This is a genomic window from Streptomyces toyocaensis (assembly GCF_000725125.1).
Classification (GTDB): domain Bacteria; phylum Actinomycetota; class Actinomycetes; order Streptomycetales; family Streptomycetaceae; genus Streptomyces; species Streptomyces toyocaensis.
Genome location: NZ_JFCB01000035.1, coordinates 1 through 56,929, shown reverse-complemented (window position 1 = coordinate 56,929; position 56,929 = coordinate 1). Strand labels below are relative to the sequence as shown.

The window sequence follows — 56,929 nt, the reverse complement described above, 5'->3', positions numbered from 1 at the left end:
CGAACCCGTCCGCAAGCGCCTGGTGCGCGCGGGTACCGCCCCCGACCTGGTCGCCCTGACCCAGCGGTTGCGCGACATCGTCGCACTGCTGCGCCGCGAGGACATCCCGCTCGACTACGCCCTCCTCGCCGGCCAGCTCTACCTCTGGCAATGGCCCGACGGGCCCGCCGCCGTCCGCCGCCGGTGGGGCCGCTCCTTCCACGAGCAGCGGCGGCCCCGGCCGGCCTCCGACGAGAACACCACCCCGGACACCGACAAGGACGCCTCGTGAACCGCATTTTCCTGGACGTGCACGCCCTGCAGACCGTCCCGCCCAGCAATCTCAACCGGGACGACACGGGCGCGCCCAAGACGGCCGTCTACGGGGGAGTCCCCCGCGCCCGGGTCTCCAGCCAGGCGTGGAAGCGGGCCATCCGCACCTACTTCAAGGACGAGCACCTGCTCGACCCCGCCGAGCTGGGCGTGCGGACCAAGAAGATCGTGGAGCTACTGGCCGACCGGATCACCGGGGTCGACGATTCCATCGAGCCGGAGACGGCACTCAAGCTCGCCGACGAGACGGTCAAGGCCGCAGGCTTCAAGACCGAGGTGCCCAAGCGGAAGGCCGACCAGGCGAAGAAGGACGGCGGCCCCGCACCCGCCCCAGAGAGCAAGTACCTGGTCTTCCTCAGCTCCCGGCAGCTCGACGGCCTGGCCCGCCTCGCTCTCGACGGTGCCGCCGACATCACGGCGTTCCTGAAGACCAAGGAGAACAAGGCCCGGGCCAGGGAGCTCGCGGACACCCGTCACTCCGTGGACATCGCTCTCTTCGGCCGGATGGTCGCCGACGTCGCCGACATCAACGTCGATGCCGCCGTGCAGGTGGCGCACGCGCTCAGCGTCCACCGGGTCGACAACGAGTCCGACTACTACACCGCCGTCGACGACGAGAACACGGACGAGGAGACCGGCGCCGGGATGATCGGCACCGTCGACTTCAACTCCGCGACTCTCTACCGCTACGCCGCCCTCGGCGTGCACCAGCTCGCCACCAACCTCGGCCAGGGCCTGCGCGAGGACGAGCCGCGCACCGAGCCGGTACGCCGCGCCGTCGAGGCGTTCGTGCAGGCCTTCGTCGCCTCCCTGCCCACCGGGAAGATCAACACTTTCGGGCACCACACCGAGCCCGATGCCGTGGTCGTCAAGCTCCGCACCACCCGGCCGATCAGCTGCGTCGCCGCCTTCGAGGACCCGATCCGCAGCGACGGCGGCGGGCACCTGCGCGAGGCCGCCGACCGGCTCGCCGCATACGCCTCCGACGTCGAACGCGCCTACGGCGACCCGGAGACCACCCTCACCTGGGTTCTTCGTGTCGGACCTGCCACGCAGAAGCTCGCCGATCTCGGCACCGAGGCCGGCACGCTGCGCGAACTCGCCGCCGCGGTCGGCCAGGCCGTCGCGGAACGCCTGGAGAAGCCCGCATGAGCCGCACGAGCGTGCTCGCCCTCCGCCTGGCAGGCCCCCTGCAGTCCTGGGGGGCCTCCTCCCGTTTCACCCGCCGCACCACCGAATCGGCCCCGACCAAGAGCGGCGTCATCGGCCTGCTCGCTGCGGCGGCCGGCATCGAGCGCGGTGACGACAGGCGCCTCGCCCCGCTGGCGGCACTCCGGTTCGCAGTCCGCATGGACCAGCCCGGCACCCGCATCCGGGACTTCCACACCGCCCACCATGACGTCACCGGTGCGTCCATGCCGCTGTCCGAGCGGTTCTACCTCGCCGACGCCGTCTTCGTCGCCACCGTCGAGGGCGATCACGCCCTGCTCACCGGTCTGCGCGACGCTCTGCGCACCCCCGTGTACCCGCCCTACCTCGGCCGGCGTTCCTGCCCGCCCTCCGAACCGGTCGACCTCGGACTGTACGAGGACGCCCGCCTCGAGGACGTACTGGCGAGCGTGCCCTGGCAGGCCTCCGCCTGGTACCGCAGACGACACCGGACCCCGCAGGCCCTGACCGTGCTGCGCGAGACGGCCGCCGACGAGTCAGCCGCAGCGGCGGACGTCCTGCGTGACCAGCCGGTCAGCTTCGACGCCGCCCACCGGCGACACGCCCTGCGCACCGTCGTCACCGACCCCGTGTCCACTCCGATCCCGTCGAGCGGCGGCGGCCCACAGAACGCACACGATCCGTTCGCCGCCCTCGACGCCCTGGAGAATGAGAGCGCCTGATGTTCCTCTCCCGCTTCCGCGTCAACACCGCGCGGCCCGGCGCCCGCCGCCTCCTGTCCTCGCCCCAGGCCATGCACGCGGCTGTCATGTCGTCCTTCCCGCACATCCTCCCCTCCGACAGCCCGGCGCCCGACGCCCCGCGCGTGCTGTGGCGCCTGGACCAGCGGGCCCGTGCCGAGGTGCTGCTGTACGTGGTCAGCCCCGACCGTCCCGACCTGACCCACCTGGTCGAGCAGGCCGGATGGCCCGCCGTCGCCGGCCCAGAGAACCCCGGCTGGCAGACCCGGCCCTACGCCCCGCTCCTCGACCGGCTGACCACCGGCGAGCACTGGGCGTTCCGCCTGACCGCCAACCCCGTACACACCGTCCGCCGCAAGGAGGGCGAACCCCGCAAACTCACCGCCCACCTGACACCCGTCCACCAGATGGGCTGGCTGCTCGACGAGGAACGCCAAAAGCGCTGCGGCTTCCGCGTCTGCGAGAAACCCGCGGACCGGCGGCTCCTGCCCGAGGGCACCACCCACCAGAAGCGGCCCCACCCCGGCGACCGGTACGAGCTGGCCATACGGGACACACGGTCCCTCTCCTTCGACAAGTCCCGTGGAGCTGGCGGCCGCCGAGACAAGCCGGTCACCGTCGTCACCGTCACCTTCGAAGGACGCCTGGAGGTCACCGACTCCGACCTGCTGCGCCGCACCCTCACTCAGGGCATCGGGCGGGCCAGAGCATACGGCTGCGGCCTGCTCACCCTGGCACCGGTAGCACCGGTAGCACCGCCCGACCGGCACACCCCATGAGCACCGTCTCCCGACGCCCGGCGCTCACGCCCCGGCAGCTCACGCGCACCGACGAACGCCTCTCCTTCGTCTACCTGGAACGCTGCACGGTCCACCGCGACGCCAACGCCATCACGGCCCAGGACGCGGAAGGCACCACCCACATCCCGTCGGCGACCATCGGCACCCTCCTCCTCGGCCCCGGCACACGCGTCACCCACCAGGCCATGAGCGTGCTCGGCGAGACCGGCGCGGCCGTCTGCTGGGTCGGTGAACGCGGCGTGCGCTACTACGCGTCCGGCCGCGCCCTCAGCCGCTCCTCCGCGCTCATGGAGGCCCAGGCCCGCCAGTGGGCCAACCCCCGCAGCCGCCTCGCCGTGGCACGTGCGATGTACCGGATGCGCTTCCCGGACGAGGACCCCGCCGGGCTCACCCGGCACGAGCTCCTCGGCCGCGAAGGGAGACGCGTCAAGGACTGCTATCGAGCCGAGGCCGCCCGCACAGGCGTCTCCTGGCGGGGCCGCCGCTACGTTCCCGGCGACTTCACCAGGGGCGACTCCGTCAACCAGGCCGTCACCGCCGCCGCCCAGTGCATGTACGGCATCGCCCATGCCGTCGTCACCTCCCTGGGATGCAGCCCGGCCCTCGGCTTCGTCCACTCCGGCCACGAACTGTCCTTCGTCCTGGACATCGCCGACCTCTACAAGACGGAGATCGGCATCCCGGTCGCCTTCGACGTCGCCGCACAGGACGAGGAGGACGTCGGCTCCCGCACCCGCCGCGCACTGCGGGACCGCATCAACGAGACATCCCTGCTGAACCGGTGCGTCGATGACATCAAGCGCCTCCTGCTGCCGGAGACGGCCGACTCCTCCGCCCCCGGCGGCGACCGGGACGTGGTCACGCTGCAGAGCGACCACGGTCACCAGGTCGCCTCCGGCGTCAACTACGACGGCCCCGACGAGGACTACGGAGACGAGCTCTGGTGACCGTCATCGTCCTCACCAACTGCCCCGCCGGCCTACGAGGCTTCCTCACACGCTGGCTGCTGGAGATCTCCGCAGGCGTGTTCGTGGGCAACCCTTCGGCCCGCATTCGCGACGTGCTCTGGGAAGAGGTCCAGCAGTACGCAGGGCAGGGCCGCGCGTTGCTGGCCCACACCACGAACAACGAACAGGGCTTCACCTTCCGCACCCACGACCACGCCTGGCACCCCACCGACCACGAGGGCGTCACCCTGATCCGCCGCCCCGACCCGAACGCGCCCTCCCCCGGGCCTGCTCTCCAACAGAGTCCCCCCTCTGGCTGGAGCAGGGCTGCAAAACGCCGACGCTTCGGCAGAGGCTGATGCACATGAAGCCCCTTACACCCCATATGCCGGGATCAGAGAAAGTACTCGCAAACCGCTGCTGGCCCGACTAAAACCGCAGGTCATCCAGTCTGCTCCCCGCACCCGCGGGGATGGTCCCCAGTGGAAACGGGGCAGGGCCCGCACCACCGACTGCTCCCCGCACCCGCGGGGATGGTCCCGGATCACCGCAGGTCGCACCCACTTCCGGCAACTGCTCCCCGCACCCGCGGGGATGGTCCCTCTTGACCGCCTCCTTCAGATTCGCCGAGTAGCTGCTCCCCGCACCCGCGGGGATGGTCCCCTGACCCAGCTCGCCGCGTTCGGAAAGGGCTTCTGCTCCCCGCACCCGCGGGGATGGTCCCCGCTAGGTGTCACGAAGCCGGTTCCCAGCTCACTGCTCCCCGCACCCGCGGGGATGGTCCCGCGTGCAAGAACGTGAGCATCGAGCGCTGCCGCTGCTCCCCGCACCCGCGGGGATGGTCCCAGCTGCACCCTGGTGGCGGGCCGGTGGGATTCCTGCTCCCCGCACCCGCGGGGATGGTCCCGGGTGAAAACTAACTCCCGAGTCAGGAGAAAACTGCTCCCCGCACCCGCGGGGATGGTCCCGGGGAGACCGCCCCGTTTGATCCATTGGCCAGCTGCTCCCCGCACCCGCGGGGATGGCCCCGCGTTCACGCCCGGGACCGGGTCGGTTGCCGACTGCTCCCCGCACCCGCGGGGATGGTCCCTCCTCACGCTCGGGGTCTTCCAGCCGCACGGTCTGCTCCCCGCACCCGCGGGGATGGTCCCGAGCCGTGGAAGCGGGCGGGAATCCCGCCGAACTGCTCCCCGCACCCGCGGGGATGGTCCCATCGACATCGACGGGACCATCCAGGAGATAGGAACGGTCCTGGCCTGATGACGTCGGCCAGACCTGGAGCCTAAGGTGTGCCGGTGATCTTCAAGAGGAAGCGAGAGCCTTCGGGCCTCGCCGCCATCGTGTCCGAGCTGGAGGAGGCGGTTGCCGCTCGCGATGGCGATCGCACCGGGCGGGCCTTCAACGCCGTAATCAAGGGTGTGCAGTCGGCGTCGGATACTGAACGCGTTGTGGCAGGTCCCCGGTTGGCGGCCTTGCTCCCCGCCTTCCCACCCACGGGTCCGCGGCCGATGCTGGCGATGGCGGCCGGCTTCTGCGTCGAGCGCGGGGCGGATCCGGCGGCCTGCGCCGAGCCGATCCTCGACGGCGTCCACCGGGACCTGCTCGACGCCCGGGAGTTCGCCCACCGCTGGACTGCCACCGGCGCGGCCGAGGACGAACTTCCGAGGCCGAACGAAGAGATCATTGACGACGCGCTGCTGGCCCGTCTCGGCGGCGACGTGTACGAGGCCACGCGGCTGGCGCTGGCCTGGTGCTCGGTCGAGGAGTGGCAGCCGCCCGCGCTGGCCGTGCTGTGCCGCAGCGCCGAGGTACGCCGTCGGCACGCATCCGCGATCCTCCCCGCCTGCCGCGACCTGGCGGCCCTCGGGCGGCACGACCTGAAATGCCTGGCCTACGCGCTGGCGGTTCTGGACGACGAGCCCCTTGTGGTACTGCACAAGCCCACAGGGACCGGGTTCGAGGTACGCATAGGCGGTATCGGGGACAACTTCCAGTTGCACACGCTGCTCGCCCACGTCCTCGTCGGCGGCGGCTACGTGCCCGGGACAATGCCTTCGGCGGAGAGCGTCCGGCTGGCCATGGACCCCGAGCCCGCCCGGGGACGCACCCAGACTGTCGCGACCGGGGCCTTCGAGCTCCTTGCTGCGGACGGCGAGCGGATCTGGAACGAAGGGCTGCCCGACGACATCCCCGTGGTGGGGGGACGCCGCGTACTGGTGCTCGACGAGCCGACATATCGGCGCAGTTGGAACGCCGACCGGTTCTTCCCGCATCTCCCGGGCACGGTCGAGCTGACCCGCGTCCTGACCGCAGAGGAGACGCGGACCTGGTTCGCCCGCACGTCGTCCGGCGACGGGATCCGCCGGCCCTCCTGACTCGGTGGACCGGGCCGTCATCACTCCGGGCGGCGGCTGGTGGGGCAAGAAGCCGGAGCTCAGACCTGGTCCCGTCTATCGAGCAAGACCTGTGCCAGGGCGCTTCGGCTGCTGAACAATCTGTCGGTTCGGCGCCGCGGCCTGCGAACGAGTCGGGATCAGAACAAGCCGGTCAGCTCTGAAGCCGGCGGATCCCCGACAGCACGCAGTGCCTCGTCATCATCGGCTCGGCTGTTGCGCAGTCGGTCCTGGCGAAGCCAGGCCCTTCGACACCCGTGGTCATGGCGATCAGCGCCATGACACTTTGCGCGGTGCGTCCGCACTGCAGCTGGCTGGACGACGGCAGCAGCCGTCTACGCGGTCACATGCCGGTGCGGAGGCTGTCGCTCGGTCGCTGGTGCTGGCCCTGTTCGCGGGCCTGTTGTGCATGCGGTGCGTTGTGCCGCCGCTCCTGTTGCAGAATTGCGCGGGCTGCCTCGCCAGACATGTACCGCTGGGGATCCCGTGCGCTGCTGTGTCGGCGCGCCTGCTGCTCGGCTTGGAGTTGCTCGGCGACCGCACGCAGATTCCTGGCCTTGATGTGCAGCGCGACGGCCTCAGCGTGGGCCTGTTGAGCGGCTTCGGCGCGGGCCGTGTCGATCTGCGTGGTCAGCGTGGGCAGGTCGGCCTGCATCGCGGCGAATCGCTGCCGCATGACCGCTGGGTCGACGGGCGCAGCGCCGAGCGCGCCGTGGGCGCGGAAGGCCTCGGCGTACGGGGAGGTGCGCAGCGTCTGCCAGGCCTGCCGGCGGGCATCGGCGGCGGCGCGTTCAGCACGTTGTTGCTCCTCGCGCGCTTCGGCCAGTTGCTGCGTGCACTGGGCGAGTAGGGCCTGCTGTTCTGCGCGGGAGGTACCGGCCAGGCGCAGGGCGATGCGGCTGCGGCCGAAGGCCGCTTCGATCCTGTGCTTGACGGTCTCAGCCTGCGCGGCAGCGGCGGCGGCGCTGCGCGCGATGCTGTCCTCGTGCTGGGCGCGGGCGGCGCATTGGTCGGCCGCCGCGAGGACGGCGGCCGCGGCCTGTGCGGTGCGCTGACCAGCGCTGGGCTCTTCCTCCGCTGCGGCCGCCAGCTCCTGCGCCTGACGGGTCTGCGCCTCGGCGGCGTTCTCGGTGGCCGCGGCAGCCCGCAGTGCCTTGGCCAGCCGAACCTCCAGCTGGGCGGCGGTCAGTGCTCCGTACGGGCGGGCTTCGCGGTCGTCCAGTGTCGGCAGGAGGGGTTCTTCGGCCGCAGGCGGCGGGACCGGCTCCGGGGCGGAGCGCAGTCGGTCGCTGACCATGGCTTCGGTCCGGTCCTGGCGCAGCAGCACGGTGTACGCCTGCAGGGCGCGTTCCAAGAGCTCGGTCTCGTCGCTGAGGTCGCCCAGCCGGGAGGCCCGGGGCTCCGGGTTCTCCATGGCGGCGGTGGGCAGCCACACCTGGTTGGCGGTGCGGGCGCGGGTGACGCCGGAGTAGAGGGCGTAGGCGTTCGCGCCCAGCCCGTAGACAAGGGCGGTGTCGGTGGTCAGCCCCTGGGACGCAGCGATGGTCATCGCGTAGCCCAGGGAGAGGGCACCGGACGTGACCTGCCCGGGTGTCAGCCAGGCCTGATCGCTACGGGTGGCGCCGTGGTCGTTCTTGTGCCGCCAGGTGATCTGCACCCGGTGGTCGTCGGCGATGTTGGTGACAACGGCGCGGCAGCCGTTGAGGCGGTGAGGGCTGACGCCGCGCCGGGAACGGTGGTTGTTGGTGCGCACCCGGACGATGTCTCCGACGGCCAGGGTGAGGTGGTCGCCGCCCGGCAGGGCGTAGCGGTGGGTGCGGCCCAGTTCGCCGGCCGCACGGCGTAGAGCCTGCACACCGGCGTTCAGCAGGACCGCATCGTGAGGGCAGATCGCCAGCACCACCAGGTTCTCGAGCAGGTCATGCACGTCGTCGAAGCGGACGCGGGCCTGGTTCCAGGCGGCGAGGACGCCGCGACGGGCGTCGTCAGCACTGTCGGTTGCGTGGACGCGGTCGCGGTCGGTCAGCAGGTTCAGGACAGGCTCGCGGGCGCCTGTGCGCCAGATCTCCAGCGCGGTCCGCTCGCCCGCGTCCTTCTGGTGCTGGTTGACCGTGAGCGGCTCGCCGCCGACCAGTCGGTGCACCTCCGCGAAGCCGCCACCCGGGCCGATGGCCTGCATGTGCTGCGGGTCGCCCACCGCGATGACCTTGGTGTGGGTGCGGGCGGCTTCGGTGAGCAGCGCAGCCACGGACCGGGCGTCGGTCACGACTGCCTCGTCCAGGACCAGGACGTCGATGCCGGTGAGTCCGTCGCCGTACTGGATGCGCTGCAGCCAGGCCGCAATAGCGCGGGAAGGGATGCCGGATCCCTCGTACAGCTTCTGCGCGGCCACTGCCGACAGGGAGGCGCCGGCGTACGTCAGCCCGAGTCCGCCCCAGCCGATCCGGCAGGCCTCCATCAGGCTCGTCCTGCCCGATCCGGGCACGCCGACCACGGCCTCCACCCCGTGTCCGGCCGTGAGCAGCCGTTCCACTACGCGTCGCTGTTCGGCGGTGAGAGAGAAACCGGCCGCCACCTCGAACACGGAGACGGCGGACGCAGCCTGATCCGTACTCAGTCGGGCAGAACCGTCGGCGTAGCGGGCCCGCGCCTGATTCACGATGGCCTGCTCGGCGCGGAGGATGTCGCCGGTCGTGTAACGCTCCATGTGCGCCATGAGCTGCGAACCGTGCGACGGCAAAGCCTGGGCGTATCCCTTCACAGCGAGCACCCGCTCCGCTAGGGTCTCGAGCTCGTTCGCCTCCAGGCCGAGCGGGCAGGCATCCGCGACCCGGGCGAGCAGCTGGGCCTTGCTGAACTCCGTGTCGGAGGCGGTCAGCCCGCGCTGCGGGTCGAACACCTCGGCGGCGATCCGCTCGGGAGGAGGCGTGCGCGGGCCGTCGGGCCCGCCCACGGTGAGCGGCCCATCGGGGCCGGGCGGCCCCGGGGCGGCTGCCGCGACCATCGCGTCGACGTCATGGCCGAGGCCCTCGGCACGCAGGCGCCAGGTGGCGCGCAGGTCGATGGTGCCGGTGTCGTGCTTGGCGTGCCGGGTCTCGGCCGACACTCGCAGCTTCTCCTCACGGCCCGCGTCGGCGCCGGCGATGGCGTCGACCTGGGCCGCGCGACGGGAGTAGTGGTCGCGCAGCGACTCCGGGATGCCCTCGATCTCCCAGGCACCGGTGCGCGGCGAACGGGCTCGGACCACGCCGAACCGCTCGTGCGTCAGGGCCCGCACCCGTGCCTTGAACAGGGCGTCGAATGCCTTGGCGTGCCGGTGCAGGTCCATGCCGCCATTGGCGACGGCCCGCCACTGGCCGTCCTCGCAGCGGGCCATGTTGACGATCACGATGTGCACGTGCAGGTGGGGGTCACCGGGTGTGTCGTCGACCGGACGGGCGGACTGGTGCTCGACGCTCCAGCCGAGCAGTCCGCCGGTGGCGATGCGGTGCAGCTCGCCGTCCTCGCCCGCCAGGCTGTAGCCGATCCACTGCTCCAGTTCGGCAAAGGCCTCCCGCTTGGCCTGGTGGATCAGGGTTCGGAACTCCTTCTCGTGCCGCTCGGCGATCAGGGCCCACAAGGTGGAGTCGCTCTTCGGCAGATCGGCGACGAGGTCGTAGGCGCGGATGCGGATGCTGACCCGCTCGCCTCCGTGGGCGCGGGCCTCGGCGAGCTGGTCGGCGTCGTAGACATCCTCCAGAGCGAGACCGGCTGCGCGCGCGAGGCGGTGCAGGGAGTCGATCTGCAGCCGGTGCCGCTCACCCTTCTGACGGACCATCCGCGCGAGCGTCGCCCACTTCTTCGCCTGCTTGGGCTTGCCGGTGAACAGGTCAGCAGGCTCGCACCCGGCGGCCTCGGCGGCCGCCTCCACTGCCTCCATGAGCCGGGCGCCGGTCAGTTTGGCACGCGGATGGGCACGAAGCTCGGGACGCACCAGGTGCTCACCGGTGAGGGGGTGGACGCCCTTGGTCAGGGTCCGTGCGGCCTGCCTGCCCGCCCCGTCAAGCGGTGTGCCGGAGGTTTGGCCCACTTCGGTGAGGCCTTCGCCGATCCACACGAGCGCACCGTCGGTGGTGGCGTCCATGCGAGAGCCGATCTGGTCGCCGACGGTCGGCCGGCCGTGCCCGGCGAGGCCCTCGCCGTCGTGCTGGACGTAGCAGCCGGCCTGACCGGTGAGGCGGTACTCGACCTGCCCGTCATCCACGATCCCGGTGACCCAAGCCATCGACTGCCGCCCCCTCCCCTCGACCCTGGTGGCCAACGGCCGCGTACGTTCCCGTAGGGACGTACCTTTGTCCATTCTTTTTGATCTTGATTGAATGGTGACGATAGAGCGGCGCCAGGCAGGCAGTCAACGGTGCCAGGCCGAACCAAGGCGCGGAGAGAACACAGTGGCGCCCTGTCCCGACGGACCGGCCGACAGTCGCGTCAGACAGCCGAGCGGAAGCCAGGGACGGACCACGATCGAGTGTGGATGGGCCGACAGCCACGCACCGAGAGACGTCCGTGGGAACGGGACACCTGGTTGTTTGACGCGGACCAAACTGTCCATGGGTCTCGGAAGCGCTGACAGCCGACAGCAGTGATCAGGCCGTCGAGCTAGGTCCTGTCTCTTTGGAGCTCTGACGCCTTGGAAGTGGGCTGATTACTCTGTCGTGATGGTCAAGAGGATTGAGTCGGAACTGGTGGTAGACCTGCGAGGTGAGCCGATCGAGACGCTCGATGACTTCTGGGACGCTGTGGCTGAGCCTTGCGGACTGCCAGAGTGGTTCGGCCGGAACACAGAAGCCTGGCGGGACACCGTCCAGACGCGGGGAATCTCCGAGGTCATCGACAACTACGACGTCCTGGTCGTGCACGTGGACAAGCGAGGAGTCTTCGCTGCCCGGGACCGTGAGGCCCGAGCCCTGCGAAGCGCCTTTTCGGGGAAGCAGTCGCGACTGGTCGTGCACGAGCTGCTCTGATCACCGCGTCTAGGTTTTGTCGCTTTCGTCAGCGTCGTGCCCAGATGAGGATGGCGGCGAGGTGGAGTGCGGCCTGGTAGGCGATGGCGAGTTTGTCGGTTCGTGTGGCCAGGCCGCGCCACTGCTTGAGGCGGTTGATGCACCGCTCGACGGTGTTGCGCTGCTTGTAGGCATCCGCGTCGAACCCGGGCGGGCGTCCGCCTCGACGGCCCCGTCGCAGGCGGTGGCCGATCTGGTCCGACGGCTGCGGGATGACCGTGCGGATCTGTCGGCGGCGTAGGTGGGTGCGGATCGCGCGGGATGAGTACGCGCGATCGGCCAGGATTATGGTGGGGCGGGTCCGGGGCTGGCCGGGGCCGCCTCTGGGCACCCGAATGCGGGCCATGACCGTCTCGAAGGCGGGCGCGTCACCGGCCTGGCCCGCAGTCACGACCAGAGCCAGAGGGCGGGCATGGCCGTCTGCCGCCAGGTGGACCTTGGTGCTCAGCCCGCCGCGGGAGCGTCCGAGTGCGTGGTCGGCCGGCTCGTTGCGGCCTTCGGCCCCTTTTTGAGTGCTCCGGCGGCGTGCTGGTGAGCCCTGACGACGGTGGAGTCGACCGACACCATCCAGTCGATGTCGTCCACGGCATCGGCTGCCGCAAGGACGGCGGAGAGGATCTTCTCCCACGTGCCGTCGACGGCCCACCTGATCAGCCGCTTGTGAGCGGTCTGGAACGAGCCCAGTTCCTCGGGCAGGTCCCGCCAGGGCTAGTTGGTGCGGTACTTCCAGGCGATGGCCTCGAGCGTGCGGCGGTGGTTGGCCCACCGCCGTCCGCGGACCGGATCGGCTGGCATCAGCGGCTCGATCCGGCCCCACATCACATCAGTGATCATCAATCGGGCAGACACATCCGATCAACTGATGAGCCCGCCAAAGAGACACGCTCTAGTCGTTGCCGGAGTACCAATGCCGCACCCACTGCTCGAAGCCCCAGGCGTCATCCCCGGGCACCGGGCCGGCTCCCACGTCGGACACCATCCAGACCTCGCCTCGGCGAGGTCCCGTGGTCACCAGCACCCAAAACGACTGCCCGTCCTCCGAACCGAGAACGATCGACCCCCTGGTGTACACGGCGTCGGTGCGTGGATCGTCTTCAGGGTCGACCGTCTCGTCGTCCTCCCACGGCCAGGCCGCCTCCAAGGGGAACAGTTCCCCTGGCTGCCGCGGACCGAGGTCCGGCCAGCTCTCGGGCAGCCACCCGAGCGGCTGCAGACCGCCGTCTTCCGCCGGACCAAGGCTGCACCCGTTGCTGATTTCCGCAACGAAGGTTCTGTACGGCTCCGGGAGCGTCACCCGGTTCTCGGTCTCCCACGTTGCTACGGCTTCATGGCCGAGAGGAGGCTCGCGCCACTCCGGCGCGAATGCGGAACGCAGGAAGTCGAGAGTTGCCTCAACAGGACGCTGATCAGGTGTGGTCGTCACGGCAGCATGCTGGCAGAAGAGGCTGACATCTGATCTTGATCCTCCATCTGCTGCCGCTCTTGGATCCCGCTGTCAGCCAACGCGGCCCATGCCCATGAAGGGGTTCGTCGTCCGGGAGGCCTGCGGTGGAGGCGATGACGTGGGCACATGTGAGCAGCAGCTGGTCGGGGATCAGGAACGCCACCCCGACCGGACGGCCGTCGTGCAGTACCCGGGCCGTCCCGCGCTCCCACGCGGAGTCCGGCTCGCCCGCCGACGTCACCTGCCGCCCTCGGGGCGGCTCCACTCCAGTTCCAGCTTGATGTGAGCGTCGCCGGAGCCCTTCGCCACCACCAGGCCGGCTTCCGCTGTCACCCGCAGTCCGAACTCCGCACGGACGTGATCGGGGCTGCATGGCAATTCAGCCAGACGCTCCAGCATGGTCGCGGCCACCCGCTGCACCCGGGCCATGCCCGACTCGAACGTGTCGGCGGACGTCTCGAAGAGCTCGTCACCGCGACTTGCGACTTGCCCGGATCACCCCGGAACCCTGCTCGTCGGACAGCTCGACGACGAAGACCTCACCGTCTTCGAACGCACTCAGGGACACGCCATGGCCTTTCTGTTACCTCATCAGAATGCTTCAGAAATAAGGCAGTTGTGCTGAATTTTCACGGCCTGACATCGTAGCTGCGGCCTGCAGAACCGTTCTCTGATTCATGGAAACGGCGGGTCACCTGAAGCATGCGCGCGTCCACGGCCGATGGACTCAGGAGCCCACTCGTGTCCGGGGGCGGACGGCGTGGCCGCAATGGTCATGGATCGGAAGGGACGGTGGAACGGTCGGCTCAACAGACGCCTCCGGGATTATCACGCCGTGATAATCGGTGGGCCCGACGAACGCTCGAGTCCGTCCTGCGGCCAGGCTTCTGTCTTCCGCCGGGCTGCTTCCGCCCGTCCGTCCGCCCTGGCCTTCTGCTCATGAGGAGACAACCACTCCCGTGCAGATTCGGCACGGGTATGACCGCCGACGAAGCTGGCGCCGGCGTCCATGGCGCCTCCTTGCGGAATGGCTGGTTCACAGCCCGGGTTTGCTGCGAGACCCTAAGGTCGCCGGCTGTGACGATTACCTCGGATGGGACGCCGCTGTGGCGGGACCGTCAGTTTGTCCTGCTGGCGTCGGCGCGGATCATCTCGGTTCTGGGCAATGGTTTCGCGCGGGTGGCGCTCGGGTTTGCCGTGCTGGGTCTGCCGGGGGCGAGTCCGGGTCGGCTGTCGTTGGTGCTGGCCTGCCAGGCGTTGCCTCAGCTGGTGTTCATCCTGGTGGGCGGGGTGATCGCGGACCGGATGTCCCGAGTCCGGCTGATGGCTCTTGCCGACTGGGTCGGGATGGCGGCGTACGGAGGCCTGGCGGCCATGGTCCTGACGGGACGTGCCCCGCTGGTGGCGATGTGCGCCCTGGCTGTTGTCGCCGGCACGGCGACCGCACTGTTCTCCCCCGCGATGGACGGTGTGCTGCCGCTGCTGGTGTCCAGGGACCGGCTCCAGCAGGCCAACGCGCTGTTGCGGGTGGGCACCAACATGTCCCTGCTCCTCGGCCTGGCGCTGTCGGGTGTGACCGTGGCCCTGGTCGGAGCGGGCTGGGCGCTGGCGCTGAACGCGGTCTCCTTCGCGGTCAGCGCGGTCCTGGTGCTGCGGCTGCGTGTGGCGGGGCGGCCGCCGAAGGCGTCGTCCGGCTGGGCGGATCTGCGGGAGGGATGGCAGGAGTTCTCCTCCCGGCAGTGGCTGTGGTCCGTGGTCGCGCAGTACGCGATCGTGGTCGCCGCGTTGAACGCCAACGTCGGTGTCCTGGGCCCGCTGGTGGCCGAGGAGCACCTGGGCGGCGCGCGTGCGTGGTCGGTCATCGTGACGGCTCAGGCTCTCGGCACCGTCGCGGGCGCGGGGCTGGCCGCACGGATCCGGGTGCGGCGTCCCGTGCTGGTGGCCGTCCTCTCCACGTTCCCCGCGGCTGTGCCGATCGCCCTGCTGGCCTCTCAGGCGCCGGTGTGGCTGATCGCCGCGGCCATGTTCTGCTCCGGCATCGCCTCGGACATCTTCGCCGTGCTCTGGGCCACCACCATCCAGCGGGAGATCCCCGAGGAAGCCCTGTCCAGGGTCAGCTCCTACGAATGGTTCGGCTCGCTGGCCTTCGCGCCCCTCGGCCTCCTCGTCGCCGGTCCCGTCGCAGGTGCCGTCGGTACCGGCCCCGCCCTGGCCGGCTGCGCGCTCATGATCGTGCTGGCCACTGCCGCAGCGCTCCTTTCCCCTTCCGTACGCCGCCTCCGGGCACCGGAAACCACCGAAGCCCGGACCCGGGGCGGGTCACCAGAGTCTGCGGAGCAGGCGGGGTAGCGGAGCAGGCGCGCTGATCGGCGTCACCGTCCCTCGGCCGGACGCCGACGGTACGAGAACCTGTACCCGGCGAAGTCGGCGAGATGGACGTATCCGATCCTCTGGTAGAGGGCGTTGCTGGTGGGATTGGCCGGGTCCGTGAACAGGACGACGTCCGTGGCGCCCGCGGCCAGCGCGGCCCGGCTCACCTCTGCCGTCACGGCGCCGGCGTAACCGCGGCCCCGGAGGTGGGCCGGGGTGTAGACGGGGTCCACCCGGATCATGCCGCCGACCATCGACGTCGCGGCCGCCATGGAGACGGGAGTACCGTCCGGCGTGTCCCAGAACGTGAAGTGTCTGTCGCCGAAGCGCGAGTCGCTCCAGGAGCCGGAGTCGATCAAGTCGAGGGAAGGCTGCTCCCCGACGTCGACGCAGAACTCACGGCACCATCGCACGACGTGCTCGCGGTCCTTTCCGCCCGCGATGCGGCCCTGGCCCTCCGGGCGCGGCTGCGGTGGGGTGAGCGTGCCGAGACGGTACAGATGAGTCCGCCAGAAGAGCTCCGAGGCCGCGCCCGCATGCTGCTGCCATGCCTCGGCGAAAACGGTGGCCGTGTCGTGGTCGGCGATGACGTGGGCGGGGGAGCAGCCGAGCTCGGTCAGGTGCGCGGCGAGGTGGTCGGCCTGACTGGCGGAGAGGGGCGTAAGGCCCAGACGACCGCGCGGAGTGCGGTAGAAGATGGCGCGGACCTCGCCCTCCGACTCCAGGTGTCCGAAGGCAGCGGCTTCGGCACCGGGCGTGTCCGCCCCACGTCCACGGAGTTTCTCGATGTCCGTCAGCGCAGTGTTGTGCAGTGCTGGCCGGGAGCGCAGGAAGTCTCCGGCTCGGTCGAGGAAGTCGTCGACGTCATGAGTGAGTTGCCAGCGATCCGGGAGCATGCTTCATGATCCCGGATGGACCTGAGGCGGGGGAGTACTTGCGCAGAGAGGCACCGTGACCACATGGACCGCACGTCGGCCGTGGTCGGCGAGCGGGGCAACAGGGCGAGCGCGGTCTCGTGCCAGCCGACGCGGCCCCGCTCCCTGACACAGAGGAAGGCGAGCGGGGCCGCTGGGTGGTCGGCTATCGGGCTCCCAGCTCGGCCAGCAGAGCCTCGTACGCGTCCGGATATTCCTCCCGCAGGACGTCCATCCACACCCGGGCTCCTCGCGCGAACGTCTCGGGCTTCATCTTCTGGTGGAGATGGTGCACGCAGTAGAAGGCGTCGTCGTAAGGGAGTCGCTTCGGCTGCTTCGGCTGGGCTGACTCTGCGTTCGCTGTCTCGAGTTCTCCCGTGCTGGTACGCGGTTCCGGGATGGACTCGGAAGCCTGCTCACGCCCGACGGACGGCGTAGCCGTGCTGGGCCGGAGGGGCGGGGACGGCGGAGCGACTGCGGCGGGAGGCGTCTCCGGGATTATCACGCCGTGATAATCGGCGGTGCCCACTGACCGCTCCACGACCTCCTGCGGCTGACTCTCCGCCTTCCGGCGAGCTGCTTCCGCCCGTTCGTCGGCCTTGGCCTTCTGCTCTTCGGGCGACAGCTTGCCGAGGTTGCGGACGTGCTCCACCTTCCGCGTCCCGGTCACCAGATCCTTCTGGAGCTCGGGAGTGAGCTTCAGCAAGGACAGCTTGCTGGAGATCGTGTTCTGCGGGATGCCGAGCCGCTTGGCCGCCTTCGTCTGGGAGCCGTAGTAATCGACCAGGGCCTTGAGAGCGTGCGCTTCCTCGAGGTCGGTCATGTCGTCGCGGTGGTAGTTCGCGACGAACGCGGCCTCGAGGAGAGCCTCGTCGGTGGCGACCCGTCCGTTGTCGACGCGGACCGGGATGGTGGCCATCCCGACGCGGCGAGCGGCTTCGAGGCGGCGGTGGCCGTCGACGACGATGTACTGCGCCCCGTGGTCGAGGTCGTCGGCGCGGTCCGACCGGTTGCGCAGGTAGGCGTCGACCGTGGCCACGGCGATGGGGATGATGATGCCGACCTCGCGGACGCTCTGCACCGTCTCGTCGAGGTTGCGCAGGTGGTTGCGCGGGTTGTCGGGGTTGTCGCTGATGAGGGTGACCGGCAGCTCGGTGATGGCCGCCGCGGTCGACTCCTCGCCGCCGATGGTCTGGTCGATGAGGTTGCGCCGGGAGGACCGGGCGCCGCGGGCCGCGCCGAACGCGGGTGCCGATCCCAGGGTGTCCGCCTTGCTCACCGGGTTGCTCCCCTCGCTACCTGCCGCATGGCTTCCGCCTGATCACTGTGAGGCGCGTAGGTCAGCAACGGCATCCGCTTGCGGACCGCTTCCCGCTGTTCTTTCAGGTCGCCGATGATGGCCAGGACCTTCGGGTCTCCGAGCGACTTCCAGTTGTCCAAGGACGACGTGGCGACGTAGCCGCGGCGGGAGTCGTACAGGTTGACCACCAGGCCGAGGTAGTCCATGTCCAAGGAGAGGTCCTCACAGAGGTCCTCGATCTGCTGGGCGAGCATGCCGTAGGCGGTGGCGGAGGAGTCCTCGGCGAGTACGGGAATGATGACCCCGGAGACACCCGCGGGCTCGCCGCGGCGCCGGCGGCCGTAGTAGAGGGCGGCGTCCATCGCGATGCCGAGACTGGGCGGGCAGTCGACGATGATGACGTCGTAGTCGGCTTCCAGGGGACGCAGGGCCAGCTCGAGGGCCGCTTCCTTCTGGAAGCCACGCTTCTGCGTCGCCACGACAGCGATCTTCGCGTCGAGGAGGAACCCGTCGAAGCAGGCGGGCAGGACGTGCAGGCGCTTCTGGTACCGCGGATCGTCTATCTCCACGACCAGGTCGCGCAGGTCTCCCCTCCCTTCCCCGCACATGTGGGAGACCAGGCTGTCGTGGTTGGGTTCGATCTGGGGAACTCCGAGCTGTTCGCTGAGGTGCCCCTGCGGGTCGAAGTCGACGACGAGGACGCGCTTGCCCGCCTCGGCGTAGGCCTCGCCGATACCGGCGGAGATGGCGGTCTTGCCGACCCCGCCCTTCTGGTTGCCGACGATCTTCCGTTCCGGGTCGGTTCCGCGGGCACCGTGCTGGGGGGAGGGGTTCGCGTCGAGCCAGTCCCGGATCGACTGAGCAAGGCCCTGGGTGTAGGAGATGCCGCGGTCGGTGCAGGTCTCCTTGAACTGCTCGTACAGCCCTGGCGGAAGCCATGTGGAGAACGACTTGGCACCGGAGGTGTCCACTTCGGCGCCGCTGCTCGTGCTGCCGCGCCAGTCGTTGACGGCGGCCTCGACGGCGTCCTGGATGTCCACGCTGAGTTCGGCCGCGCGGACCTTGAGTGCTTGCTGGAGCGCCGAGGGCAGCTTGGACGCTACCTTTTCCCGGTCTCCATCGGGGTATGGGGAAGCCATGACGTCAGCATACTGACTCCTGACAGCGTCTCGGCATGCGGCTTGCGAGTTCTGACGCAAATTCACCCGATGGGCTCGTCTCAACAGGATTATCACGCCGTGATAATTGCCCGCACGCGTAGAGCCAACGAGCTTGGAGCGGTTCAAGGTGCCCGCTCGGGCCGTCATCACGTCACCGGTAGGAACCTCACCCGCCGTTCATGCCGGTACCGACACCAACTGACGGCCTCAACACACCTTTCAGGGATGACGTTGGCCCCGTGAGGGACGACCTCCGTGTCACAGGGAAGACGTCACGTACTGCAACAGGAGGCTGGTCGCCGAGACTACGATCCACAGACTGCCTCCCAGCAAAAGGGGCCGAGGTCCGGCACGGCGCAGTCCGCGCAGGTCGGTCGTCAGACCGATCGCGGAGAGGGCCACCGTGATGAGGAAGACGCACAGTGTGGTCAGTCCCGAGTGCGCCTGGGAGGGGATGAGGCCCAGAGTGTTGACGAGAGCGGCCAGCAGGAATCCGACAAGGAACCAGGGAACCAACCTCAGGACGTTCAGACGCGGGGCGGGGCCCGAGCGGCCGGTGCCCTCGGCCAGCGCACGGCGTCTGGTCAGGGCTGCCAGCCACAGACAGATCGGGATGATCAGAAGAGTCCGTGTGAGCTTGACGACGACCGCGTACTGCCCGGCCTCGTCGCCATAGGTCGCTGCGGCGGCGACGACGGAGGACGTGTCGTTGACTGCGGTTCCGGCGAACAGCCCGAACGCCTGCTGACTCATGTCCAGCAAGTGGCCCAGGATCGGAAAGACGAGCACCGCGGCGATATTGAACAGGAAGATCGTCGACACGGCGTAGGCGACCTCGACGCTCGCGGCTCCGATGACCGGTGTGACCGCCGCGATCGCGGAAGCGCCGCAGATGCTGGTGCCCACGCCGATCAGGGTGCGCAGGTCGCGTCCGATACCCAGCCGACGGCCGAGGAAGTACGCAGCGGTCAGACAGGCCGCCAGCGAGCCCAGCATGACCGGTAGCGAACTTCCCCCCACCCGCACGACCTGGGTGAGTGACAGCTGGCACCCGAGCAGGACGACCGACAGTTGTAGTACGGACTTGCTCGCTGTGGTGACGCCTGGCCGAAGCCGCTTTCCCGGGCGACGCACCGCCGCCAGGACGACACCGAGGACGATGCCCGCGACGGGGCCTCCGACCAGGGGAAACCAACGGCCGACCAGTGTGGCCACCGCAGCGACGGACACGGCGAGCGACAGCCCTGGCAAACGCTCCACGAATCGCCCCGACCACGAGCCGCCGGGTGCGGCCGCGTGAGCACCGGTGCTCCGTTCCGTGGTCGTCCGTATCCGGTCGGGGGTGGTCCTGTCGCTGTCGTCATTCATGGCCTCACTGTGGGCAGCCCGCTGACCAGGCCGGTAGCCCGCTCATGGGGACAAGGTCATAAGCAAGCGGAATGAGTCCACAGGCTGACTCACCCCCAGGCCGTTCATACGCTTGTGGCATGAGTGGACTGCCGGATGTGGAAGCGCTGCGGTTGCTGGTTCTCGTCGGGGAACTGGGCAGCCTGGGCAGGGCTGCCGCCGAACTCGGCATCACCCAGCCCTCGGCGAGCAAGCGGGTGGCAACCCTGGAGCGGAGGCTGGGGCTGGCGCTCATCGAGCGCACCCGGCGCGGATCCACTCTGACGACGGACGGGCAGGCGGTGGCCGACCGGTCGCAGCGTGTCCTGGACGAACTCACGGCACTCATGGGTGACGTGGAGGCCCATCGCAGCAGGCTCAACGGCACACTGCGGGTGGCGGCCAGCATGACAGTGGCGGAGTACTTGGCCCCGGCCTGGATCAGCGAGTTGTGTCATGCCCACCCCGACCTTCATGTCGGTCTGCAGGTCACCAATAGTGACCACGTACCCGAGTTGCTTCGCAGCGGGGCGGTGGAGATCGGGTTCATTGAGTCCCCGTTCGTTCCCCGCGGCCTGATCAGCAGAACCGTGGCCACCGACAGGCTGATCGTCGTGGTGGCACCCGCCCACCCCTGGGCGAGGCGCCGCAGACCGTTGTTGGCCCGGGAACTCGCCGCCACAGCGCTGGTCGTCCGTGAACGTGGGTCGGGGACACGGGTCGCCCTGGAGCGGGCCTTGCGCCGGGCTGGAGCACAGGAGACCCGTCCGCTGCTGGAACTGGGCTCGGCAGCCGCCGTACGCGGGGCGGTGATCGCCGGAACCGGCCCCGCGGTGATCAGTGAACTCGCGGTGCGTACGGACATCGTCGACGGCCGACTCGTCCAGGTGAGCGTCGAGGGCATCGAACTGCGCCGCGCGCTGCGCGCTGTGTGGCCGGCCGGACGGTCCCTGGTCGGGCCTGCCGCCGACCTGCTCGCCGTCGCCTCACACCGGCCGTCGTGAGCGGGCGGTGTGAGGTGGGCACGGCCCGTCCAGCAATACGGACCGTGCCCGGGCGGCACGGTCCCTCCGGGGAAAAAGGGACCTGCCGGGACTCGGACAAACGCGTCGTCGTCATGAGGGATACGCGTCTTCGACCTCTCCCGTTGAAGGATCGGAAGAAAACACTCGGAAGAATCTGATCACAAGGGCAGTGTTATGCCGAGTTCCCGCATGGCAGTCGAGGGGGGTCCCCCCTCAGAGCGTTCGGTCTTGTAGCCCCTGACTCGTGCGGCCAGCGTGCGCGGGTCGACGGCTTCGGCCGGCGCGCCTTTGGCGTACAGACCGTCGGGCTCGGCGTCACGGTCGTGGGGCAGAAGCCAGAAAACGCGGCGCCGAAAGGTGCCGGAGGAACGGGATGCCTTCGCTTTCGGGCTCAACCGGGCGTAGCCGACCATGCGCCCGTCGCGGTGGTAGGCCGGTTTGCCGCCACGGGTGGGCAGCCGGTCCAGGCTCTGGCGGACGTAGTCGAGCGGTCCGATCTCCTCCAGCCAGACGAGCTCCGTTTCGTGGCTGATCTCGTCCTCAGTGATCAGGGAGCTCATGAGGTCGCTTCCCTCTCTTCCTCGGTGAGCAGTCCGATACCCGGGTAGTGCTTGCGCTGGTTGGACAGGATCATCTCCTTGGGCGAGGCCAGCCCGACCAGTTCCCGGGTGCGGGCGGCGAACGCACGTGAAGACATCGCGGGTGCACCTTCACTCTGGCACCACGCCCGATAGGCAGCATAGAGCGCCGTCTGCTCGGCGCGCAGTTCGCCGCCAAGGTGGCAGCACTCGTCGTAGAAGCGGCCGGTGTGGTCCTCGGTCTCCGCGTAGGCGGTGGTGGCGATGCGAACCCGTTCCGGTCCGGTCAGGTCGCGGTCGCCGGAGAGGTAGCGGCGCGCGCCGTCGATGAGCCAGCCGAGGATGCCGGGGCCCTCTTCGGTGACGAGGATGTCGGCCAGGTTGTCGATCTTGCGGTCGTCGGACACGGTGCGTTCAAAGGGGATCAAGCGCATCCGGCGCCAGAACGCGAAGCCGCCGGTGCCGACTTCGGGGCGGTGATTACCCAGCAGCCACAGCTTGTGGGTGGGCTGGAAGCTGAAAAAGTCCTGCCGCATGCGGCGGGCTTTGATGCGGTCGCCGCCGGTGAGGAGCTTGACCCGCGCCTCGTCGAACTTGTCGCCATGCTTGACCTCGGAGCAGACAATGACACGGCGACCGTGGAGTTCCGCGAGGTCCGTGGGATGGCCCTCGTAGGGGCGCGCCATGAGGAAACCGGGCGGAGCGGCGTCAGCGTAGTCGCCGAGGAGCTTCATCAGGACGTCCAGCAGGACACTCTTGCCGTTCTTGCCGTAGCCGAAGAGGAAAGGCAGGACCTGGCCACCCACGTCGCCTGTGATGGAGTAGCCGAGCAGAAGCTGCAGGTACGCGATCATTTCACGACCCTCGGCATCGTCACCGAAGGTGTCGGTCAGGAAGCGGTTCCAGCGGGGAGTGGGACCGTGGTCGGGCCCCACCGAGGTGGAGCGGGAATGGAAGTCCTTGTTCGGGTCAGGGGTTTTGACCAGGCTGGTGCGCAGGTCGACGATGCCGTCCGGGGTGCACAGGGCGTAGGGGTCAGCGTCCAGGAGGCTGGCATTGAGCACCATCCCGGGCGCCGATTTGGCCTGCGCGAGCATGGCGTTCATGCCCGTGGTGGACAGCGCCCGGCGGCGGTGCGTCTGCAGGGCTTGAGCGGTGTGGATGCCGCGGGGATCTTGTACGGCGATGGCTTCGGCCAGGTCGCCGGCCGCCCAGAGCACGGTGTCGTCCTCGTCGATCTGCCAGCGCGTGGTGTCCCAGCGGTACCAGCCGATGCCGGGGACGTGCCGGTAGTCACGTCCGTAGAGACGCACGAACAGTTTGGCGTTGCCGCGGTCCGTAAGGGTGTCGGGCAGTAGGCCCGCGGGCGTTGCCTCCCCGACCGGTGGAGCCGGTTGGGTACCGGACTGGGCGGGGAGGGGTACGGCTGCGGCGCTCTGCGCCCTGATCTGGGCCGCAACGGCATCGGCGTCGAACTCGAAGAGCGTCTCGTTCCTGGGCGAGGTCATGGACGCCCTCCCTGCGGGGGCAGGGGGTGTTTGAGGCCCGCGGCGAGGCCGCTGCTGATGATCTGCTCAGAGCGGCGCTCCTGACCGGGACGAGCGGTCGCCGCTGTCTCCTTCAGCGCGCGTTCAGCATCTTCCTGAGTCATCCGCCCGGCGGCGACCAGACCGCCCAGCGTGAAGGCTGCACGATTGAGGACGTCGGAGAAACCAGCACCTTGTGAGACCTGGCCACAGGCCTCAACCGGAGCGAGCACGGCGGCAAGGAGACGCCGGTGCGTGGTGTTGTTGCGGCCGCCCCCTGCGGCAAGCACGGCCTGCCTGGCGCGAGGAGGCACGGACCGCGGCGCAGGCACCGTGGGAGCGGACAGGTGACCGGTGCGCTCCAGTTCCTGCGCGAGCCAGGACGGCAGCACAGCCGGCTCGCGCACGTCACCCACAGGTGTGTAGGTGCCGTGGCTGGTGCTGGTTCCGGGGGCGACGATGTAACCGCCGTGGGCACGGACGTCGACCTGCCAGGCGAGGGCCCGGCCAGGACCGGAGCCTGAGGAACAGTGCCAGCGGCGGTTGCCGGTGGCTCGGTACCAGATATGCAGGCCACCGGAGGGCGTGCGGACGCGCAGGGTGCTGGTGTCGTCTGCAGGGCTGGGCCGGCCCCGCAGAGCAGCCAGGACGGCCATGGTGTGGAAGCCGTTTGCCAGGCCGGTGAGATCCACATGGTCGGCGATCGGAATTCCGGGCAGGATCCTGTCGCGGCTGGGAGGCTGGGTGGGATGCGCATCGATGTCGATGACGACCAGGCGCGCCGGCCCGCAGGCAACACCGACACCCAGCTTCGGACGGTTCCCCCACCACTCGGCGATACGGCGCTGGTCGAGGGTTGCCGCATGGAAACCGTGACACCACCCTCCTGCAGGCAGACACGGGCACTCAGCAGCAATGTGGCGCGTTGTACGACACCGAGTGCAGTTGGCGACGGGTGTCTTGCGGCCCACGGCCAGAGGATGCACAGGCCAGCCATGACGCGCGCACCAACTGGCGGTTGCCAGTGCACTGGCTACCGGAGCTACTGGCACAGAGGGCGGCTGCCTGGGGGTGTTGGAGGAAAAGCGCAGCTCAGCAGGCATGCGCACCCCCATCAGCGACCGAAGCGACTCAATGACAGACACAGCCTATCCAACGTGTCATACGAGGTCGTGGAACGTGACCGAAGGAAGAGCACCCATCCAGCGCCAGCACTCCGTTTTGCGGGCACGGTACAGCGACCGAAGAAGAAGCACAGCGACCGAGCGTCTTCGGTCGCTGTCTTAAGTCCTGGGAGAACTTGCAGGTCAGAGCCTTGCAATAGACCAAACAGCGACTGAAGCGACTGAAGAGCTCTATATATGACGCACACACGCACGCATGAGGAAGTTATATATACGAACCTTCAGTCGCTTCAGTCGCTGCAAGCTTCCGACAATGCCCCTGACCTGCGCTTTTTCATGAGACTCAGGCAGCGACTGAACAGTCGCTGGGTCGCTCTTCTTCAGTCGCTGCCCCTCAAACGCTCCAGCGACCGAGCGACTGAAGCGACTGAGCCCCCCGCTCTGGGCCCTCGGAACAGGCTGCTCCAGGCAGATCAGCTGCTTGGAGCAGGGCCGTCCACTCATCTCGAAGCGGTACCCCGGCTGCGTGGGTTGTGAGCAGCAGCCTGCTGAGAGGGCTTTCGTGATCAGGAGGTCAGCTCGTCTGCGTGTCGCGAAAAACCGACTGTCGCCCCGACCCTGGGTGTGTGAGCACTGCTGGCGGAGGCACCCGCCGATTCTCCGCTCGCGGTGCTACGGGCGGCCTGACCTGCCATCAACGCTGACGCTGCCGCACTGATGCGACCGACCGCCCCGTTGTTCCGGCCGTTCTCCATCACACCGGACGAGGGCGTGGCGACTCCGGTCTGGCTTGCCAGCGTCTCCCCCACCCCGACCCTGGGGACGCTTCTTCACCAAGTGCCGACCCACCATGCCGTCCCGCTTTGCGCAGGACACATCCTTGGCACGCACCCTTTACGAGAGAACCGCTTTCCTCATAGGCATCCAGGGCTTCCCGGCCATCCGGTAGACCTGATGGGAATTGAGGAGCTGCTCTGCCGTCAGTTGATCAGGTCGCCTCATGCTGATCGACGATGCGGGTGAAGCTGCCCGTCACACGATGGTGCTGCCGCTACGGCAGCACCATCCTTGGCGCTCGGGTCAAGGACAACGCTCCCAGGACCGCACCTCATTGCCGTCAGGTACATGAGGTGCGGTCCCGAGGACGGTCATGTTGCCCGGCGCAGGGGAACGACCACGTTCTCCCCCATCCGTCTCGGATCCAGCCGGTAGTACTTGATGTGACCGATCTTCCCGGTCTCCTCGAGCCAGCCGGCCTCGATCACCTGCTTGCGGGTACGAGAGAAGACGGGCGGGGCCATACCTACCAGCTTGGCCAGCGTCGCAGCCGTTTCCAGCACAGCACCGCTCCGGTCGGTCGGATGCAGCGCATACAGCATCACGACAAGACGCTGATTGGCTGTCATACCGGCTGTCCTCTCGAGCAGCTCGAGGTTCCGGTGCTTCTCCTCGCTGATCACTGAGCCTCCCACCGTGCAGGGGCGTTCTCGTCGAAACCAGGGATGTCTGGCGGGTTGCACGTCTTCACCGCTTCACGCTGCTCGAGACCTGTGCCGTGGAAGGCGATGTAAGGGCTGATCCGGTAGAAGCTGTAGTTGCCGATCTTTCCACGGACGATCAGGATGCGGTGCTTCGCAAGTTTCCTGTTGATCTTACCGACGGCATCTGCGGACATGCCCACACGTTTGGCGATGTCCGCTCCGGTGGCTCGCAGCGGCTCCAGGCCCTCGGGGGAAACGCCGATCCACCACAGAACGAGGAACTTCTGACTCGGGGTGAACGCCTTGGACTCGGTGATGGCTTCCACTCGCGCCTTGTCGACCTGTGTGTGTCTCCCGGAGAACGCGTACGGCGCGTAAGGGACCGGTTCGCCGGTGTCGGCGTCAACCAGTCTGCGTAGTGCTCCCAACAGGGGCCTCCGTGCCTGCAGTTACGGGTGGTTGTGACGACGGCGGTGAGGCCGACCAGATGAACCTAACGTACATGAACACCAAGTCAATCAACCACGCCCAGCAGCCGTGTCGATTGCCTCTCTCTTCATCCAGTCCATCCCCCTCAATCAAAGCCATCGAAGCCAGAGACATGTACGTCACGGCAATCTGGTGCTGTTCCAGGATCGTGGCAGTCCGTTCCTGGAACAGCGGTATCAGTTCACAGAGCCCGTATGGCCGATCCCAGGATCGGCCTGACAGTCCCTCTCAACCGGGCACCCAGACCATGCGATCGCCCAGTACGGCTCCCCGATCTGGCTACCAGTTCCACCGATCTGCCTCCCAACCACTATCCGCGCAGGTCAGAGCCCCTTTCGAGGCCGCGCTCTCTTACCTTGTGAGCACAGCCTCGTCGTCACTCACCACCAACCGGTCCCGCATTCGCGAATGAACCCTCGCCAACAACGCGGTGGGACGGATGCGGCGCGGTGGATTCCAATGACAGCGGCTACCACTCCCCCCTTCCGACCTCAGCCACCGAAAGTCAGCCCAGGCGGTGGGTGCGCCGACGGAGCAGGCACGCGTGTGCCTCCAGCAACCACTGCCGGTCTCAGCCACGCCTCCCGTTTCCCAGCCGCCCCGGACCCGTCAGCCGCCAATACTGCCCAGTCACCCCGGCGGGGCACCGCAAGCCCGCCAGGGCTGAGGAGCTACCGCCCGGCCGCGCCCCCCACTGGAGAGCCCCCGTCGGATTGATGAGTTCTCACTTTCGATCACCGGTTCTAGCAGTGCTTCGTTACTTTGAGTGATCGCCCCTGGTGGTGGGCCTGTCCCGGTATAGCGTGGAGGTGGAACGACTCCGGGGTGAGTTAGCGGAGTTCGTTGCCGATGTGTTCGCCTCGCTGCCGCGGCGGCATCAGCGGCGGTGGGGTGCGTGTTAGCTGCGGGGTCTGATGCTGGACGGGCGGCGGAAGTCGATCCAGCCAACGGCCGAGCGGTTGCCAGACGGGAACATGCAGGCCCTGCAGCAGTTCGTGAACCAGTCGCCGTGGGATCCGCTGCCGGTGCGGCGGGATGACCGTGCGACGGCCATCAGCAGTGAGGCCATGATGACGGATCCGCCGAAGAGCAGCGCGTTGAAGAACGACGGCCGCAGTCCTGGGTGACGCAGGAGGTACTGCCAGCCGGCCGCGATGTCGCGGCCCAGGTGAGAGGAGGCCGGTGTGGGCCGGTGGCGCGGGTTCAGGCTGCCGGATGCGATGGATACCCAGAGCCGATCCGAGGAAGGACGGTGCGTCGACCACCATCGTGGCGGCCGCGCTCAGTACCCGCTCAGAAGCCCGCCGACGGGCGGGCCTGCACTGACGCTGATCCAGCTGATGTTCTCCAAAGGGCTGTTGACACGAAGACGGTGCTCGGGCAGGACGAGTGCTTTCAGATGCGCTCCACTGGCCGCGTCGAACGCGACAGACGCCGCCGTCTGAAGAAGTCCGACAGCACACAGTTGCGTGAAGGTCAGCCCGTCGACATCCATGGCGACCGGGATGCTTGCCAGCACTCCGCCAGCTCGTCGGTCACCGGACCCGTAGGACAGGTACTCTCGCCGTCATCACCACAACGCCCAGGTCTGACCGGCACGAGGAAGTGACCTCTCACTACTCATTTCACATTCTGTGAATCACGTCGAACGGGCACACTTTTCTCCATGCCTCGTCACCCCCACAAGTCACCCGCCCCCACAAAGCCGCTGCTCAAACCGCCCTCACGCCTCGGCAAGCTCGACGCCCCGGCCCTGGTCGGAGAACTCCGTCAGCTGCACGAGGATGCCGAGGATCCCGACGTCGAACGCATGCCGGCGAACGACGAGGTCTACGGAGCGCTGCTATACACCGAGAAGCACGCGGCAGCTCTGCGCACACTCACTGCTGAGCGGCAGAAGAAGGCCTCTCTGAAACGCGTGCGACTGTGGGAGTTCCTGCGCGAGCGCGCAGAGATCCACCAGGCGCGAGCGGTCGCCGACGCCCGCGAGGCGGGTGCCGCGTGGCTTGAGCTGGTCCCCGTGCTCGCGGTGAAGGTACCCAGTGCCGCCTACAACAAGGCCAAGCGGCTACGAGCGGCGGCACTGATGGACGAGATGTCGGACGCGGACAGGCTCCGTCGCACCCCCGAAGCCGTCAAGGAGGCGGAACACCGGATCGCCCGCGACAAGCAGGCGGAAGAGCGAGCTAAGGAAACAGCGCGCCGACGTCACCATCTCCTCGTGCCCGTGGCGCAGCGGCTCCTGGACAACCGCGACGGCCTGGTCCTGGACGAAGACGTTGAGTACTGGCTCGACGAGGTTGCAGAGGTACTCCCCCACTGCACCACCGCCATTCAGATGGTGAGCCTCCGCCGCTATGTGCTTGCTTCCCTACGCGCCCTGGCCAAACTGGAACACCGCACAGCCCGGCCTGTCACGACCACACATGAGGCCCACCTCGCACGGTCCGCAGCAGCTGAGTTTCTGACCGATCAGCCGCACCGAACCTGACACTCCCCTGAACCACGCCCGCCTAGGGTGATTACGACGTAATCACCCGCCGTTCCCCGCGCCGCCGACACGACTGGACTCATCTCCACGTCAGCTGAGTCTTGCTAACGTGTCAGCGACTCAAAGGATCTTGGACGTTAGTATGGTGTCTCCCATGAACTCACCAGCACCCAACGACCGCGAGAAGGTTGTCAGCAAACTGCCGGGGTGGCTTCGGAAGAACCTGAAGGTCAGAGCCGCCCAGCACGGCATCGAAATCCAGGCAGCGGTGGAGCAGGGCATCAGAGACTGGTGCAACCTGGCCTCCACCACCGCCACCATCGACACCTCCGGCGCCGACTCCTTCTCCACCTTCCTGCCCCCAGGGCAGTGGGAGGACTTCCGGCAGACCACCACCGACAGACGGGTCTCCCTGATCCAAGGCCTCGCCCAGTCGGTACAGCTGTGGATCGATGCCAACCCCGCGCCCGACGTCGCGCGGCCTGAGGTCACCCGCCGTATCGTCGTCTGTAATCAGAAGGGCGGCGTCGGCAAGACTGCCATCACGGCCGGCCTCGGTGAAGCACTGGCCGAGGACTCCAACTCCCTGCACCCCGTCCGCGTTGCCAAGGCCCTGACGAAGGCCCTACGGGCGAGCGAGCCCCAGACCGCTGATGCGGCACAGGACGACGACCTCCTCGACATCGAGAACCTGCCGGGCCCCGGTCAGCGGGTGCTGCTCGTCGACTTCGACCCGCAATGCCACCTCACCAATCAACTCGGGGCCACTCCCCTGCCGATGAACGGGGACAGCCTCACCAATCACATGGCTGGAGATCCCAAGGGCGATCTTCGCGAACTCATCGTCTCGGTCGACGAGGACACCTTTGCCGGCAGACTCCATCTTCTTCCCGCCTGCCACGACGCCTTCCTCCTCGACGTCCGCCTCTCCGCGGTCCGCGCCCGAGAAGCCGCCCTCGAGCGGGCACTGGCACCGCTCGAAGGTGATTACGACGTAATCATCGTGGACTGCCCGCCAAGCCTCGGTCTCAGCATGGACGCCGCCGCCTACTACGGCCGCCGACGTGACGACGAAAGGCCCGGACAGTCGGGCGCCCTCATCGTCGTTCAGGCCGAAGACAGTTCTGCGGACGCCTACGACCTGCTCACCACACAGATCGACGACCTGCGCGGTGACCTCCAGGTCGACATCGACTACCTCGGTATCGTCGTCAACCTCTACGACTCCCGCCGTGGTTACATCGCGACCTCGTCCCTTCAGGGATGGGTGGACATAAAGGATCCCCGCGTTGTCGGCCTGATCGGGGACCTCAAGGAGCAGAAGGAAGCAGTCCGAGTGAAACAGCCTCTGTTGTCCTACGCGCCCAAGTCACAGCAGGCGATCGGGATGCGCGCCCTGGCCCGGGAGGTGCTGTGAGTAAGGCCGATCAGCTTGGCGCCGGCCGTTTCGGTGGCGGAGTGCGCCCGGTCAGCGCACGACGTCAGGCTGTCGCGGCCGCCACCGGAGTGCCTACCGAAGGCCTCGCACCTCCCACCGAACTCGCGCCCCACCGCATCAGCCTCAACCCGGACAACCCGCGTTCAACCCTCGGAGACCTCACCGACCTCGCAGGCAGCCTGTCGACCCACGGTCAGAAGCAGGCGATCACCGTTATGAACCGGGACGCCTATGTCAAGGCCAACCCCGACCGCGAAGCAGACGTCGAACCCGACACTGCCTACGTCGTGATCGACGGCAGCAGCCGACTCGCCGCAGCCCGTGAAGCGGGTCTGACCACCGTCAAGGTGATGGTCAGTGACGAACAGGGGTCCACCTCCGAGGAGCTCCTCGAATCCGCCCTCGTCGCCAACATCCACCGCCAGGACCTTGAAGAACTCGACGAGGCCCGCGCCCTCCAACGTCTGCTGACCATCCATGGCAGCCAGCGGGCACTGGCCAAGCGACTGCACCGTTCCCAGGGATGGGTGTCCCAGCGGCTCGCCCTGCTCAACCTCACCCCCGAACTTCAGGCGCGAATTCACGAAGAACCCATCGAACTCCTGCGGGCCGTCGGAAACCGACCGCATGAGGAGCAGACCACTGCCCTGGAAGAGCTCAAGGCCGAGCGAGCCCGCAAGGAAGCGGAAAAGCTGGCCGTCAGGGGGGCGCCCTCACACCAACCGCCCACTGCGGAACTCGAACGACCGGAGCACATTGATTACGACGTAACCACCCCACGCGCCTCTCGCCAGACATCGCCCGGGCCCTCTGCCACCTCACAGAGGGACACACCCTCACAGACAGAGACTGTGCCCGAGCCGCGCTCGGACAATCGGCCCAGCACCTCGCGCCGCACCCCGGCCGACATGACCAACTCCCCACCACCACTCCCTTACAGCGACCCCATTCTGCTGGCCCGGCATCTCATCCACATGCTGGGCGACACCGAGCTCGACGAGATGCTGCGCGTTCTCAGAGATCACCAGCGCACCAGAGACGCGGCCGTCACCAGCCCCGTTGAGCGGTGACGAGCCGCACGGACCACGACGGGAGCCCTCGGCCCACGCCAGGGAGAGGGCTCCGCCACGCGCCACCTCAAGAAACTAAGGCAAGGGAGCAGCAACACCATTGCTGCGGCCGGGGAACAGCAAACGCCCCCAACTGCCCAAAGGCCACCGCGTCCTCATCGGGGTCGTGGTCACAGGTGCTGCGATCATCGCCGCCATCGGCTTCGCGGGTTCCTACGTCGTCGTCCGCGAGCCGACGGTCAACAAAGGGCTCGGCACATTCACCTACGTCTTGCCCGTCGGCATCGACGCTGGTCAATGCGTCCCTTTCGCCCTCGCCCTGCTTCTCACCTGGATCCGCATGCTCTTCCGTCTCCGCCGTCAGACCGCGTGGCTCCTGACGGCGGCCACGATCGCCTTCAACGGCGCGGCCGCCTGGCCGGATCCCCTGGGCGTCGGCATGCACGCGATCATCCCCGTCTTCTCACCGGGCACCGCACCGAAGCTCAGCAACAGCCGCCTGAGCACCGCTTGTGCATCGCCACCTTCACGGCTCGCCCCAGTGCCGGAGGCGAACACAGGCCAATTGGGGTCACGCCTGATCAGACACCCAATGCGCAGCTCTGGCAACCGCTGTGCAGCCCGTGCGCAGTGGTCGCACGGCGAGCACCGCTGCTTGCGCATCCTCAGCCGAGGAGACATCCGAGCCATACGGACAGCGGGGGAGTGGTGGCCACGGCGTGGCCGATGCCAGAGCGCGCGATGGAGTGAACCCTCGCAAGCGACTACCGCCTGGTTTCTCGGGCGCTCACCGGCGGCCTCAGCCGCTGGACGACTCCCCGCGAGCACCGGGCGGTTCAGCCCTTCTCATTGTGCGCTGTCGTGACCTGCGGCACACTCGCGTGGTCCCACCCTGTTCACCGGTTGGAGGGAACGGTGAGAGCTACAGCCACGGACGGCCCGAGAAGACCGACCGCCTTCGGAGCAGCACTCCGGCGGTTGCGCCTGCTGGCGGGCTGGTCCCAGGCTCGTCTCGCCTCGGAACTGGGGTACCACCACAGCGTGATCAGCCGCTGGGAGACAGGTGATCGCAATCCACCTCTGCACCAACTGGGGCGGATCGACGAAGTATTACGCACGGGCGGCCGACTCACGGAACTGTACCGCGCAGCCGGCGAAGACCGGTGCGCCGACCCATGGCCGTACGCGCCGCCTTCCGCTTCCTCCCACGCACCGGGCGGCGATAGTGTTTTGCCGTTGAGTGAGGGCTCATGGCCCGCGCGGCTGCCCCACCATGGCGTGGCCTGTCCGTCGCACGGGACCGACGGCTGTGCCGTTCCCTCGCCCGAGCGAGCGGAGTCCCTCTGGCGTGCGTTCACCGCCAATCCCTCGAGCGTCGTGAGTGAGGATGTCATCCACATGCTCGCGGCCTACCTTGCGGTGGAGGTCCGCAGAACCGAGATCCCGAATTCCGTTTCAGGAGGGCCGACGGTCGAGGAGGCGATGCGTCTGATCACCGGTGGATGGCACGAATCGGGCGATCGGCCGAACCAGTCCCTGACCCGCCTCACTGCCGGATATGCCTCCCTGTGCGGGCAGTTGAGAATGCTCCGTGGACAACCGGCAGCGGCGATGGCCTTCTACGAACGGGGACTGCGATGGGCTTTGCGCTGTGACGACACGGCGCTGAAGGCCACGATTCTCTGCGACATGAACGCGCTCGCCCGCTTCGAGCACGATGGTGCGAGCGCCGTCGGCCACGCCCGCGCGCTGCTCTCCTTCGCCGGCGACATCAGTTGGGTCCGGTCCCTCGCCTGTCTCCACCTCGCTCGAGGGTACGCGATACTCGGCGACGCACGGGAAACCGTACGCCTGGTTGCCCGGTCCCGTGCCGCGCTCGAGGACTCCGCCACGAACTGCGGTCCGCGTCCCGACTGGATCACGGGAGATCAGGGACGGGCCTGGGTCGAGGCAGGGATCGGCGGTGCGCTGCGGGACGCCTCCGTGACAAGGGCGGACCGCGGACTCGCCCGCGAGGCACTCGACGCCACCGAACGCTCGAAGTCGCTGGTACCGGTAGGGCAGCGTCCGGCAGCGGTCCTGCTCGGTCTGCGACTGGCAGACTGCCATGCCTGTGCCGGCCGGCCGGACACCGCGGCCTACCTGGCGTCGCCGCTCCTGGCCGAGGCTCTGACCGCCACCCGGACGACCGTCAGCCACGAGCTGCGCGGCCTGTTGGGCCGACTCGCTCCCCATCAGCCCCACCTCACCTCCGCACACGCCCTTTCAATTCCCCCCTGACGGCCACGGGTATGTGTCGGCCGGTCGCACAGGGTCGACCTTGCATTCACAGCGCCCTCATGGGGACGGAGGGCCCGGTGATGGGCCGGTCGCGGCTTTCGTACGGCCAGACGTCGGGAACGCAGCCGTGCAATCCCTTGATCTGCCGGGCCCATCAGCATGCCGCCGGGGCGGCGAAAGCGGGGACCTCCAGAAGGGGCCGCCCGGCGGGATCTTCGTCGAGCCGGCCGACCACGGCCTCGGACGCTCCCGTGGCGGACTGACCAGCAAGACATCTCATGTCGCTAGAGGTCAACTTCGTTGGTCAGGCCGCGAGTGTGACGGGCGGGGGGAAGGCCCGTTCGGGGTCGTAGATCGTGCGGTTTTGCAGGCAGTGGTAGAGGCAGCCCAGGAGCTTGTTGAACAGGTTTCGCAGGGCTGCGGTGTGCCGTTCGCTGCCGGCGCGTCGGCGGTCGTAGTGCTCACGGGGTTCCGCTGAGCGGAGGGCGGCGAAGGCCCACATGTAGCCCACGGAGGCCAGGCGTTGATTCTTGACAGCCCTGGCGACCACGACATGGCTGCGGCCTGAGGCCCGTGTCACGGGTGCCGCGCCGGCGTATGCCTTCAGGGCCCGGGCATCGGCGAACCGGTCTCGGTCGTCGCCGACCTCGGCCAGGACGCGGGCTCCGGACATGACTGACAGGCCGGGAAAGCTGGTGATGATCTCCGCGTCCGGGTGGGTGAGGAACGCCGCCTCAGTGGCCGCCGCGAGGTCGTCCACGCTGCGGCAGGCCGCGTCGAGTTGCTGGACGAGGGCCTGGGTCTGCTTGCCCATGGCCTGCTCGACCTGCGGCAGCTGGTGCAGATGCTTCTTGCGGAAGACCTCTCGGAGCCGCTCGGCTTCGGCCTCGATTCCGCGTCGCAGCCGTCCGGCCCGCTTCAGAAGTGCCTGCAGCTGGCTCCGGGTGAGCCGGGCCGCTGCCGCTGGGGTGGGCGCCGCGGCCAGAACTGCGCGGGCGTGGGCTGAGTCGAGTCCCAGGGTGCCGTTGCCGTGGAACGAGGCGAGCGCGGCCGGGTAGTACTCGCGCAGGTGGGAACGGAGCCGGTTGGCCATCTGGGTCTTGTCCCAGATCGCGTCTTGGTGGGCTCGGGCCAGAACGGCGACAGCCTGGGCGAGCTCGCTGTCGGCGGGAAGCGGGCGGTGGGCGGCCATGTCGGTGCGCAGGATGTTGGCCAGGACTCGGGCATCGGCCGCGTCCGATTTGGCGCGGGCGACGCTGCTGCGGTCGCGGTAGCGTGCGGCGGCGAGCGGGTTGATGGCGTAGATCTTCCGGCCGGTCGCGCGCAGGCATGCGACCAGCAGGCCGCGGGGGGTCTCGATGGCCACCGGTATGGGGTGTTCCGGGGTGTCGCCGTGGCGGGCGAGCAGTTCCAGGAGGGCGTGGAATCCGGCGCTGTCGTCGCTGATGCGCACCTTGGCCAGCTGGGTGCCGTCCTGGTCCACCAGGGCGATGTCGTGGTGGTTCTCGGCCCAGTCGATGCCGCAGAAGACCTTGCTCAACCTCGTTCTCCCGTCCGCGTACTGTGTAAATGTGCTGGTCAGCTCCGTGCGGAGCACGCGGCGCTCTAATAGAAGTGCTCGGGGCACGCCATCTCATGAGCCGTTCGTGTCTCCAGCGACCGTCAGGGACCTCGGTCTGTTGGAGAGCTCTACGGCTCGCGAACTGCTGAGAGGTCGGCCCCTGACGGCGGGCTGGGGACATGAAACCTGGTGGGTTCCGCCGGGCGGGGCGCGGTCTTGCTGAAGGGATCGCGTCCCCGGATCCACCTTGCGCCTCCGCCCGGCGGCGCGGTGGTGTGAGCCGGTCTGACCTGAGGGATCCAGTCCCGGAACGGCGGCAGGCTTCCACTCCACACTGCGGGCCCTTGCACTCACGTGCTCGGGCTCACTGCTGAGCTATTAGATCCACCTCGTGGTCGAGCAGGGTCAGAAACCCTTGTCGGTGGTGATCACGGCCGGACGGCGGGGCGACGCCCCGCAGTTCGAACCCGTCCTGGAAGCGATCCGGGTTCCCCGGCTGGGGATCGGCAGGCCGCGCAAGCGCCCGGATCGGGTCCGGGCCGACAAGGCGTACGACTCCCGCAGCAACCGCTCCTACCTGCGCAGACGCGGGATCAAGGCCACCATTCCGGTTCCGGTGGACCGGGTCCGCAACCGCCTCAGGCGCGGATCACGCGGCGGGCAGCCGCCGAAGTTCGACAAGGACGACTACAAGCAGCGGCATGCTGTCGAGTGCGGGGTTAACCGCCTCAAGCGCTACCGGGCCGTTGCTACGGGGTACGACAAACTCGCCGTCCGCTATGAAGCGACCGTGCCGATCGCAGCCATCAACGAGTAGCTGTGACCAGCATCTCGCAACAGACCCTAGCTTGGGATTTAACCTCTGAGGGTGGCCTGGCTAGTCTCCGGCGAAGACCAAGTAGCTGCCAGGAGTTGCGGCACAGGCTTCCAAGTAGGCGGCGAGGGCGCGAACCGCTTCAGCTTCGGAGTCATCGGTGCAACACTCCAGAAGATCCGGGATCTCGCGCAGTGTGGCCTCGGCCTCTTGCTCGTTGAGGATCGTGTCGTTGTACGGGTCGACCGTCCAGAGCTTGCCCGATGTGTTGCGGGGGAGCTTGACGATCAGCTGAGCCAGTGCCTCGCCGGGTTCGTGAGTCTGCCGGATCAGAGTGGCTCTGCGCTTGGACCGGCGACTGGGCCAGAACGGACGGCCGTCGTGCAACTGCAGATCGATCCCCATGTCCACATTATGTCGCGGCCATCTCTCACTTCGCCCTTGACTCACGGGGTCGAATGGTGCGTCGAACTTGATCACTCGGTTCGGTATCCGGCGGACGCAGAAGCGGCCTTCGTCTGAACATGTGCTCCGACCAAGGAACACACACGTCCAACACGAAGGCCGCGAGGATGAGTCTGCTGCAACGCGACGTCCGGCAAGAGGCTTTGATGCAACTGTCATGCTTCCGGGGCTATTCCTGTCTCACCGCTCGTTCGGATGCGTTGGTCGAGCTGGCCGACGCTGTTCTGTGCGGCGATGGGCCGGTCAGGTCGCTGGCCGACCTGGATGTCCGATGCCGTCGGCGCCTACCCCACCACCCTCCCAGCTCTGTCCGCCTCCCACCTTCTGGACGACTGCGTCCCGCTCGCTTGTGGCACCGGTGACCACGATGAAGTCGTTTTCGACGCCGTGTACCTTGGGAAACCTCACCGTCACGCGGGGTCCTCCCTTTTATCCGTCGGTCGTGGTCTGTGTGTTTTGAGAAGCCGTCCGGGCGCCCTGCTCGACGGCCGCCCCGGGAACCCGACGCACGACCAGGCCGACACCCTCGTCGATTCGGTGATGCACACCTTGATCAACGCGGGGTGGATGTCCCACACCGCCGTGCCGGGAACAGACGGATCATGTACGTGAAAGGCCGGGTGGGTGTCCGCCGTGGTCGCCGTCGGCCGCAGCGGCAGCTTCTTCCGGCTCCGGCCAGACTGGGTCCACCGCCTTGCGGACCGTCCGCCACGACACGTGTACCTGCGCTCGGTCTGCCGCCTCGTCATGCTGCCGCGGTGGTCGCGCCGGACTGCGGCGTACAGCTCGGCCTTCGACATCCAGCAACTGACGTCATGAGCCAAGTGATCGCCAGTGCGAGGCACCTCACACCTCGCATCCCGCCTCTGCCACTCGGGAAGGGATCGCTTCATGAACCTCACGAGCGACCCCTTGAGGCGAGTCGTGTCCGCATACGCCGCCGCGGCCGCGGACCTGGCCACCGTTACCTCGGGACGCACTCGAAGAAGTCCGGGTGGGTCCGTGCTGGCGATCTCGGGAGCACCGGTCGCCAGGCTGAACGCGGTCATCAGCCCCAGCCCTGAACCGAGCGCCGAGGAGATAGGGTCGCTGGCCGCCGCCGAGGGCCCGTGGGAACTACCCTGGAGCATTCACGTCCGCGGGATGCCGGGTCCCTCGGTCGCCGAGTGGGCGGCGGGGCACGGACTGACCCACTACGCACGGGAACCCCTCATGATCCGACCCGCGGAGCTCGGCATGCCGGAGAAGCCGGTCGTCGACTCGCTGCGTGTCAGGGCCGTTTCGGGCGACGAGATCGGCCTGTACACCGCCACGATCGCGGCCGGCTTCCAGGCGTCGAGCGACGCCTTCCGGCTGCTGGCCAACCCGGCCCTGACGAAGATCGACGGAGTCACCTTTTACCTGGCGGATGTCGACGGCATACCGGTGGGCACTGGCATGGCGGCCATCTCCGGTGACCTGACGGGCATCTACAACATCACCACGCTTCCCGGCCACCGACGGCGCGGTTACGGACGGGCTCTGACGATCGAACTGACCCGCGCGGGCTTCGCCGCCGGTGCCAGGACCGCCTACCTCTACGCCAGCACGATGGGGGAGCCGATCTACGCATCGATCGGCTTCCGCGTCGAGGAATACCTGACCCTGATCGTGGCGCCGCCGCGGCGCTGCCAGGGCGTCCCGCCCCTCCGGCACCGTCTCCCACCGGAAACGGCGGGTTGCCTCGTCGACGGTGCCGGCCACTCTCGCGCGGCGGCGCCTCGGCTATGGGCGCGGTGCACGCATGAGGTGCGAGCGGGACGAGGTCACCTTCCTGGGTGGCGTCCGGCACGGCTTCACCCTCGGCTCCCCGGTCGCGGTCATGGTGGGCAACACCGAGTGGCCCAAGTGGGAGCAGGTCATGGCGGCCGACCCGGTCGGCCCGGAGGTGCTGGCGGGCCTGGCCCGTGACGCGCCGCTGACCCGGCCCCGGCCCGGCCACGCCGACCTGGCCGGCATGCAGAAGTACGGCTTCGACGAGGCCCGCCCGGTCCTGGAGCGCGCCTCGGCCCGGGAGACGGCGGCCCGGGTGGCGCTGGGCGCGGTGGCCCGGTCGTACCTGAGGGAGACCGGCCGGCATCGAGATCGTCAGCCACGTGGTGGAGCTTGCCTCCGCCAAGGCGCCCTACGGGGTGTACCCGGCCCCGGCCGACGTCGAGAAGCTGGACGCGGACCCGGTGCGCTGCATGAACGCCGACGTCTCCAAGGCGATGGTCGCGGAGATCGACCGGGCCCACGAGGACGGCGACACGCTCGGCGGTGTGGTGGAGGTGCTGGCCTACGACGTGCCGGTGGGCCTCGGTTCCCACGTGCACTGGGACCGCAGGCTGGACGCCCGGCTGGCCGCCGCGCTCATGGGCATCCAGGCCATCAGGGGCGTCGAGGTCGGCGACGGGTTCGAGCTGGCGCGGGTGCCGGGTTCGCAGGCGCACGACGAGATTGTGTGCACGCCGGAGGGCATCCGGCGAGTGTCGGGTCGCTCGGGGGGTACGGAGGGCGGTCTGTCGACGGGCGAGCCGCTGCGGGAACGGGCGGCGATACAGCCGATCGCGACGGTGCCGCGAGCGCTGCGGACGGTGGACGTGAGCACCCGTGAGGCGGCCAGGGCACACCACCAGCGCTCGGACGTCTGCGCGGTACCGGCGGCCGGGATCGTCGCGGAGGCGATGGTGGCGCTGGTGCTGGCGGACGCGGTGGCTGAGAAGTTCGGCGGTGACAGTGTGACGGAGACCCGCCACAGCGTCCGCTCCTACCTTGACCATGTGGCCATCCGATGAACCGGCCCGTCGATCGTGCTGGTCGGCCCGATGGGCGTTGGCAAGTCCACCGTCGGACGGCTGCTGGCCGACCGGCTGGGCGTCGGTTTCCGGGACACCGACGATGATGCCGTCGCCGGTCAGGACCGGACCATCGCGGAGATCTTCGCGGACGGGGGCGAGTCGGCCTTCCGGGCGCTGGAGAAGGAGGCGATGGGGCGGGCGCTGGCCGAACACGAGGGTCTCCTGGCTCTGAGCGGGGGCGCAGTCCTGGACGGGGACACGCGTGCGCGGAGTGTGGCTGGGTGGGTTTCAATTAGTTCCAGCGTGTAAAGGGCCGGTTGGGGCTTTTGCTGGTCAGGGCTGTTTTGCCTGGTCGGTGGGCGGGGTTTAGCGGCTGCGTGTGGGGCGGGCGTGTTGTTCGGCGAGGTGGTCGAGTCGTACCGCGTCGAGGGTTGTCTTGGTGATGCGTTCGGTGCCGTCGTGGATGGCGGTGATGGCCGCTTGGCGGATGAGTCGGGTGAGGGATCCGATGCGGCCTGCGGTGCGCTGGTGGAGGTAGGGGCGTGCCGAAGGAGGGTGCTGGTAGGGCCAATCCGCGTCGAGCAGGGTGCACCCGCACAGTACATGGATTTTCCCATGATTGGATTATCCAGGTACATTGTGGTCATGGATGATCGACAGCTGAACGAGGAGCTCCACGACTGTCTGTTCGTGATTCGTGCCCGTGTGCATACCGAGCTCAAGGAACTGGCCAGGGAAGCGGGGTTGACCGATACCCAGACCGATGCGCTGTGGAGGCTGAGTCGCGGGCCGGAGATGACCGCGCGCCGACTGGCCGACCGCTTGCAGTGCGACGCCTCGACCGCCACCTCGATGATCGACCGGCTGGAGAAGCGTGGCCTGGTCCGCCGCGTGCCCCACCCCACCGACCGCCGCGTGAAAGTTATCCAGCTCACCTCCAAGGGGTGCGCGCTGCGCGATCGCGTCATCCAGCACACCACCGAGCACTCGCCCTTCGCCCGCCTTGACCACAAGAGCAGGCTGCGCCTGCACGCGCTTCTCCGCCAAGCGATCGACGGCAACCACCCGACAGGAGAGACCGCCAATGTCATGGTGACCCCGGAAGAGGAACAGCGATGAGCAGCAAGACCGCGGTCATCACGGGCGGAGCCTCGGGTCTGGGTTTGGTGACGGCACGCCAACTGGTCAAGGCTGGGCACAGTGTTGTCCTCGTCGGTCGGGACGCGTCGCGCACCCGGGACGCCGCTGAACACCTGCATGACTTGGCCCCTTCGGACAGCGAAGCGGCCCCGCCGCGGACGTACACCTCCGACCTGGAGCAGTGGTCGCAGGTACGGGCACTGGCCGCGGAACTGGCGGCCGACAGCCACCCAGTGGACATCCTCATCAACAACGCAGGGGCAGCCTTTCCCCGGTACGAGCAGACAGCGGACGGCGTGGAACGCACCTACGCGCTCAACCACCACGCTCCGTTCCTGCTCACACACGCCTTGCTGGCCGAAGGAGCGCTTGCGCCCCAGGCGCGGATCATCAACATGTCCTCGTTTGTGGAAAAGCGAGGCAAACTCGACGCCGCCGATCCGGATGTGGCGGGAACATCGTGGAGCAACCGTTTCTACAACCAGATCAACGTCTACGCGACGAGTAAGCTCGTCAGCCTCCTGGCGGCGCGAGAGCTTGCACGCCGCCTTCCCGACGGTATGAGCGTCTACAACGCCAATCCCGGCATGGTCAAGGGCACCGCGATGAACAGCAACGCCGGCGGGCTGATGCGGTTGAGCGCCCCGCTGTTCCGACCGTTTTCCATCACCCCGGACGAAGGGGTGCAGACCCCTGTCTGGCTCGCCACCGCCTCGCCCGCACCACACCCCAGTGGCGGTTTCTTCAGCAAGTCCCGGCCGGACACCCCTTCACGCCTGGCTCTGAACGGCACCCTCGCCAACACCGTGTACACCAAGACCGCAGCCCTCCTCGGGGTGGTGCCCCTCACGAGGTAAGTCCGTCCGGGCCTGCGCAACACCCACCGCGCTCTGCGACTGCACCTTCGCGTCGCCTTCTGCGGCGTCAGGCCCTCGTTGCATTCCTGCAACCACATCGCTGGCGCCGCAACACGCCTGCGTGCGCTTGGCCAGGCTCTTTCCAGCCCGGTGCCTCATCCCGGTCGACGGTCCAGCCGCCCGGGAGCGATGGCGAGGTTCGGGGCTTCAGGATGCCGGCCTGGCCGCACCCTCCGCGGCGGGTTCGGGAGTCCGTGTATCGGGCGCGGTGCGGGGGCCGGACACCAGGGCCGCGGCGGCGAGATCGAGGTGGGAGTTCATGTCCAGCTGAACCGGCCGTAGGGGTTCACGTGCGTCCAGAACAGCGGGGACAGGACCGGTCGGCGTCGCTGCCGCTTCTGCCACGTCTCCTCGCTCAGAATGTCCTGCAGGAGCAGGGTGTTGACGTGCACCAGCGCCGACTGGAGCAGGTGCAGGGCGAGTACGAGCATGGAGACCTCCTGGGACTCCTTGTCGGAGCCGGCAGGTCGCCGTCCTTGCCGTAGAACAGGTCGTGGTTGGCGGAGTTCCAGTTCTCCACGACCTGGAGCCCGTCGTTGATCTCGCGGCGCAGGTCGGCGTCGGCGAGGTAGTCGCAGATGAACGCCGTACGCACCGACCGCCCGAGTTCCTCGATCGCCCGGTGCGTGGGATGCTTGGGCTCGCCGCGGGTGAAGCGCCGCAGGACCTGCTCGGCCTCCGTGGTGCCCAGGCGCAGGCGAGTTCCTCCACCACTACGCCGTACCGCATCCCGCATACCCCCGTGTGATCCACTCGGGCAGCAGCGTACGAAGGAACCGCCGGTCGCGTTCGGGCCTGTGGATAACCCGCGTCCGTGCTGCTCAACGGCCCCGGAGTACCGCGCGGATGGCGTCGACGGGGCCGGATGAAGGCATGCGCCCGCTGTTCGGCCTGGGCGTGGTCTTCGTCGGTCAGGGCCCGCCGTACGCCAGTTCGGTGATCTCGACTTCGTACGTCCGGTAGTCGTCCGCAGGCCGGCGCAGCGGGACGGGGTACAGGTGCCAGCCGTGTGCGGTCGACCGCCACAGCTGGCGGTCGGCCTCGGCGAGGGTGCCGTAGTGCTCGATGAACATCGCCACGACGTCCGCGGTGAACTACATCGACGGCCGGTCGTCCGCCGCGCACCCCGGGCAGTGGTCCTTGCCCGTGCACACCGCGAGGCACTGGTCGTAGCGCGGCGGCCAGCGGGGTGCCGTCGATGTCGCTGCGCCCGCCGGGCTCGCTGCCCACGTACGCTCGCACTGCCCGCTGCACCCGCCCTGTTGCTTCACGCTGAGTGGTGGCTCTCCCGTCGAGTGCACGGCCGTACGCTCCGAGTGTCAACTATACACTCCGCGTATACACGCGGCGTATACACGCTGTGTAGAGTGCTCGGCATGTCCATCGGTCACACCCTCCTGGGGCTCCTGGAGTCCGGCCCGCGTCACGGTTACGACCTGAAGCGGGCCTTCGACGAGAAGTTCGGTCACGACCGGCCGCTGCACTACGGCCAGGTCTACTCGACGATGTCCCGCCTGCTGAAGAACGGGCTCGTCGAAGTCGACGGCATCGAGGCCGGCGGCGGCCCCGAGTGGAAGCGGTACGCGATCACCGAGGCCGGCATCACCGATGTCGAGCGGTGGCTCGCCACGCCGGAGAAGCCGGAGCCGTACCTCCAGTCGACGCTCTACACCAAGGTCGTCCTGGCGCTGCTCACCAGCCGCGACGCCGCCGACATCCTCGACACGCAGCGCTCGGAGCATCTGCGCGGCATGCGGATCCTCACCGACCGCAAGCGCAAGGGCGATCTCGCCGATCGACGGCCGACGAGCAGCAGCCCCACGGCGCCCGCGAGCAGGGTCAGCACCAGGGGGATCGGGCGCTGGAGGACGGCGAGCACGGTCACCGCGGCGACCACGGTGATGATGACGGCCGCCTCGCCCGCACCGATCCTGTCAGCGGTGGCCCCGGCCGGGGCCACCGGCCGGGCGCCAGCGGGTTCGGCGGTGGACGGGGGAGTGGGCATGACGGGGCCTCCAGACGGTGCGGCGGGACGTCCGCGGTCCGGGGTGCCTGGCGCGGTGAGCCGATGGTGGCACTGCCCGCCCCGCTCCCGCGACCTCCACAAGCCTGTGCCCGGACCCGACGTTGCTTCCCCCTGTGGCGCGAAGCCGCAGGCCAGTCTGAGAAGTGAGCAGACCGTGTCCACGCCAGCGGCGGAGACCTGGCGCACGATCCGCGACCGGCTCCTGGGCTTACACCTGGGCCGCGACCTGATCGCCGTGCGGGCCGAACTCGCTGCGGACGCCGGTCCCGACGCCGACGACGTGGAGCAGCTCGACGGGCATCCCGTCCGTGCTGCTCCCGGCCTGCCCGGTGTGTGACGACGCTCCTGTGGACGGCCGCGCCCTGCCGGTGTCCTCGGCGGTGCCGGTGCGGCGGGCGCGTGCCCGGTCGGTGAGCTGGTGGAGGTGGTCGATCCCTGCCTGCATGAACGCCTCTGGTCCTTCCTCCTCGGCACCGGGCAGCCGCAACAGCCCCTGTCCGGTGCCGGCCTGTTCGGCCAGCACCGACTCCAACCAGCCGGCCAGCGCGGCGATCTCGGAGGCCAGGCACATGGTCAGGACGTGCACGATGCCCGACGGGTTGATCATCATCGGCACCATCTGGGCCACGATCAGGGAAAGGCCGGACTCCTCCAGCACCGCCCGCAGCCGGGCGAGGGCGGGGTTGTCGGGCATGCCGAGCCCGTGCATCAGATACAGGCCGCCGATCCCCGCCAGCACCGCAGCGGCGTGGCGCGCGGCGGCCATCTCCTCGACACCGGCCGCCTGGAGCAGGCCGAGCGGGTCGACGGCCCCAGCTCGGATCCACCCGTCGAACTCGCCTGTCTCCTCGGCCTGCCGCGCATCTGCGGCGACGTCGCTCCAGTCGAGGCCGGGCATGAGGGTGGCGAGCGCGTCGACGAGCCGCTCGCCGCCGACTTCGCCCGCGCCCAAGGCCGCGGCCGCGACCATGCTCACCGCTCCGCGCCGCCGCCGGCGGTCCTCACCCTGGTCGATCTCGGCGTCCGGATCCTCCAGGACTCGCCGCATCACCTCGGGGTGCGCGCCCGGCGTGCCCGCGCCCCACCACCCGCCCGGCCTCGGTGTAGAAGGCATCCTGCTCCTCATCACTCCCGCGGGCCGCCGTACGGCCGACTCGACCAGGCGCTGCGCCGTGGAGCGTCGCATCGCCCACACCAGGGCCTCCCGCACGGCCGGCCACGGCGGCGGCACGATACGGGACCAAGCGAGGCTCCTCGGACGAACGTGATGCGTAGACAACACCACCGCAACGACCAGGAGTCTCGCCTCGTCACACCACCCCCCTGACCTGCACCATCACCCCTGCAGGACAGGATGAAATGGTTCAGTGATCGCACCTCTCGCACCCGTGCAAGACACCTCGCGAGCTGGGAACAGAGCCGGGCAGGACCTACCAACAAGGACCGGAACCGTTTCTCGCTCGCGGCCCGCCGACGGTGCCGTAGGACACGCCAGCGGGCCGCGAAAGCTGGCCGCTCACAGAGCAGGACGCAGCACCGCGTGGAAGATCTCCAACGCCTGGGTCATCCGGTCGTCGTCGCTTTCCACTGCCGGCGTGGACACTGCATCGGCCGCGGCCGCGAGCCCGGGTTCCTCCCGCTGGAAGAAGGTCGACGGCTGCCCCCGGCAGTACCAGTAGCGTCGTCGCGCCGCTGGCACGCGCTGTCAACAAAATGGCGCTAACCCCGATCTTTCGTGACGGTCCGCCGACAGAGTCGGTGGACCGTTTCGCTTTCTGTGGCTGGTGGTGGGCAGGCTGAGGAGCCGTGTGTCGTCTCGGGTGGACGCCGGGTTCCACTGCTCCGGTCTGTGGTGGCTGCCTCGTAGGGGTGGGAAGGTTGCTGGTCAGCCGGGGTTCGGCAGGAGGGCATGCCGTTCGAGGGCGTCTGTGACCTCACCGGTCCAGGGCCAGTGGCGGGCGATGCGGAGGATGCGGCGCCGGCCGGTGGTGACGAGCTGGGCGGCTGCGGAGAACAGGCGGAACCGCAGACGGCGGGGCTCCCAGAGACGGGCCTGTCCGGTCAGGGCGAGCATGAGCATCCAGGCCAGCAGGTCGAGAGCGATCTGGACGATCTCCAGCCAGAGCCGGTTCTGCGCGGTGTGGTGCAGGGGCAAGTCGCGCAGGCCGGTGGACCGGGCAGCCCGGATCCGGTCCTCGGCCCGGGCCCGCAGACGGTGCCGCAGCTCAAGCTCGGCGATCGATCGGCCGGCGGTGTTGGTCGCGAAGCACGTGATCCGCATGCCGTCCGCATCGGTGATCCTCAACTGCGCCCCGGAATGCGGCCGTTCCTTGCGGACGATCAGCCGCATCCCCTTCGGCCAGCCGTCCAGCAGGCTGCCGGTGAGTTCGGCGACCCAGGCTCCGTCACGGATCTTGCCGTCGGCCTCGACGGCCGGTGTCCAGGCCGGGGCCGGGATCTTCGGCACATGCTGGTGGATGGTGTCGGTGATCACCATGCCGACCGAGTAGGACAGCCATCGGCCTCGTTTCGCGAGCCAGGACACGAAGTCGTGGGTGCCGCCGCCGGAGTCCGTGCGGATCAGCGTCTGCCGTCCGCACCGGTACTTCTTCGGTAGTTGTGCCAGGGCCAGTCGGGCGGTGGCGATGTGGTCGGCGGCCGTGTTCGAGCCCGCGTTGCCCGGCCTGAGGAGCACGGCGACAGGCTCTCCGGTGCCACCGGGGCCGTGGTCGGCGAAGGCCGTCAGAGGATGATGGCCGTAGGTCTTCTTCCAGGTCGCGGCCGCTTCCTGCTTGCCGGAGTGCGCGATCACCAGGACGCCGTCGAGGTCGACGGTGACCTGTCCGTCGGTGTCCGGGGCGTTCTCGCCGGCCAACGATCAGACCCGGCTGCGAACTTCGGACCGTGCGGACCGGACGGCCTGTAGGGCCTTCTCGTCGGAGGCGGCAAGGGTGTCGATCAGACGGGAGACGGTCGGGTCGGAGGCGACCGGGCCGAAGAGGGCCGGCTCGCACCGCAGCATGGCGACATCCGCGAGGCAGTCCCCGCCCAGTGCGACCGCCAGAGCGAGGTCCAGGAGGATCTTGCCGGGATCGTGGGCGGCCCGCGGCTTGCGCCACGGAGCCAGAGCTGCGGACATCGCCTGGTCAAGGCCCGTTTTGCGGACCGTCTCCAGCAGCAGGACCGCACCGGCCTGCGAGACCACCTGCCGACCGTCTCCCTGGACACGGACACGTGGGTACGACGAGATAGGCTCTCTCACCTGGAAAGTGCTCTTTTCCTTGCAGCCAACAGGACCCTCAGCAAGTCCTATCGTTGCAGGTCAAGGGCACTTTCCGTGTTTGTTATCAACACTTGGACAGCCCACCTCGTGAAAGCGCGAGGCTAGCCGTCCCTCCAGGCCCGCTTATCCAGAGCCTTGCGGGTGGGATAGCGTTGCGAGATACGCAACCTTCTGCTGAAGATCAGCAACGTATTTTTCGAGCTGGCGGATTCGGTCGAACATCTCATGCAGGCCGACCCCCCCGGTCATGAGGTTGCCCGTAACCAAAACGTCTCCATCAAATACGCCAGCCTTCCCCCCGGCTACGTTGCTCGAGGCGAACACGCCGTTGGCGCCCCTGCCGTACAGGCCGTTGCCGCCGTGGTCGTTCACTCCAGCCACACCGGACTTAGCGGAGAGGCTCGCTATCCCCAGAACGCCATCGTTGCTCGCCTACTGTGCCGTTTCCGTTCTTTCCGTCTCCGAATAGCCCGTTGTGGCCACGACCATATATGCCGTTGCCGTTGTTTTCGTTGACACCTGCGACGCCTGCTTTTCCTGGAGCCTTGCCGACTCCAAGAACTCCGTCACCTGTGTCGCTCGTTCCGACTACTTGTGTCACGACTGCTCCCTGTTCTAATTGAGAGTTGGCGTAATTAACTGCGGAACTGTTGATTGTTGGATCGCGTGATGCGAGTTCCACTCCTACCACGGTTGCACTGGCGCGTTCAGGTGGCATCCCGGGAGTAGATAGGTGCAGTTCATGGACCTACTGCGCGCTGGCTGGTCCGGCCGTGCGACCACGCCTTCCCGCGCTGAACGTTGTGGCTGCAGGCCTGCGCGTCCCCTCGCTGGCGGCACAGGTAGGCGTCGGCTCGGGTGTTGCGCCGACGTGCGCCGGCGTAGCGTCGCGTACAGCCCGCCCCGCAGAGATGGCCGGTGTACAGCTGGCAGGCAGCACCTCGACCGCAGAGATGGAACGGATCGTCGAGAGACGCAACCTCATCGCATACACCGGTGATCGAAGCGGCCGAGGCCGGGCTCCGATCGCCGTTGCCGAGGTCAAAGCCGATCTGGCCTTCATCTCGGCGATCCTGGAAAAGCAGCTGCTCCAGGAGGACAACCGACGCCTGCGCCAAGAAGTCGAACGGCTCAAGGGTGCAGTCCGTGGCAGCCTCGGTCAGCAATTCGACCAGTTCGGCGCCGCCGACCTTGGCACCCGCGTCGATGAGCTCATGGCGGAGAACGAGCTTCTGCGGGCTGAGCGTGACAATGCCTTGTCCCAGGTCAAGGACCTGACCAAGCAGCTCAACGAGGTCCAGGACGATCTCACCGGCACCCGGGAGAGTCTGCGCCGCATGATGAGGACCGAGAAAGCTCCCTGACAGCCGGGCGAAGGAAAAGGCTCGCGCGGGAGCACCTCGGTCAGCGCGAGCCCCAGCACCTGGCAGAAAAGAACCTCCCCCCGGCAGCGCTCGGTTAGCCTCCTGCCTACTCGGTGATTGACCGTCAGGGGGCACTGGTGAGCGACAGGGACAGGCAGCGCAGCACGGCCAGCCAGCGGGCCAGCACGAGGACCGCGCAGCGGCGCAACGAGCTGCGCGCCGAGGCGGCCCGGCTCCACGAGGAGCGGCAAAACCTGGGCAGTGCCCGAACCCGCGCCGAAACTTGGGCACTCACAGCCGCCGCTGTCGTAGGTGCCATCAGTCTGTCGGTAACCGCATGGGGAACCTACTGGACTGCCCGAGTGGCGGAAGATCAGCTCCAGCAATCCAAGGAACAGGATGAGGACAAGGCGAAGGCGCAGGCTGCTCGGGTGACGTACTGGCTTGAGCAGCCTACATCGGAGGACCCTCGAAAGGTCAGGGGGAGCGGGAACCGGCTTGTGATCGTTAACCGGTCATTGGATCCGGTCACGAACGTCAGCTTCATCTATGAGGTCCACGAACCTGTACCGCATGGATCGCCTGACACCGCAGGACTGATGGCTTGGGGATTCTCGTCCATCTCCACCTTCCCGCCGTGCTCGAAAACCATCGTCAGGTCAGTCGACCTCAGTCTGACGGACGGAAAGCCGGTCCCGACAAAGGCATGGCTGCAGATCGCGGAGATGGTCTTCGTCGACGCCCAGGGTAGGGGTTGGCACAGGGGCAATGAAGGAAGCCAACTCGTGAAGGATGAAGCCGGCGGCTTTCTGGCCGACGTGGACGCGCTTAGCAGGAGACTGGAATTGGATCGGGGGGGACTCAAATGGACTCGCCTAAAGCCGGTAGACCAGCCCGTCATCGAGAACTCAGCCGCCTGGGCGAAGCCGCTGGAGGAGTGCGGCAAGAGCGAGTGATGCCTGTAGGGTGAGGGTCTTTAGAGCTCATAACACGATCTTGTGCTCCGGCCTCTAAATGTGTGGGAGGGTGACCCAGGTTCGTGGGCATGGAGAGGGCGTACTGGATGAGCGTGGTGTGGGCGGCAACGTCACCGGAGTCCGGACTCTTCCGCCCGGCAGAGCGTTGTTCAGGGTGGGGGGATCTGTCAGACCACTTCGACGAACTGCGTTCACTTGGGCAAGGCTATGTCGAGGTCCGGTCGCCGAGAGAGGACTTCCCGATGCTGAGCCTGGCCTTCCGGGGTGATCAGGCGGTCGTCCATCTGATGAGTAGCCCTGAGCAGATGTTCCTGCTCGCAGGAGACGGCACTGTGCCCTCGAGTGCCGAGGTTGAGGTACCGATCATGGATGACCTTGCCGTGTTCACGGGCGGCTTCGTGCTGGACACCGATCGAGCGTGGAACCAGGTGCATACCTTCTTCCGAACCCGGGATGTCTGGCCTCCCGGTGCGTGGCATGAGCTGTAGCCAAGACCTACCTCGTGCCCGAATCATGATCGATGCTTCTTTAGCCGCCTCCAGCAGATGAGGCTGCAGGCGAGGGAGACGAAGGCGTCGTGGAGTTCGGTACGGCGCTCCCAGCGGACGGCGATGCGCTTGAACTGGTGGAGCAAGGCGAAGGTCTGCTCGACGACATGGCGGAGCTTGCCCAGGCCCTTGATGTTCGGGGAGCCCTTGCGGGAGATGACCGGCAGGATCCGGCGCTTGCGTAGTTCGTCGCGGTTGGGGTTGGAGTCGTAGCCTTTATCTCCGAGCAGGGCCTCGGGGCGGCGGCGGGGTCGGCCCGGGCGGCCGGCGACGGGTGGGACGCCGTCGACCAGGGCGAGGGTCTGGGTGACGTCGTTGACGTTGGCCGCGGTGGTGACGACCTTGAGCGGGGTGCCGCGTCCGTCGCAGATCAGGTGGTGTTTGCTGCCCGTCTTCCGCCGGTCGACCGGCGACGGACCGGTGTCGGCTCCCCCTTTTTGACGCGGACGTGGGAACCGTCGACGCATGCCCTGGACCAGTCGAGCTCGCCGGCCGCGTTCAGCTTGGCGAGCAGGATGCGGTGCAGCCGGTGGAAGACTCCGGCCCGCTGCCAGCGCTCGAGGCGCCGCCAGCAGGTCTGGCCCGAGCCGAACCCCAGCTCTGCGGGCAGTAGTTGCCAGGCGATGTCGTTGCGCAACACGTACAGGATGCCCTGCAGGCACAGCCGATCCGGCACCGGGCGCGGGCCCGGAGCCCGCTCAGGCCATGGCGGCAGGAGCGGTTCGATCAATGCCCACAGGTCATCGTCCACGATCCACGGCCGGGTAGTCACACCATCTCGAACGGGCGAATCGTCACACCGGTCACGGCCCACCAGGACCATTCAACAAGATCGTGTTACGAGCTCTTAGAGGTCGTTTTCGTCCGATGTTTTATCCCGGAATTAGCCGTTTGGTCTGCGGTGTCGGGTCGCGCCAGGAGATGGTGTTCTCGCCGGTGAGGCGGCGGGTCATGAGGTCGGTCATGGCAATGTGAATCACGGCTTCGGAGCGGGTGGGCAGGGTTTCGTAGTCGCGGGCCAGGCGGCGGTGCAGCATGAGCCAGCCATAGGTCCGTTCGACCGCCCACCGCTTCGGGATCGGAGTAAAACCCCTGGTCCCGGGCTTTCGAGCGGTGATTTCCATGTCGATGCCGAGGACGGCGGCATGTTCGACGAGGTGCTGGCGGTAGCCACCGTCGACCCACACCTTGCGGATGCCGGGATGGTCGGCGGCGACCTGGTCCAGGAGCCGGGCGCCGGCGACGGAGTCCTGCACGCTTGCCGCGGTGACCAGCACGGCAAGTAAAAGTCCGAGGGTGTCGGTGACGATGTTCCGCTTCCGGCCCACGATTTTCTTCCCGGCGTCGATGCCCTGGCCGGCGGCGGGGACGCTGGTGGAGGTCTTGACGCTCTGCGCGTCGATCACACAGGCCGACGGCTCGGCGTCCCGTCCTTCCTTCTCCCGTAGCAGCTGCCGGAGCAGGCCGTTGAGCTGGGCGAACACACCCTCGTCCGCCCACTTGGCGAAGTAACCGTAGACGGTGTTCCAATGCGGGAAGTCGTGCGGAAGGTAGCGCCACTGGACCCCGGTGCGGTCCACATACAAGATCGCGTCCATGATGTCGCGCAGGTCGTGTTCCGGCGGCCGGCCGAAGTTCAGGGCCCTGCCGCGGCGCTCGAGCCGCCAGGCAGAGAGCACCGGCTCGATCAACTCCCAGCGGGCATCGGACAGATCACTCGGATACGGGCGTCGCCTCGGCATGCTTCCGGCGTACCGCCGCGGACCGAGTGCGCCCAGGCGCACAGCGACACCAACAGAAGCACGCTTCCGCGAAGGCCGGGCGTCCTGGGATGAGACAGGCACAAGTCACTTCCCGCCTCACCTGTCACCCCACCCGACCAGCAAAAATCAATCCGCATCTCCAGCAGCACGAGCACCACAACCCGACGGCCTGAAAATCGCCTAATACACAGATAATCCAGATGAAAACGACCTCTTAGAGCAATACCGGTGACTTTGGTGGGTTCTGGTCGTTGGATGGGTTGTGCCAAGACCGGGTCAGGTGAAGTCGTCGGGGGTTGATCGGTTCTCGGATCGGATCGCGTTGGGGGTGCTGACGCGGGCGTTTCCGCCGGAGCTGATCGACGAGGTGGTTGCCGAGTGCGGCAGGGTCGAGCAGCGGACGCGGCTGTTGCCGGCACGGGTGGTGGTCTACTTCGTCCTGGCGATGTGTCTGTTCTTCGGGCAGGGCTATGAAGAGGTGGCCCGGCTTCTGGTCCAGGGGCTGGAGCGCGAAGGCCGGTGGGTGAAGGCCTGGCGGGTGCCCACGACGGCGGCGATCGGCCGGGCGCGTCTGCGGCTTGGGCCGGAGCCGTTGCGGGCCCTGTTCGCGCGGGTGTGCCGGCCGGTGGCGGTCGCGCGGACGCAGGGGGCCTGGTATCGGCGGTGGCGGCTGGTCGCGGTGGACGGCACGGTTTTCGACGTTCCGGACACCGTGGCGAACGCCCAGTTCTTCGGGCGTCCCGGTACCAGTCGCGGGCAGGGCCGCAGCGCATATCCGCAGGCGAGGGTGGCGGCACTGGCCGAGTGCGGCACCCATGCCGTGTTCGCGGCCGAGGTCGGACCGCTCAAGGTCCACGAGACCGTCCTGGCCCAGCGGCTGTTCCCCGCGCTGACGAAGGGCATGCTGGTGCTCGCCGACCGGGGCTTTTGCGGTCTCGATCTGTGGCGGGCCGCGAAGGCGGGCGGCGCGGACCTGCTGTGGCGGGTCCGCAGTGTCGTGGTGCTGCCGGTCCTGGAGGCCCTCCCCGACGGTTCCTACCTGTCGGAGATCGTTGCCGCGCGGGACAACTACCGGCGCGCGGACCCCGAGCGGGTGCGGGTGATCGAGTACGCCCTCGGCCCCCGCGGTGGTGACGGCACCGTCTACCGGCTGATCACCACCCTCCTCGACCCCGACCAGGCACCGGCCGAGGAGCTTGCCGCCCTCTATGCCCAGCGGTGGGAGATTGAGAACACCCTCGACGAGATCAAGAACCACCAGGGCGTCCCAGGGCTGGTGCTGCGTTCCCGGCACCCACGCGGCGTCGAACAGGAGATCTTCGCGTTCCTGCTGGTCCACCACGCGCTGCGGGACCTGATGCACCGGGCCGCCCTCCAGGCCGGGCACGATCCCGACCGGATCTCCTTCACCCGCACCCTTCGCGTCGTCCGCCGTCATGTCACCGGGCAGGCGGCGCTTTCCCCCCTCGCGACTGGCCCGGTCCACCGCCCGGAGTCTGCGTGAGATCACCGAACGGCTGCTGCCCGCACGGCGGTTGCGCTCCAACCCCCGCGTGATCAAACGCAAGATGTCCAACTGGGCCCTCAAGCGAGCCGAGCACCACAGCCCACCACGGCCAGACACCCCGACGGTCCGGCTGGTCGGGCCGACCAGAGCCACTTCAACCAGCCGGAAAACAACCTAATTCACCGGTATTGCCTCTTAGAGGGTCGTTTTCACCTATGCCGCCCCCTTATTGGGCGATTCTTTAAGCGATGGATGGCGGTACAGGCGAGGTCGTGGAGACCGTCGATGCGGGCGAGTCGTGGGAGGTTGCGGATGGGGCGAAAGGGCCGTGATCCTGTCTCATCCCAGGATGCCCGGCCTTCGAGGCCTCGACCGCCGTTGGCGTGCGACTGGGCGCACTCGGTTCGCAGCAGTACGACGGAAGCATGCCGAAGCGACGCCCGTATCCGAGCGATCTGTCCGATGCCCGCTGGGAGTTGATAGAGCCGGTCCTGGCGGCCTGGCGTTTCGAGCGCCGCGGCCGAGCCCTGGACATCGGCCGGCCCCCCGAACACATCATCAGTTGGAAGGGGTTCGCCGCTCATCTGACCGAGACCTGCGCTCCCGAGGGCCCCAACGTGATCACGGATGTCACCACCACCGCGGCCACCACTCACGACAGTCAGGTCCTGCCCGGCATCCACACCCGCCTGCCCCGTCGCGGCCTGCTGCCCGCCGAGCACCTGGTCGACGCCGGCTACACCTCCCTGCCCCACCTGGAACAGGCCGCCCGTGAACACCAGGTCACCGTCTCCGGTCCGCTGAAGAGCAACCCCACCCGCCAGCACCGCCGATACGAGGGCTTCGCCCGGGACGACTTCCACATCGACTTCGACCGTCGGCAGGTCACCTGTCCCCAGGGCCAGGTCAGCCAGGGCTGGCACGGCCCCTACCCGACCTCCTCGCCCACCGCGGCCCCGCTGATCGTGGCCCGGTTCACCAAGAGCCAGTGCCAGCCCTGCCCCGCCCGCGCTCAATGCACCACGTCCCGCGAAAGCCACCGCACCCTGGGCTTTCCCCCTCGAGAGCTCCGCGACCTGCAACTCCGTGTCCGCGCCGAGCAACAGACTCTCGAGTGGAAGGCCCGCTACGCGGTCCGCTCCGGGATGGAGGGCACGGTCAACGAGTTCGCCCACGGACACGGCATGCGGCGCTGCCGCTACCGCGGACAGGGAAAAGCCCACGTCCAGCATGTCCTGGCAGCCATCGCCGTCAACATCGAGCGCGTCAGCGGACTGCCATCAGCCGTGGAAGCACCCACACCCCGCCGATCGACTGCCTTCCAGAACTACCTCGACCAACGCGAGAGCCCCCGGCTCAAGTCCTGGCGCAGCCTGAGTAGTTGACCTCAACGGCTACAAGATCCCCGACAAAGTCAAGCTAGTACTCCAGTGCGGTTTCGTGATCTAGCGATCAGGTAGGGCACGGAGTCGACGTCGGTGGTGGCTTCGGCGGGCGGCGGCCTGGTGATGTCGGCGCCAGCTTGGCCAGTGCAGGAGCCTGCTCACAGAGGTGCTCGGTGAGCTCAGCAGCGACCCCAGCAGGTGGCGGATCTCCGGGACGGTCAGGTCGATCGGTCGGTGCTGCGGACGGGGCGATCCGGCTCGGCGGTTCTGGCCGGTGTGGCGTCCGCGGCGAGAACGGTCAGAAAGGCCAGGGCCAGCATGGCCAGAGTGATGTGCCGGTGCCAGGCGATCCAGTGGCGGACCTGGTAGTGGTCCAGGCCGACCTGACCCTTCGCTGCCTGGAAGCACTCTTCGATGCACCACCTGGTGCCAGCCACCCGCACCAGCTCGGACAAAGGCACCTGCTTCGGGGACCAGCACAGGTAGAAGGCGAGTTCGCCGCTGTCGGGGTTGCGGCGGATCAGCAGGTACCGGCCACCGCCGGTGCCGGTCTCGATCCAGGCCCAGTCGTAGTAGCGGGGTCCCTTCGCCCCGGCCCCGCAGCTCTGACGGTGCCAGGCGGTGGCGGGTAGGCGGTCGGGAACGGTGTCCGCCCGGGCGGTGGTCCGGCCCTGGTTGATCCGCACCCGGGTGCTGCAGGCGACGGCTAGGACGTAACCCAGTCCGCGTGCTTCCAACACCGTGCGCAGGCCGGGGTCTTGGCCGTATGCCTCGTCGCCGGTTACCCAGGACGCGCTGATCCCGGCATCCAGGGCTGCCGCGATCATCTGCCCAGCCAGGGCGGGCTTGGTCGCGAATGCCGTGTGGCCGGGGATCCCGGCGCGGGTGCGACGCTCGGCGTCCTGGCACCAGGTCTGTTCGGGCAGATAGAGCCGACGGTCGATCAGCGCCCTGCCTCTGCTGGAGGCGTAGGCGAGGAACACGCCGACCTGGCTGTTTTCGATCGGGCCTGCGGTGCCCGTGTACTGCCGCTGCACGCCCGCCGAGCTCCGGCCCTTCTTCAGGAACCCCGTCTCATCGACGATCAGTACGCCGTCGTCGGCGCCGAGGTTCTCGAAGACGTAGGCGCGGACGTCGTCGCGAACTTCATCGGCATCCCAACGGGCGGATCGCAACAGCTGCTGCATCGGCCCGGGACGGTCGTGGTCGGCTTGTTCGGCCAGCTGCCAGCAGTTTTTCCGCTCGGTTTGGGACAGCAGTCCGAGCAGATAGGCGCGGGCGGTCGCCCGCGGTTCCACCCTGCGGAACCGGCCCGCGATCCGGGCCACGGCCTGGTCGAACATGGCCCGCCAGCGGGCTGTGTCTATGCTGTGGCCCGCGGCCACTGCACGATCTTCAGGAGTCCATACAATCCTTGATGATCACGCGGTGGCCGCTTTAGTTCCCGTACCCGTGCCCAGGTGGTGCCAGGCATGGCTGCACCCGTGGGCGCAGAACCGAGCCCGTCGCCGCTCGTCAGCCACGCCGAGCAGCGCGACCAGCAGTCGGAACGCCTTGACGCGTTCGTCCTGCGGCAGGTTGATGATCTTTGTCAGCTGCTCCGTGAGGCGCCCGCGTGTGATCAGCACGGCCGGGGTGTGCGTGGGCCGGATCCCGGCTCTGCGGATGCTCTCGGGTCCGTCCTCGGTGAGGGCCCGGGCCTGGATGCAGAACCCGGCCAGGTCGCGCAGGACTTCGAACTGCTCGGTGCCGGCCAGGCTCTCGAACCAGTCGACGCCCTGATCAAGCGGACGGATGCCTTGTGCCAGCCCGTTCAGGACCATCGCGCGCTCGTCCATCCCGCCTCACTTCCACAACACCCCAGACCGTCGACCTTGCACGGCCATCGAACCAGATCGCGAAGTGTGACTGGAGTACTAGGTGTGCATCGGCCGGAACGGGATGACAGCGATGCCGGAGGTGACCGCGATGACAGGGCCGCGACAGCCAACCGAGCCGCGGGGTACTACCGATCACCGACGCAGCGCAGCGACGGACGGGTCACCAGGGGACGGCGCCCTCGTCGTCGAAGAAGCCGCCGCGCGGTCCGTCGTCCGGCAGAGTTGCGAGCCGGATGGCGATCGCGGCACCTTGCTCGGGGGTCCGCGACGCGTTGAAGCCAGTGAAGTCGGTCGCCACGTACCCGGGGCAGCAGGCGTTCACGATGACTTTCGTATCGGCGAGCCGGCGGGCGTACTGTGCCGTGACACTGTTGAGCATGGACTTCGACGGTGCGTACGCGGCCATGATTGGGCCGGTCTGCAACGTCAGTGAGCCCATGTTGCTCGACACGTTGACGATGCGCGGCGAGTGTGCGCGGCTGAGTAGCGGGAGCATCGCGTTCGTCACCCGAACGGCCCCGAACACATTGGTGTCAAGGACGGTGCGGACGACGTCAAGGTCGAGCGTCGTGGGGTCCTGTGCGCCGCCGTCGGTCTCGCCGGCGATGCCCGCGTTGTTGACGAGCGCGTCAAGCCGTCCTGCCTCCTGCTCGATGGTCGCCGCTGCTGCGGCGACGCTGTCGTCGGAGGTAACGTCGAGGGCGACCCCGAATACGTCGGCACCTGCGGCACGCAGTTGCTCGACGGCCTCCTCGCGCCTGGCGTCGTCACGAGCCCCCACCGCGACCGTGAAGCCGATCGCCGCGAGACCCTGTGCAATGGCGAAGCCAATTCCCTTGTTCGCGCCGGTGACCAGCGCGGTCATCATGTCGTTCACTCGATCCATGCTCGGCGAGCTGCGCACTCGTCGTCCAATACCGAATCAGTCGGCCGTGATACTCGGCAGGTATCAGGCGTTAGGCTGCTCAGGTGGACGATCTCGAGACCCGCGAGCTCCGGT

General features: G+C 68.1%; 46 protein-coding genes, 13 pseudogenes and 1 CRISPR repeat array (1 of these 60 cut by a window edge). Of the genes and pseudogenes, 31 read left to right on the top strand and 28 right to left on the bottom strand.

Annotated elements, in window-relative coordinates:
• The 7 genes from casB to BU52_RS28230 all read left to right on the top strand — a co-directional run.
• On the top strand, positions 1-271 hold the 3' portion of the coding sequence (gene casB / locus BU52_RS28260) for a type I-E CRISPR-associated protein Cse2/CasB (protein WP_037939724.1). The gene continues 410 nt to the left of window position 1, outside the view; the window shows 271 of its 681 coding nt (coding positions 411-681); its start codon lies beyond the left edge, outside the window; the stop codon is at positions 269-271.
• Positions 268-1,464 carry a type I-E CRISPR-associated protein Cas7/Cse4/CasC gene (gene cas7e, locus BU52_RS28255; RefSeq protein WP_037939721.1) on the top strand — a complete coding sequence of 399 codons (1,197 nt, stop codon included), beginning with the start codon at positions 268-270 and terminating at the stop codon, positions 1,462-1,464. Before casB ends, cas7e begins: the two co-directional genes overlap by 4 nt.
• Positions 1,461-2,204 (top strand): type I-E CRISPR-associated protein Cas5/CasD, encoded by a 744-nt coding sequence (gene cas5e / locus BU52_RS28250; RefSeq protein ID WP_037939719.1) that lies wholly within the window; start codon positions 1,461-1,463, stop codon positions 2,202-2,204. The genes cas7e and cas5e overlap by 4 nt, the downstream gene beginning before the upstream one ends.
• Positions 2,204-3,001 (top strand): type I-E CRISPR-associated protein Cas6/Cse3/CasE, encoded by a 798-nt coding sequence (gene cas6e / locus BU52_RS28245; RefSeq protein ID WP_037939718.1) that lies wholly within the window; start codon positions 2,204-2,206, stop codon positions 2,999-3,001. The genes cas5e and cas6e overlap by 1 nt, the downstream gene beginning before the upstream one ends.
• Complete coding sequence (gene cas1e, locus BU52_RS28240; RefSeq protein WP_037939717.1) at positions 2,998-3,969, top strand: type I-E CRISPR-associated endonuclease Cas1e; 972 nt, start codon at positions 2,998-3,000, stop codon at positions 3,967-3,969. Before cas6e ends, cas1e begins: the two co-directional genes overlap by 4 nt.
• Positions 3,966-4,328 carry a type I-E CRISPR-associated endoribonuclease Cas2e gene (cas2e, locus tag BU52_RS28235; protein ID WP_037939716.1) on the top strand — a complete coding sequence of 121 codons (363 nt, stop codon included), beginning with the start codon at positions 3,966-3,968 and terminating at the stop codon, positions 4,326-4,328. Before cas1e ends, cas2e begins: the two co-directional genes overlap by 4 nt.
• A gap of 92 nt (positions 4,329-4,420) precedes the next feature.
• Positions 4,421-5,181: direct repeats of the CRISPR family, unit length 29 nt; unit sequence CTGCTCCCCGCACCCGCGGGGATGGTCCC.
• Positions 5,182-5,477: 296 nt separating this feature from the next.
• Positions 5,478-6,344 (top strand): hypothetical protein, encoded by an 867-nt coding sequence (locus BU52_RS28230; RefSeq protein WP_235216442.1) that lies wholly within the window; start codon positions 5,478-5,480, stop codon positions 6,342-6,344.
• A 361-nt stretch (positions 6,345-6,705) separates the two neighbouring features.
• Here BU52_RS28230 and mobF read toward each other — a convergent pair whose 3' ends face one another.
• Positions 6,706-10,626, bottom strand: a complete 3,921-nt coding sequence (mobF, locus tag BU52_RS28225; protein WP_051858660.1) for a MobF family relaxase — start codon at positions 10,624-10,626, stop codon at positions 6,706-6,708.
• A gap of 433 nt (positions 10,627-11,059) precedes the next feature.
• Between mobF and BU52_RS28220 the strand changes: the two genes are divergently transcribed.
• Positions 11,060-11,365 (top strand): barstar family protein, encoded by a 306-nt coding sequence (locus BU52_RS28220; protein WP_037939764.1) that lies wholly within the window; start codon positions 11,060-11,062, stop codon positions 11,363-11,365.
• Between the two features lie 28 nt (positions 11,366-11,393).
• Here the strand turns inward: BU52_RS28220 and BU52_RS34245 are convergent.
• From BU52_RS34245 to BU52_RS36570, 3 genes and pseudogenes are all read right to left on the bottom strand, one after another.
• Positions 11,394-12,253 (bottom strand): annotated as a pseudogene (locus BU52_RS34245) (IS5 family transposase).
• Between the two features lie 37 nt (positions 12,254-12,290).
• Complete coding sequence (locus BU52_RS28205) at positions 12,291-12,827, bottom strand: SMI1/KNR4 family protein (RefSeq protein WP_037939711.1); 537 nt, start codon at positions 12,825-12,827, stop codon at positions 12,291-12,293.
• Between the two features lie 258 nt (positions 12,828-13,085).
• The gene (locus BU52_RS36570) at positions 13,086-13,277 is read right to left on the bottom strand and encodes a CU044_2847 family protein (protein ID WP_235216441.1); all 192 of its coding nucleotides are present in this window, start codon (positions 13,275-13,277) and stop codon (positions 13,086-13,088) included.
• A gap of 648 nt (positions 13,278-13,925) precedes the next feature.
• Here BU52_RS36570 and BU52_RS28195 point away from each other — a divergent pair.
• On the top strand, positions 13,926-15,197 hold the full coding sequence (locus BU52_RS28195; RefSeq protein WP_063830042.1) for an MFS transporter: 1,272 nt from the start codon (positions 13,926-13,928) through the stop codon (positions 15,195-15,197).
• Positions 15,198-15,220: 23 nt separating this feature from the next.
• Here the strand turns inward: BU52_RS28195 and BU52_RS28190 are convergent, their stop codons facing one another.
• The 4 genes from BU52_RS28190 to BU52_RS28175 all read right to left on the bottom strand — a co-directional run bounded on the left by BU52_RS28190 (position 15,221) and on the right by BU52_RS28175 (position 19,960).
• Entirely contained in the window at positions 15,221-16,114 is an 894-nt protein-coding gene (locus BU52_RS28190) for a GNAT family N-acetyltransferase (RefSeq protein WP_037939708.1), read from the bottom strand.
• Positions 16,115-16,298: 184 nt separating this feature from the next.
• Positions 16,299-17,411: a ParB/RepB/Spo0J family partition protein gene (locus BU52_RS28185; protein ID WP_037939705.1), complete on the bottom strand. Its 1,113-nt coding sequence runs from the start codon at positions 17,409-17,411 to the stop codon at positions 16,299-16,301.
• Positions 17,408-18,571: a ParA family protein gene (locus BU52_RS28180; RefSeq protein ID WP_037939703.1), complete on the bottom strand. Its 1,164-nt coding sequence runs from the start codon at positions 18,569-18,571 to the stop codon at positions 17,408-17,410. Before BU52_RS28180 ends, BU52_RS28185 begins: the two co-directional genes overlap by 4 nt.
• A 279-nt stretch (positions 18,572-18,850) precedes the next feature.
• Positions 18,851-19,960 carry a YeiH family protein gene (locus BU52_RS28175; protein WP_078903479.1) on the bottom strand — a complete coding sequence of 370 codons (1,110 nt, stop codon included), beginning with the start codon at positions 19,958-19,960 and terminating at the stop codon, positions 18,851-18,853.
• A gap of 119 nt (positions 19,961-20,079) precedes the next feature.
• Here BU52_RS28175 and BU52_RS28170 point away from each other — a divergent pair, with 119 nt between their 5' ends.
• Entirely contained in the window at positions 20,080-20,982 is a 903-nt protein-coding gene (locus tag BU52_RS28170; RefSeq protein WP_037939701.1) for a LysR family transcriptional regulator, read from the top strand.
• Between the two features lie 179 nt (positions 20,983-21,161).
• Here BU52_RS28170 and BU52_RS28165 read toward each other — a convergent pair whose 3' ends face one another.
• The 5 genes from BU52_RS28165 to BU52_RS28145 form a co-directional block, all read right to left on the bottom strand.
• Complete coding sequence (locus BU52_RS28165) at positions 21,162-21,563, bottom strand: DUF6009 family protein (RefSeq protein WP_037939698.1); 402 nt, start codon at positions 21,561-21,563, stop codon at positions 21,162-21,164.
• Positions 21,560-23,089: a DNA primase family protein gene (locus BU52_RS28160; RefSeq protein WP_037939697.1), complete on the bottom strand. Its 1,530-nt coding sequence runs from the start codon at positions 23,087-23,089 to the stop codon at positions 21,560-21,562. The genes BU52_RS28165 and BU52_RS28160 overlap by 4 nt, the downstream gene beginning before the upstream one ends.
• Entirely contained in the window at positions 23,086-24,210 is a 1,125-nt protein-coding gene (locus BU52_RS34240) for a bifunctional DNA primase/polymerase (RefSeq protein ID WP_078903486.1), read from the bottom strand. Before BU52_RS34240 ends, BU52_RS28160 begins: the two co-directional genes overlap by 4 nt.
• A 1,169-nt stretch (positions 24,211-25,379) precedes the next feature.
• Entirely contained in the window at positions 25,380-25,637 is a 258-nt protein-coding gene (locus BU52_RS28150) for a cyclic nucleotide-binding domain-containing protein (RefSeq protein WP_407702066.1), read from the bottom strand.
• A 50-nt stretch (positions 25,638-25,687) separates the two neighbouring features.
• Positions 25,688-26,140, bottom strand: coding sequence for a MarR family transcriptional regulator (locus tag BU52_RS28145; RefSeq protein ID WP_037939685.1), 453 nt, complete (start codon positions 26,138-26,140; stop codon positions 25,688-25,690).
• Between the two features lie 864 nt (positions 26,141-27,004).
• Between BU52_RS28145 and BU52_RS35060 the strand changes: the two are divergent.
• Positions 27,005-27,235 (top strand): annotated as a pseudogene (locus tag BU52_RS35060) (transposase); the annotation flags it as partial.
• 248 nt (positions 27,236-27,483) lie between these two features.
• On the opposite strand, the gene BU52_RS36565 reads toward BU52_RS35060, so the two are convergent.
• Positions 27,484-27,720: a hypothetical protein gene (locus BU52_RS36565; protein WP_235216439.1), complete on the bottom strand. Its 237-nt coding sequence runs from the start codon at positions 27,718-27,720 to the stop codon at positions 27,484-27,486.
• A gap of 147 nt (positions 27,721-27,867) precedes the next feature.
• On the opposite strand from BU52_RS36565, the gene BU52_RS35055 reads away from it, so the two are divergent.
• From BU52_RS35055 to BU52_RS34220, 6 genes and pseudogenes are all read left to right on the top strand, one after another.
• Positions 27,868-28,692 (top strand): hypothetical protein, encoded by an 825-nt coding sequence (locus BU52_RS35055; protein WP_235216438.1) that lies wholly within the window; start codon positions 27,868-27,870, stop codon positions 28,690-28,692.
• Positions 28,693-28,846: 154 nt separating this feature from the next.
• A complete protein-coding gene (locus BU52_RS28130) occupies positions 28,847-30,109 on the top strand; it encodes a ParA family protein (RefSeq protein WP_037939753.1) in 1,263 nt (420 codons plus the stop codon).
• Entirely contained in the window at positions 30,106-31,200 is a 1,095-nt protein-coding gene (locus BU52_RS34230; RefSeq protein ID WP_107061285.1) for a ParB/RepB/Spo0J family partition protein, read from the top strand. The genes BU52_RS28130 and BU52_RS34230 overlap by 4 nt, the downstream gene beginning before the upstream one ends.
• Before the next feature lie 103 nt (positions 31,201-31,303).
• Positions 31,304-31,660: pseudogene (locus BU52_RS36560) on the top strand (DUF2637 domain-containing protein); the annotation flags it as partial.
• Between the two features lie 401 nt (positions 31,661-32,061).
• Positions 32,062-32,325 (top strand): annotated as a pseudogene (locus BU52_RS37195) (helix-turn-helix domain-containing protein); the annotation flags it as partial.
• Between the two features lie 273 nt (positions 32,326-32,598).
• Positions 32,599-33,480: a hypothetical protein gene (locus BU52_RS34220; RefSeq protein ID WP_235216437.1), complete on the top strand. Its 882-nt coding sequence runs from the start codon at positions 32,599-32,601 to the stop codon at positions 33,478-33,480.
• 304 nt (positions 33,481-33,784) lie between these two features.
• Here the strand turns inward: BU52_RS34220 and BU52_RS28110 are convergent, their stop codons facing one another.
• Complete coding sequence (locus tag BU52_RS28110; protein WP_037939675.1) at positions 33,785-35,020, bottom strand: IS110 family RNA-guided transposase; 1,236 nt, start codon at positions 35,018-35,020, stop codon at positions 33,785-33,787.
• Positions 35,021-35,423: 403 nt separating this feature from the next.
• Between BU52_RS28110 and BU52_RS28105 the strand changes: the two are divergent.
• A pseudogene (locus BU52_RS28105) lies at positions 35,424-35,858 on the top strand (transposase); the annotation flags it as partial.
• A 60-nt stretch (positions 35,859-35,918) separates the two neighbouring features.
• Here BU52_RS28105 and BU52_RS28100 read toward each other — a convergent pair.
• Positions 35,919-36,260, bottom strand: coding sequence for a hypothetical protein (locus BU52_RS28100; protein WP_037939749.1), 342 nt, complete (start codon positions 36,258-36,260; stop codon positions 35,919-35,921).
• A 167-nt stretch (positions 36,261-36,427) separates the two neighbouring features.
• Between BU52_RS28100 and BU52_RS37035 the strand changes: the two are divergent.
• The 4 pseudogenes from BU52_RS37035 to BU52_RS28080 form a co-directional block, all read left to right on the top strand.
• Positions 36,428-36,613, top strand: a pseudogene (locus BU52_RS37035) (NF041680 family putative transposase); the annotation flags it as partial.
• Positions 36,614-37,211: 598 nt separating this feature from the next.
• Positions 37,212-37,934: pseudogene (locus BU52_RS37030) on the top strand (GNAT family N-acetyltransferase); the annotation flags it as partial.
• Positions 37,935-38,052: 118 nt separating this feature from the next.
• Positions 38,053-39,136: pseudogene (gene aroC, locus BU52_RS28085) on the top strand (chorismate synthase).
• Between the two features lie 30 nt (positions 39,137-39,166).
• Positions 39,167-39,406, top strand: a pseudogene (locus BU52_RS28080) (shikimate kinase); the annotation flags it as partial.
• A gap of 99 nt (positions 39,407-39,505) precedes the next feature.
• Here the strand turns inward: BU52_RS28080 and BU52_RS36550 are convergent.
• Positions 39,506-39,691, bottom strand: a pseudogene (locus tag BU52_RS36550) (ATP/GTP-binding protein); the annotation flags it as partial.
• 51 nt (positions 39,692-39,742) lie between these two features.
• On the opposite strand from BU52_RS36550, the gene BU52_RS28075 reads away from it, so the two are divergent.
• Positions 39,743-40,258, top strand: a complete 516-nt coding sequence (locus tag BU52_RS28075) for a MarR family winged helix-turn-helix transcriptional regulator (RefSeq protein ID WP_235216445.1) — start codon at positions 39,743-39,745, stop codon at positions 40,256-40,258.
• Positions 40,255-41,136 (top strand): SDR family NAD(P)-dependent oxidoreductase, encoded by an 882-nt coding sequence (locus tag BU52_RS28070; RefSeq protein WP_037939671.1) that lies wholly within the window; start codon positions 40,255-40,257, stop codon positions 41,134-41,136. Before BU52_RS28075 ends, BU52_RS28070 begins: the two co-directional genes overlap by 4 nt.
• Positions 41,137-41,453: 317 nt before the next feature.
• Here BU52_RS28070 and BU52_RS36885 read toward each other — a convergent pair whose 3' ends face one another.
• The 3 genes from BU52_RS36885 to BU52_RS35405 form a co-directional block, all read right to left on the bottom strand.
• On the bottom strand, positions 41,454-41,627 hold the full coding sequence (locus tag BU52_RS36885; protein ID WP_107061284.1) for a Tn3 family transposase: 174 nt from the start codon (positions 41,625-41,627) through the stop codon (positions 41,454-41,456).
• A complete protein-coding gene (locus tag BU52_RS35030; protein ID WP_107061287.1) occupies positions 41,552-41,932 on the bottom strand; it encodes a Tn3 family transposase in 381 nt (126 codons plus the stop codon). Before BU52_RS35030 ends, BU52_RS36885 begins: the two co-directional genes overlap by 76 nt.
• A gap of 175 nt (positions 41,933-42,107) precedes the next feature.
• The gene (locus BU52_RS35405) at positions 42,108-42,275 is read right to left on the bottom strand and encodes a hypothetical protein (protein WP_157847924.1); all 168 of its coding nucleotides are present in this window, start codon (positions 42,273-42,275) and stop codon (positions 42,108-42,110) included.
• A 297-nt stretch (positions 42,276-42,572) separates the two neighbouring features.
• Between BU52_RS35405 and BU52_RS34195 the strand changes: the two are divergent.
• A pseudogene (locus BU52_RS34195) lies at positions 42,573-42,995 on the top strand (PadR family transcriptional regulator); the annotation flags it as partial.
• Between the two features lie 435 nt (positions 42,996-43,430).
• Here the strand turns inward: BU52_RS34195 and BU52_RS28055 are convergent.
• From BU52_RS28055 to BU52_RS35400, 3 genes and pseudogenes are all read right to left on the bottom strand, one after another.
• On the bottom strand, positions 43,431-44,336 hold the full coding sequence (locus BU52_RS28055) for a hypothetical protein (RefSeq protein WP_157847923.1): 906 nt from the start codon (positions 44,334-44,336) through the stop codon (positions 43,431-43,433).
• Between the two features lie 771 nt (positions 44,337-45,107).
• Positions 45,108-46,484, bottom strand: a pseudogene (locus tag BU52_RS28045) (IS1380 family transposase).
• A 144-nt stretch (positions 46,485-46,628) separates the two neighbouring features.
• Positions 46,629-46,877, bottom strand: coding sequence for a hypothetical protein (locus BU52_RS35400; protein WP_157847922.1), 249 nt, complete (start codon positions 46,875-46,877; stop codon positions 46,629-46,631).
• A 539-nt stretch (positions 46,878-47,416) separates the two neighbouring features.
• Here BU52_RS35400 and BU52_RS28040 point away from each other — a divergent pair.
• The 3 genes from BU52_RS28040 to BU52_RS28030 all read left to right on the top strand — a co-directional run bounded on the left by BU52_RS28040 (position 47,417) and on the right by BU52_RS28030 (position 49,334).
• Entirely contained in the window at positions 47,417-47,869 is a 453-nt protein-coding gene (locus BU52_RS28040) for a hypothetical protein (protein WP_157847921.1), read from the top strand.
• 137 nt (positions 47,870-48,006) lie between these two features.
• On the top strand, positions 48,007-48,825 hold the full coding sequence (locus tag BU52_RS28035) for a hypothetical protein (RefSeq protein ID WP_037939660.1): 819 nt from the start codon (positions 48,007-48,009) through the stop codon (positions 48,823-48,825).
• An 89-nt stretch (positions 48,826-48,914) separates the two neighbouring features.
• Entirely contained in the window at positions 48,915-49,334 is a 420-nt protein-coding gene (locus tag BU52_RS28030) for a hypothetical protein (RefSeq protein ID WP_235216435.1), read from the top strand.
• Positions 49,335-49,357: 23 nt separating this feature from the next.
• Here BU52_RS28030 and BU52_RS34190 read toward each other — a convergent pair.
• A protein-coding gene (locus tag BU52_RS34190) for an IS5 family transposase (RefSeq protein ID WP_235216434.1) occupies positions 49,358-50,217 on the bottom strand; the annotation gives its coding sequence in 2 pieces (ribosomal slippage) (positions 49,358-49,846 and positions 49,849-50,217; 858 coding nt in all).
• Between the two features lie 49 nt (positions 50,218-50,266).
• Positions 50,267-51,136: an IS5 family transposase gene (locus BU52_RS28020; protein WP_078903483.1), complete on the bottom strand. Its 870-nt coding sequence runs from the start codon at positions 51,134-51,136 to the stop codon at positions 50,267-50,269.
• Positions 51,137-51,419: 283 nt separating this feature from the next.
• Between BU52_RS28020 and BU52_RS28015 the strand changes: the two genes are divergently transcribed.
• The 3 genes and pseudogenes from BU52_RS28015 to BU52_RS28010 all read left to right on the top strand — a co-directional run bounded on the left by BU52_RS28015 (position 51,420) and on the right by BU52_RS28010 (position 54,049).
• Entirely contained in the window at positions 51,420-52,661 is a 1,242-nt protein-coding gene (locus BU52_RS28015; protein ID WP_037939658.1) for an IS4 family transposase, read from the top strand.
• A gap of 428 nt (positions 52,662-53,089) precedes the next feature.
• A pseudogene (locus BU52_RS37190) lies at positions 53,090-53,188 on the top strand (IS5 family transposase); the annotation flags it as partial.
• Positions 53,189-53,281: 93 nt separating this feature from the next.
• Entirely contained in the window at positions 53,282-54,049 is a 768-nt protein-coding gene (locus BU52_RS28010; RefSeq protein ID WP_235216444.1) for a transposase, read from the top strand.
• A gap of 218 nt (positions 54,050-54,267) precedes the next feature.
• Here BU52_RS28010 and BU52_RS28005 read toward each other — a convergent pair whose 3' ends face one another.
• From BU52_RS28005 to BU52_RS27995, 3 genes are all read right to left on the bottom strand, one after another.
• Positions 54,268-55,392 (bottom strand): IS701 family transposase, encoded by a 1,125-nt coding sequence (locus BU52_RS28005; RefSeq protein ID WP_407702065.1) that lies wholly within the window; start codon positions 55,390-55,392, stop codon positions 54,268-54,270.
• Positions 55,393-55,470: 78 nt separating this feature from the next.
• The gene (locus BU52_RS28000) at positions 55,471-55,887 is read right to left on the bottom strand and encodes a DUF5958 family protein (RefSeq protein WP_051858652.1); all 417 of its coding nucleotides are present in this window, start codon (positions 55,885-55,887) and stop codon (positions 55,471-55,473) included.
• 202 nt (positions 55,888-56,089) lie between these two features.
• The gene (locus BU52_RS27995) at positions 56,090-56,815 is read right to left on the bottom strand and encodes an SDR family oxidoreductase (RefSeq protein WP_037939655.1); all 726 of its coding nucleotides are present in this window, start codon (positions 56,813-56,815) and stop codon (positions 56,090-56,092) included.
• Positions 56,816-56,929: the final 114 nt, after the last annotated feature.

Coding starts and splice junctions, on each gene's coding strand:
- BU52_RS28030 (WP_235216435.1), top strand. CDS start 48,915: ATGGAGAGGGCGTACTGGATGAGCGTGGTGTGGGCGGCAACGTCACCG.
- BU52_RS28055 (WP_157847923.1), bottom strand. CDS start 44,336: ATGCCTTCTACACCGAGGCCGGGCGGGTGGTGGGGCGCGGGCACGCCG.
- cas1e (WP_037939717.1), top strand. CDS start 2,998: ATGAGCACCGTCTCCCGACGCCCGGCGCTCACGCCCCGGCAGCTCACG.
- BU52_RS28100 (WP_037939749.1), bottom strand. CDS start 36,260: ATGGGGATCGATCTGCAGTTGCACGACGGCCGTCCGTTCTGGCCCAGT.
- cas6e (WP_037939718.1), top strand. CDS start 2,204: ATGTTCCTCTCCCGCTTCCGCGTCAACACCGCGCGGCCCGGCGCCCGC.
- BU52_RS35055 (WP_235216438.1), top strand. CDS start 27,868: ATGCCTCGTCACCCCCACAAGTCACCCGCCCCCACAAAGCCGCTGCTC.
- BU52_RS28170 (WP_037939701.1), top strand. CDS start 20,080: ATGAGTGGACTGCCGGATGTGGAAGCGCTGCGGTTGCTGGTTCTCGTC.
- BU52_RS28190 (WP_037939708.1), bottom strand. CDS start 16,114: ATGCTCCCGGATCGCTGGCAACTCACTCATGACGTCGACGACTTCCTC.
- BU52_RS28005 (WP_407702065.1), bottom strand. CDS start 55,392: ATGTTCGACCAGGCCGTGGCCCGGATCGCGGGCCGGTTCCGCAGGGTG.
- BU52_RS28230 (WP_235216442.1), top strand. CDS start 5,478: ATGCTGGCGATGGCGGCCGGCTTCTGCGTCGAGCGCGGGGCGGATCCG.
- BU52_RS28000 (WP_051858652.1), bottom strand. CDS start 55,887: ATGGACGAGCGCGCGATGGTCCTGAACGGGCTGGCACAAGGCATCCGT.
- cas5e (WP_037939719.1), top strand. CDS start 1,461: ATGAGCCGCACGAGCGTGCTCGCCCTCCGCCTGGCAGGCCCCCTGCAG.
- BU52_RS34240 (WP_078903486.1), bottom strand. CDS start 24,210: ATGCCTGCTGAGCTGCGCTTTTCCTCCAACACCCCCAGGCAGCCGCCC.
- BU52_RS27995 (WP_037939655.1), bottom strand. CDS start 56,815: ATGGATCGAGTGAACGACATGATGACCGCGCTGGTCACCGGCGCGAAC.
- BU52_RS28130 (WP_037939753.1), top strand. CDS start 28,847: ATGAACTCACCAGCACCCAACGACCGCGAGAAGGTTGTCAGCAAACTG.
- BU52_RS28150 (WP_407702066.1), bottom strand. CDS start 25,637: ATGACAGCCAATCAGCGTCTTGTCGTGATGCTGTATGCGCTGCATCCG.
- BU52_RS28180 (WP_037939703.1), bottom strand. CDS start 18,571: ATGGCTTCCCCATACCCCGATGGAGACCGGGAAAAGGTAGCGTCCAAG.
- BU52_RS28220 (WP_037939764.1), top strand. CDS start 11,060: ATGGTCAAGAGGATTGAGTCGGAACTGGTGGTAGACCTGCGAGGTGAG.
- BU52_RS28165 (WP_037939698.1), bottom strand. CDS start 21,563: ATGAGCTCCCTGATCACTGAGGACGAGATCAGCCACGAAACGGAGCTC.
- BU52_RS36570 (WP_235216441.1), bottom strand. CDS start 13,277: ATGGCCCGGGTGCAGCGGGTGGCCGCGACCATGCTGGAGCGTCTGGCT.
- BU52_RS35030 (WP_107061287.1), bottom strand. CDS start 41,932: ATGCGGGATGCGGTACGGCGTAGTGGTGGAGGAACTCGCCTGCGCCTG.
- BU52_RS28075 (WP_235216445.1), top strand. CDS start 39,743: ATGGATTTTCCCATGATTGGATTATCCAGGTACATTGTGGTCATGGAT.
- BU52_RS28040 (WP_157847921.1), top strand. CDS start 47,417: ATGGCCGGTGTACAGCTGGCAGGCAGCACCTCGACCGCAGAGATGGAA.
- BU52_RS28175 (WP_078903479.1), bottom strand. CDS start 19,960: ATGAATGACGACAGCGACAGGACCACCCCCGACCGGATACGGACGACC.
- mobF (WP_051858660.1), bottom strand. CDS start 10,626: ATGGCTTGGGTCACCGGGATCGTGGATGACGGGCAGGTCGAGTACCGC.
- BU52_RS34220 (WP_235216437.1), top strand. CDS start 32,599: ATGCTCGCGGCCTACCTTGCGGTGGAGGTCCGCAGAACCGAGATCCCG.
- BU52_RS28020 (WP_078903483.1), bottom strand. CDS start 51,136: ATGCCGAGGCGACGCCCGTATCCGAGTGATCTGTCCGATGCCCGCTGG.
- BU52_RS36885 (WP_107061284.1), bottom strand. CDS start 41,627: ATGCTCGTACTCGCCCTGCACCTGCTCCAGTCGGCGCTGGTGCACGTC.
- BU52_RS28070 (WP_037939671.1), top strand. CDS start 40,255: ATGAGCAGCAAGACCGCGGTCATCACGGGCGGAGCCTCGGGTCTGGGT.
- BU52_RS28160 (WP_037939697.1), bottom strand. CDS start 23,089: ATGACCTCGCCCAGGAACGAGACGCTCTTCGAGTTCGACGCCGATGCC.